Annotated in this window: 53 protein-coding genes, 3 tRNA genes and 1 riboswitch (1 of these 57 cut by a window edge); of the genes, 26 read left to right on the top strand and 30 right to left on the bottom strand. The window is 64.6% G+C overall.

Annotated features, from left to right (window positions below):
* Positions 1–492 carry the 3' portion of a phenylalanine 4-monooxygenase gene (gene phhA, locus ACK4SV_RS10690; protein WP_409917813.1) on the top strand. Its footprint begins 384 nt before the window's first position, so only the last 492 of its 876 coding nucleotides appear in the window; the start codon falls outside the window, past its left edge; its stop codon occupies positions 490–492.
* 153 nt (positions 493–645) lie between these two features.
* On the opposite strand, the gene pth is transcribed toward phhA, so the two are convergent.
* Both pth and ACK4SV_RS10680 read right to left on the bottom strand, forming a co-directional pair.
* Positions 646–1269 carry an aminoacyl-tRNA hydrolase gene (pth, locus tag ACK4SV_RS10685; RefSeq protein ID WP_409917812.1) on the bottom strand — a complete coding sequence of 208 codons (624 nt, stop codon included), beginning with the start codon at positions 1267–1269 and terminating at the stop codon, positions 646–648.
* 83 nt (positions 1270–1352) lie between these two features.
* A complete protein-coding gene (locus tag ACK4SV_RS10680; RefSeq protein WP_409917811.1) occupies positions 1353–1997 on the bottom strand; it encodes a 50S ribosomal protein L25/general stress protein Ctc in 645 nt (214 codons plus the stop codon).
* Positions 1998–2233: 236 nt separating this feature from the next.
* On the opposite strand from ACK4SV_RS10680, the gene ACK4SV_RS10675 reads away from it, so the two are divergent.
* Positions 2234–3043: a hypothetical protein gene (locus ACK4SV_RS10675; protein WP_409917810.1), complete on the top strand. Its 810-nt coding sequence runs from the start codon at positions 2234–2236 to the stop codon at positions 3041–3043.
* Here ACK4SV_RS10675 and ACK4SV_RS10670 read toward each other — a convergent pair.
* From ACK4SV_RS10670 to ACK4SV_RS10660, 3 genes are all read right to left on the bottom strand, one after another.
* Entirely contained in the window at positions 3033–4088 is a 1056-nt protein-coding gene (locus tag ACK4SV_RS10670; protein ID WP_409917809.1) for a serine hydrolase domain-containing protein, read from the bottom strand. The two genes, ACK4SV_RS10675 and ACK4SV_RS10670, sit on opposite strands and share 11 nt — an antisense overlap.
* Before the next feature lie 10 nt (positions 4089–4098).
* Positions 4099–6144 carry a calcineurin-like phosphoesterase C-terminal domain-containing protein gene (locus ACK4SV_RS10665; RefSeq protein WP_409917808.1) on the bottom strand — a complete coding sequence of 682 codons (2046 nt, stop codon included), beginning with the start codon at positions 6142–6144 and terminating at the stop codon, positions 4099–4101.
* 97 nt (positions 6145–6241) lie between these two features.
* Entirely contained in the window at positions 6242–7234 is a 993-nt protein-coding gene (locus tag ACK4SV_RS10660; RefSeq protein ID WP_409917807.1) for an amidohydrolase family protein, read from the bottom strand.
* A gap of 152 nt (positions 7235–7386) precedes the next feature.
* On the opposite strand from ACK4SV_RS10660, the gene ACK4SV_RS10655 reads away from it, so the two are divergent.
* The 3 genes from ACK4SV_RS10655 (at position 7387) to acs (ending at position 11539) form a co-directional block, all read left to right on the top strand.
* A complete protein-coding gene (locus ACK4SV_RS10655) occupies positions 7387–7695 on the top strand; it encodes a DUF4212 domain-containing protein (protein ID WP_409917806.1) in 309 nt (102 codons plus the stop codon).
* Positions 7696–7705: 10 nt separating this feature from the next.
* Positions 7706–9487, top strand: coding sequence for a sodium:solute symporter family protein (locus tag ACK4SV_RS10650; protein WP_409917805.1), 1782 nt, complete (start codon positions 7706–7708; stop codon positions 9485–9487).
* 102 nt (positions 9488–9589) lie between these two features.
* Positions 9590–11539, top strand: coding sequence for an acetate--CoA ligase (gene acs, locus ACK4SV_RS10645; RefSeq protein ID WP_409917804.1), 1950 nt, complete (start codon positions 9590–9592; stop codon positions 11537–11539).
* A gap of 31 nt (positions 11540–11570) precedes the next feature.
* Here the strand turns inward: acs and ACK4SV_RS10640 are convergent, their stop codons facing one another.
* The 4 genes from ACK4SV_RS10640 to ACK4SV_RS10625 all read right to left on the bottom strand — a co-directional run bounded on the left by ACK4SV_RS10640 (position 11571) and on the right by ACK4SV_RS10625 (position 15339).
* Entirely contained in the window at positions 11571–12986 is a 1416-nt protein-coding gene (locus ACK4SV_RS10640; protein ID WP_409917803.1) for an NAD(P)(+) transhydrogenase (Re/Si-specific) subunit beta, read from the bottom strand.
* Between the two features lie 101 nt (positions 12987–13087).
* Positions 13088–13693 carry a hypothetical protein gene (locus tag ACK4SV_RS10635; protein ID WP_409917802.1) on the bottom strand — a complete coding sequence of 202 codons (606 nt, stop codon included), beginning with the start codon at positions 13691–13693 and terminating at the stop codon, positions 13088–13090.
* A gap of 7 nt (positions 13694–13700) precedes the next feature.
* On the bottom strand, positions 13701–14051 hold the full coding sequence (locus ACK4SV_RS10630) for a proton-translocating transhydrogenase family protein (RefSeq protein ID WP_409917835.1): 351 nt from the start codon (positions 14049–14051) through the stop codon (positions 13701–13703).
* A gap of 160 nt (positions 14052–14211) precedes the next feature.
* Positions 14212–15339, bottom strand: coding sequence for a Re/Si-specific NAD(P)(+) transhydrogenase subunit alpha (locus ACK4SV_RS10625; RefSeq protein ID WP_409917801.1), 1128 nt, complete (start codon positions 15337–15339; stop codon positions 14212–14214).
* Positions 15340–15398: 59 nt separating this feature from the next.
* Here ACK4SV_RS10625 and ACK4SV_RS10620 point away from each other — a divergent pair, with 59 nt between their 5' ends.
* The 7 genes from ACK4SV_RS10620 (at position 15399) to galU (ending at position 22332) form a co-directional block, all read left to right on the top strand.
* Positions 15399–16166, top strand: coding sequence for an SDR family NAD(P)-dependent oxidoreductase (locus tag ACK4SV_RS10620; RefSeq protein ID WP_409917800.1), 768 nt, complete (start codon positions 15399–15401; stop codon positions 16164–16166).
* A gap of 211 nt (positions 16167–16377) precedes the next feature.
* A riboswitch (cobalamin riboswitch) is annotated at positions 16378–16565 on the top strand.
* A gap of 108 nt (positions 16566–16673) precedes the next feature.
* Positions 16674–18524: a TonB-dependent receptor plug domain-containing protein gene (locus ACK4SV_RS10615; RefSeq protein ID WP_409917799.1), complete on the top strand. Its 1851-nt coding sequence runs from the start codon at positions 16674–16676 to the stop codon at positions 18522–18524.
* Complete coding sequence (locus ACK4SV_RS10610; RefSeq protein WP_409917798.1) at positions 18521–19318, top strand: ABC transporter substrate-binding protein; 798 nt, start codon at positions 18521–18523, stop codon at positions 19316–19318. Before ACK4SV_RS10615 ends, ACK4SV_RS10610 begins: the two co-directional genes overlap by 4 nt.
* On the top strand, positions 19315–20298 hold the full coding sequence (locus ACK4SV_RS10605) for a FecCD family ABC transporter permease (protein WP_409917797.1): 984 nt from the start codon (positions 19315–19317) through the stop codon (positions 20296–20298). Before ACK4SV_RS10610 ends, ACK4SV_RS10605 begins: the two co-directional genes overlap by 4 nt.
* Positions 20295–21044 carry an ABC transporter ATP-binding protein gene (locus ACK4SV_RS10600; protein ID WP_409917796.1) on the top strand — a complete coding sequence of 250 codons (750 nt, stop codon included), beginning with the start codon at positions 20295–20297 and terminating at the stop codon, positions 21042–21044. The genes ACK4SV_RS10605 and ACK4SV_RS10600 overlap by 4 nt, the downstream gene beginning before the upstream one ends.
* Positions 21045–21122: 78 nt before the next feature.
* Positions 21123–21377: a hypothetical protein gene (locus ACK4SV_RS10595; RefSeq protein ID WP_409917795.1), complete on the top strand. Its 255-nt coding sequence runs from the start codon at positions 21123–21125 to the stop codon at positions 21375–21377.
* A gap of 82 nt (positions 21378–21459) precedes the next feature.
* On the top strand, positions 21460–22332 hold the full coding sequence (galU, locus tag ACK4SV_RS10590; RefSeq protein WP_409917794.1) for a UTP--glucose-1-phosphate uridylyltransferase GalU: 873 nt from the start codon (positions 21460–21462) through the stop codon (positions 22330–22332).
* An 11-nt stretch (positions 22333–22343) separates the two neighbouring features.
* Here the strand turns inward: galU and ACK4SV_RS10585 are convergent, their stop codons facing one another.
* Positions 22344–22841 (bottom strand): flavin reductase family protein, encoded by a 498-nt coding sequence (locus tag ACK4SV_RS10585; RefSeq protein ID WP_409917793.1) that lies wholly within the window; start codon positions 22839–22841, stop codon positions 22344–22346.
* A 180-nt stretch (positions 22842–23021) separates the two neighbouring features.
* Here ACK4SV_RS10585 and ACK4SV_RS10580 point away from each other — a divergent pair, with 180 nt between their 5' ends.
* On the top strand, positions 23022–23759 hold the full coding sequence (locus tag ACK4SV_RS10580) for a TIGR00730 family Rossman fold protein (RefSeq protein ID WP_409917792.1): 738 nt from the start codon (positions 23022–23024) through the stop codon (positions 23757–23759).
* Here the strand turns inward: ACK4SV_RS10580 and ACK4SV_RS10575 are convergent.
* Positions 23745–24743, bottom strand: coding sequence for a glycerophosphodiester phosphodiesterase family protein (locus ACK4SV_RS10575; RefSeq protein WP_409917791.1), 999 nt, complete (start codon positions 24741–24743; stop codon positions 23745–23747). The two genes, ACK4SV_RS10580 and ACK4SV_RS10575, sit on opposite strands and share 15 nt — an antisense overlap.
* Positions 24744–24891: 148 nt before the next feature.
* Between ACK4SV_RS10575 and ACK4SV_RS10570 the strand changes: the two genes are divergently transcribed.
* Complete coding sequence (locus tag ACK4SV_RS10570) at positions 24892–26781, top strand: sensor histidine kinase (RefSeq protein ID WP_409917790.1); 1890 nt, start codon at positions 24892–24894, stop codon at positions 26779–26781.
* Between the two features lie 6 nt (positions 26782–26787).
* On the opposite strand, the gene ACK4SV_RS10565 is transcribed toward ACK4SV_RS10570, so the two are convergent.
* Positions 26788–27435, bottom strand: coding sequence for a LuxR C-terminal-related transcriptional regulator (locus ACK4SV_RS10565; RefSeq protein ID WP_409917789.1), 648 nt, complete (start codon positions 27433–27435; stop codon positions 26788–26790).
* A gap of 198 nt (positions 27436–27633) precedes the next feature.
* On the opposite strand from ACK4SV_RS10565, the gene ACK4SV_RS10560 reads away from it, so the two are divergent.
* Complete coding sequence (locus ACK4SV_RS10560) at positions 27634–28653, top strand: sensor histidine kinase (RefSeq protein ID WP_409917788.1); 1020 nt, start codon at positions 27634–27636, stop codon at positions 28651–28653.
* 107 nt (positions 28654–28760) lie between these two features.
* Here ACK4SV_RS10560 and ACK4SV_RS10555 read toward each other — a convergent pair whose 3' ends face one another.
* The 4 genes from ACK4SV_RS10555 to ACK4SV_RS10540 form a co-directional block, all read right to left on the bottom strand.
* Positions 28761–28934, bottom strand: coding sequence for a DUF1328 domain-containing protein (locus tag ACK4SV_RS10555; protein ID WP_409917787.1), 174 nt, complete (start codon positions 28932–28934; stop codon positions 28761–28763).
* Between the two features lie 180 nt (positions 28935–29114).
* Positions 29115–29549, bottom strand: a complete 435-nt coding sequence (locus ACK4SV_RS10550) for a hypothetical protein (protein ID WP_409917786.1) — start codon at positions 29547–29549, stop codon at positions 29115–29117.
* Between the two features lie 3 nt (positions 29550–29552).
* A complete protein-coding gene (locus ACK4SV_RS10545; protein WP_409917785.1) occupies positions 29553–29906 on the bottom strand; it encodes a glycine zipper domain-containing protein in 354 nt (117 codons plus the stop codon).
* Positions 29907–30006: 100 nt separating this feature from the next.
* Positions 30007–30798, bottom strand: coding sequence for a response regulator (locus ACK4SV_RS10540; protein WP_409917784.1), 792 nt, complete (start codon positions 30796–30798; stop codon positions 30007–30009).
* Between the two features lie 190 nt (positions 30799–30988).
* Here ACK4SV_RS10540 and ACK4SV_RS10535 point away from each other — a divergent pair, with 190 nt between their 5' ends.
* Genes ACK4SV_RS10535 through ACK4SV_RS10525 form a run of 3 tightly spaced genes read left to right on the top strand, consistent with a single transcriptional unit; the run spans position 30989 to position 33491 of the window.
* Entirely contained in the window at positions 30989–31198 is a 210-nt protein-coding gene (locus ACK4SV_RS10535) for a NepR family anti-sigma factor (protein ID WP_409917783.1), read from the top strand.
* Entirely contained in the window at positions 31195–31800 is a 606-nt protein-coding gene (locus tag ACK4SV_RS10530; protein ID WP_409917782.1) for a sigma-70 family RNA polymerase sigma factor, read from the top strand. Before ACK4SV_RS10535 ends, ACK4SV_RS10530 begins: the two co-directional genes overlap by 4 nt.
* Positions 31797–33491, top strand: a complete 1695-nt coding sequence (locus tag ACK4SV_RS10525) for a sensor histidine kinase (RefSeq protein ID WP_409917781.1) — start codon at positions 31797–31799, stop codon at positions 33489–33491. Before ACK4SV_RS10530 ends, ACK4SV_RS10525 begins: the two co-directional genes overlap by 4 nt.
* Before the next feature lie 62 nt (positions 33492–33553).
* Here ACK4SV_RS10525 and ACK4SV_RS10520 read toward each other — a convergent pair whose 3' ends face one another.
* On the bottom strand, positions 33554–33712 hold the full coding sequence (locus ACK4SV_RS10520) for an entericidin A/B family lipoprotein (RefSeq protein WP_409917780.1): 159 nt from the start codon (positions 33710–33712) through the stop codon (positions 33554–33556).
* A gap of 151 nt (positions 33713–33863) precedes the next feature.
* Here ACK4SV_RS10520 and ACK4SV_RS10515 point away from each other — a divergent pair, with 151 nt between their 5' ends.
* From ACK4SV_RS10515 to ACK4SV_RS10505, 3 genes are all read left to right on the top strand, one after another.
* A complete protein-coding gene (locus tag ACK4SV_RS10515) occupies positions 33864–34715 on the top strand; it encodes a diacylglycerol/lipid kinase family protein (protein WP_409917779.1) in 852 nt (283 codons plus the stop codon).
* Positions 34712–35506, top strand: coding sequence for a metallophosphoesterase family protein (locus tag ACK4SV_RS10510; RefSeq protein ID WP_409917778.1), 795 nt, complete (start codon positions 34712–34714; stop codon positions 35504–35506). The genes ACK4SV_RS10515 and ACK4SV_RS10510 overlap by 4 nt, the downstream gene beginning before the upstream one ends.
* A gap of 82 nt (positions 35507–35588) precedes the next feature.
* Positions 35589–37568 carry an alkyl/aryl-sulfatase gene (locus ACK4SV_RS10505; RefSeq protein ID WP_409917777.1) on the top strand — a complete coding sequence of 660 codons (1980 nt, stop codon included), beginning with the start codon at positions 35589–35591 and terminating at the stop codon, positions 37566–37568.
* Positions 37569–37576: 8 nt separating this feature from the next.
* On the opposite strand, the gene ACK4SV_RS10500 is transcribed toward ACK4SV_RS10505, so the two are convergent.
* The 8 genes from ACK4SV_RS10500 to ACK4SV_RS10465 all read right to left on the bottom strand — a co-directional run bounded on the left by ACK4SV_RS10500 (position 37577) and on the right by ACK4SV_RS10465 (position 47645).
* On the bottom strand, positions 37577–37960 hold the full coding sequence (locus ACK4SV_RS10500) for a hypothetical protein (protein WP_409917776.1): 384 nt from the start codon (positions 37958–37960) through the stop codon (positions 37577–37579).
* A gap of 91 nt (positions 37961–38051) precedes the next feature.
* Positions 38052–39056 (bottom strand): DUF3137 domain-containing protein, encoded by a 1005-nt coding sequence (locus ACK4SV_RS10495; protein ID WP_409917775.1) that lies wholly within the window; start codon positions 39054–39056, stop codon positions 38052–38054.
* 100 nt (positions 39057–39156) lie between these two features.
* A complete protein-coding gene (gene ilvD, locus ACK4SV_RS10490; RefSeq protein WP_409917774.1) occupies positions 39157–40884 on the bottom strand; it encodes a dihydroxy-acid dehydratase in 1728 nt (575 codons plus the stop codon).
* 60 nt (positions 40885–40944) lie between these two features.
* Entirely contained in the window at positions 40945–41919 is a 975-nt protein-coding gene (locus ACK4SV_RS10485) for an isoaspartyl peptidase/L-asparaginase family protein (protein ID WP_409917773.1), read from the bottom strand.
* A gap of 47 nt (positions 41920–41966) precedes the next feature.
* Positions 41967–44816 carry a valine--tRNA ligase gene (locus ACK4SV_RS10480; RefSeq protein ID WP_409917772.1) on the bottom strand — a complete coding sequence of 950 codons (2850 nt, stop codon included), beginning with the start codon at positions 44814–44816 and terminating at the stop codon, positions 41967–41969.
* 88 nt (positions 44817–44904) lie between these two features.
* Complete coding sequence (locus ACK4SV_RS10475; RefSeq protein WP_409917771.1) at positions 44905–45507, bottom strand: DUF2497 domain-containing protein; 603 nt, start codon at positions 45505–45507, stop codon at positions 44905–44907.
* 101 nt (positions 45508–45608) lie between these two features.
* On the bottom strand, positions 45609–46889 hold the full coding sequence (locus ACK4SV_RS10470) for a TolC family outer membrane protein (RefSeq protein WP_409917770.1): 1281 nt from the start codon (positions 46887–46889) through the stop codon (positions 45609–45611).
* Positions 46890–46991: 102 nt separating this feature from the next.
* The gene (locus tag ACK4SV_RS10465; protein ID WP_409917769.1) at positions 46992–47645 is read right to left on the bottom strand and encodes a protein-L-isoaspartate O-methyltransferase family protein; all 654 of its coding nucleotides are present in this window, start codon (positions 47643–47645) and stop codon (positions 46992–46994) included.
* Positions 47646–47798: 153 nt separating this feature from the next.
* On the opposite strand from ACK4SV_RS10465, the gene ACK4SV_RS10460 reads away from it, so the two are divergent.
* Positions 47799–47872: transfer RNA gene (locus ACK4SV_RS10460), tRNA-Cys, on the top strand.
* A 284-nt stretch (positions 47873–48156) separates the two neighbouring features.
* Positions 48157–48232, top strand: a tRNA-Asn gene (locus tag ACK4SV_RS10455).
* A 29-nt stretch (positions 48233–48261) separates the two neighbouring features.
* On the opposite strand, the gene ACK4SV_RS10450 is transcribed toward ACK4SV_RS10455, so the two are convergent.
* Positions 48262–48834 (bottom strand): N-acetyltransferase family protein, encoded by a 573-nt coding sequence (locus tag ACK4SV_RS10450; RefSeq protein ID WP_409917834.1) that lies wholly within the window; start codon positions 48832–48834, stop codon positions 48262–48264.
* Positions 48835–49190: 356 nt separating this feature from the next.
* Between ACK4SV_RS10450 and ACK4SV_RS10445 the strand changes: the two genes are divergently transcribed.
* The gene (locus tag ACK4SV_RS10445) at positions 49191–50393 is read left to right on the top strand and encodes a GGDEF domain-containing protein (protein ID WP_409917768.1); all 1203 of its coding nucleotides are present in this window, start codon (positions 49191–49193) and stop codon (positions 50391–50393) included.
* Positions 50394–50525: 132 nt separating this feature from the next.
* Entirely contained in the window at positions 50526–50795 is a 270-nt protein-coding gene (locus ACK4SV_RS10440) for a hypothetical protein (protein ID WP_409917767.1), read from the top strand.
* Between the two features lie 77 nt (positions 50796–50872).
* Here ACK4SV_RS10440 and ACK4SV_RS10435 read toward each other — a convergent pair.
* The 4 genes from ACK4SV_RS10435 to ACK4SV_RS10420 form a co-directional block, all read right to left on the bottom strand.
* Positions 50873–50947: transfer RNA gene (locus ACK4SV_RS10435), tRNA-Phe, on the bottom strand.
* A gap of 57 nt (positions 50948–51004) precedes the next feature.
* Positions 51005–51238 (bottom strand): DNA gyrase inhibitor YacG, encoded by a 234-nt coding sequence (locus ACK4SV_RS10430; RefSeq protein WP_409917766.1) that lies wholly within the window; start codon positions 51236–51238, stop codon positions 51005–51007.
* Entirely contained in the window at positions 51235–52284 is a 1050-nt protein-coding gene (locus tag ACK4SV_RS10425) for a ribonuclease E/G (protein ID WP_409917765.1), read from the bottom strand. Before ACK4SV_RS10425 ends, ACK4SV_RS10430 begins: the two co-directional genes overlap by 4 nt.
* A gap of 4 nt (positions 52285–52288) precedes the next feature.
* Positions 52289–53839 (bottom strand): glucose-6-phosphate isomerase, encoded by a 1551-nt coding sequence (locus tag ACK4SV_RS10420; RefSeq protein ID WP_409917764.1) that lies wholly within the window; start codon positions 53837–53839, stop codon positions 52289–52291.
* Between the two features lie 219 nt (positions 53840–54058).
* Between ACK4SV_RS10420 and ACK4SV_RS10415 the strand changes: the two genes are divergently transcribed.
* On the top strand, positions 54059–54166 hold a 108-nt coding region (locus tag ACK4SV_RS10415), incomplete at its 3' end, for a GTP-binding protein (protein ID WP_409917833.1).

Raw genomic sequence — 54166 nt, 5'->3', positions numbered from 1 at the left:
TTCCATGACATCTTCGGCCATGTGCCGATGCTGGCAAACCCTGTGTTTGCCGATTTCATGGAAGCCTATGGCAAGGGCGGCCAACGGGCGATGAAGCTAGGCCAGTTGCACAACCTGGCACGGCTTTATTGGTATACGGTGGAATTCGGACTTATTCAGGAGACGGACGGCCTGCGCATCTATGGCGCGGGCATCCTGTCGAGCCCGCAGGAGACGGTGTTTGCGCTGGAGGATGAGAGCCCCAACCGGATCGGCTTCGAGCTGAAACGCCTTATGCGGACGGACTACATCATTGATGATTTCCAGCAGACCTATTTCGTGATCCCGAGCTTCGAGGCGCTGCTGGAGACCTGTTACCAGGATTTCGGCGATGTCTATGGCGAGGTGAAGGGCCTGCCGGATTATGCCGCGCACGAGATAGCGCCGGGGGATGAGGTCATCACGCGCGGGACGCTGGACTATTTCCGCAAGGGCGGGCGGAAGGGGCTGTAGCGCCTTCCTGATTCTTCGTGACGCCCGCTGGCCGGAGGTTATCTGGGCGCTCAGCTCCTGCCCCATCCGTGTACGCACTGGGAGCGGGCAGAAGATGAGTTCTCAGATGGCCTGCGGCCATCGAGAGTGACGGAGGGGTGGAGAGAGGGAAGCCTAGTCGCCCTCTTTCTTCGCGGTCTGTTTCGGATCGTGCTTGGGCGCTGGCGCGAGGCGCATGACTTCTGTCTGGAAGCGTTCGTCTTCGCCGGTGAGGAGGTAGGGCAGGGCTTTGCAGATGGCCTCGCACAGGGGGTCGAACCAGGCGAGGTCGGCCTTGTGGAAGTCTGACAGGACGTGGGGCATGACCATCGCCTTGTCGCCGGGATGGCCGACGCCGATCCGTATACGGCGGAAATTCTCTCCGAGATGTTCGATGAGCGAGCGCGCGCCATTATTGCCGGAATGGCCGCCGCCGCGCTTCACGCGCAGGCGCCCGGGGGCAAGGTCGATCTCGTCATGGAAGACGGTGAAGGCGTCCGGCCCCAGCTTGTAGAAATTCAGCGCCTTGGACGCGGCAAGGCCGGTCTTGTTGTAAAAGGTCTGCGGCTTCATCAGCAGCACCTTCTGGCGCCCGGCAGGCGTATCGACCGCGCCTTCGGAGACGAGCGCATCGAATTTCGACCGCCACGGCCCGAAGCCATAGGCGGCGTGGATCCGGTCCATGACGAGGAAGCCCGCATTGTGGCGGTTGGCGGTATACTTCGCGCCGGGATTGCCCTGGCCGCAGAGGATCAGCATGGCGTCATGCTCCTGACACTTCGCCCGGAATCAAAAGGGCCGCCAGCTTGTGACCGGCGGCCCCTGACTTGTCCAGAAAGAGCTCAGTCTTTCTTCGGGGCCACCTTGGTGGCGGGCACCTCGGCGGGAGCGGCGTCAGTGTCTTCAACCTCGGCCTTGCCACCGCGCCCGGCGATGGTGGCGATCGTGAAATCGCGGTCGCTGATGACGGGGCTTGCACCTTCCGGCAGGGCGACGTTCGAGATTTTCACATTGTCGCCGACTTCGAGCTTCGAGATATCTGCTTCGAGGTATTCCGGGATCTTGCCGGCCGGCACGTTGAGTTCGACCGAGTGGCGCACGACATTGAGCGTGCCGCCCTTCTTGAGGCCGGGGGAGACTTCGTTGCCCTTGAAGTGGACCGGGACCTCGACCTTGATGATCTGGTCGAGCTTCACGCGGAAGAGGTCGACATGCATCGGCTGGTCGGTGACCGGGTGCATCTGGATGCCCTGCGGGATCACCAGCTGGCGCTCGCCCTTGTGGACGAGGGTGGCGGTGGAGTTCAGGAACTGGCCGGTTTCGATGGCCTTGATGACCTCGCCTTTTTTCAGGCTGATGGCCACGGGGGCAAGGTCGCCGCCATAGAGGACGCCGGGCACGAAGCCCTGCTTGCGGGCTTCACGGGCGCCGCCGGTGCCGGTGCGCTCGCGCACTTCGACATTGAATACGATCTGGGATTTCGACATCTGTTTTCCTTTCGCCCTGAACCGTGCCTTGCCTTTGGGGAAGGTCGGAGCCTGACACGCACGGCCTCGCGCCGCCGTTTCTGAAGGGCGGCGTATAGGGGAAGGTTGCCGGGATGGCAAGCGGGGGTGGGCAGGGCGCTAGAAGCTGCGCGAGCACGCCATAAAAATTATTGTATTGCGATATAAGAATTTATTGTATAACGATAAACAATGTGCCAATACCGGGGAGAACGCGTATGCTGAATCTGATCTCCCGGTTGCTGATGGCAGTCCTGCTTGCGCTTCCGCTGCTCGCGGGCCTTGCGCATGCTGACAACCTAATGGCCGGGCCGGGCGATCCACTCTGGATGCATATCGGGGCATACGCCTTGCTTTACGCCCATATCGGCGGCGGCGCGGTGGGCCTTGTCTCGGGCGTCGTGGCGATTGCCGCTCCAAAAGGCCGGCGAGTGCACCGGACGGCAGGCGCCGTGTTTCTGGTCTCGATGTTCGTGACTTATCTCATCGGCGCAGGTGTTGCGCCGTTCCTGCAGACCGGTCAGCGGCCGAACTTCGTGGCGGGCGTCATGGCGCTCTATCTGCTGCTCAGCGGCTGGTTTGCCGCGAACCAGCGTGTCGAGATCCGCGCCGGCCTGGCGCAATATGCCGGCCTGGCTTTTGCGCTTGGTCTCGTCGCGATGGGCGCGGCTTTCGCCTGGATGGGATCGCAGAGCGAGACGGGCACGGTTGATGGCTCGCCGCCGCAGGCTTTCATCCTGTTCATGGTCGCGGGCAGCTTTGCCGCTGCCGGTGAACTTCACGTCATCCTACGCAAAGCGATCCGCGGGGCGGCGCGTACGGCGCGGCACCTCTGGCGCATGTGCTTCTCGATGTTCATTGCCTCAGGTTCGCTCTTCTTCGGCCAGCCGCAGGTCTTCCCGCAATGGTTCCACGATACGACGTTGCCGATTTGGCTTGGGTTTGCCCCGTTGCTTGCGATGGTTGTGTGGCTGGTGATCGTCCGCATACCAAGGAAACGCCGCGTGCCTGTGGCGGTTACGACCTGAAACACCCCGCCACATCAGCCATCCAGTCCTGCACGGCATCTTTCTGGGTGAGGGCGGATTTGCCGTGTCTCACGAGGATGAGGTCGAGGTCCGGGACGAGGAGGGTGTATTGTCCCTCATAGCCGTTGGCGGAGAAGCTGCCGGGCCCGGCCATGCCGAGCCACCAATGGGCGCCGTAGCCGAGGCGTTCGGTGGGCGGGACGGGCGTGGGCGTGCGAGCATAGCCCACCCAGCCTTCGGGGAGGAGGCGGCGGCCATCCCAGATGCCATCGCGCAGGTAGAGGAGGCCGAAGCGGGCAAAATCGCGCGCGGTGCAATAGCAGAAGGAGGAACCGATGAAGGTGCCCGCGGCGTCGAATTTGGGGCTGGCAGAGGTCATGCCGAGCGGCGTGAAAAGCTCTGCGAACATGAAGTCGCGGAAGGCGTCTCCGCTGGCGCCGAGCGTGTGGGCGGCGAGGCGGGCGATGATGTTGGTGGTGCCGCTGGCATAGTTCCAGACGGTGCCGGGCGGATGGGCGAGCGGCAGGCTGGCGGCATAGGCGGCGACATCGGACTTGCCGGCGCCGAACAGCATCTCGATCACATCGGAGACGCCGGCATCGACATAGTCCTCGGCGAATTGGAGCCCGCTGGACATTCTGAGCAGCTGGTCGAGCGTGATGGCGCGGCGGGGATCGCCTGCGGACTGCCATTCGGGCACGGCGGCAGGGGCGTGGATATCGAGTTTTCCCTCGCGCACGAGGAGGCCGATTAGGGCGTGGGTGATGCTCTTGGCCTTGGACCAGGAGGGGTGGGTGCTGTCGGGGGTTAAGCCCGCCGCGTAGCGCTCTGCCACAATGCGCCCGCCTTGAATGGCCAGGAAGGCATGGGTTTCGCCGAGATCGTCCGGGGCGGGATTGGCGAAGGCGTGGCCGATGAGGGGCGTGAGCCGCGCCTCGATGGCGGGCGGGAGCGCCGCTTCCGGCCAGGCGAGGGTGGGCCAGGGCACACTTTCGGGCTGGGCAGGCAGCGGCGGCAGGGCGGGGGCGGGACGGTTCTGGGCCATCCCCCCCCGGTTAGCGCACGGGCGGGCCGTTGTCGAAGGCATTCCAGACGTCTGCGCGCCAGTGCGGGTCCGGGCGCTCGGTCACGACCTCGAAGATGAGGGCGCCGGAGACAGTCTCATCGCCGCGGCGGGCTTCGATCCGGGCGGTGTAGACGCCGGGCGCAAGGTCTGCGGGCAGCTGGTAGCGCCAGAGGCGGGGCGAGCGGTCTGCGACCGAGCCGGCGGGCTGGGGCGGCAGGGGGCCGGGCGAAGCGCGGCGGCCGCTGGACGCGCCCTGCGTGGCGGGGTCGCCGGAGCGGCTCTGCATGGCGAGGCGGGAAACCGAGAACTGCCGGCTGGTGGCGTAGGGGTCGGCAAAGTCCGCGCCGATATTGGGAGCGTCGCCCTGCATTGTCTGGGTGCGTTCCATCGGGAGGGCCGGACCGCCGTTCAGGGAGAGGGTGACCTCGCTGGCGGTGGAGCCAAGCCAGACATTGGCGGTGAGCCAGCTGCCGGCGGCGAGGTCTTCCGGTGTCAGGAGTTTCACGTCCGGCAGGTCGTGGGCTGATAGGGGCGGGACGGGATCGCGCGTCTCCCAAGACTCGGCCCGCCAGGCCATGATGTCATCAAACCAGGCGCGGAAGGCGGGCGTGCTGACCGAGACGGCCATGCTGCGTTCGCGGCTGGTGCCGAGGGGGACGAAATCGAGCGAGGTTTCCTCTGCGCCGAAACCGTAGAGGACATAGCCGCGCGGCTCACCGGTGCGGGTCAGCGACATCGGCACGCCGTCCATGTCGAAATCCCCATTCCACCAGCCGCCAGAGGCACCGCCTGCGATCACATGGCGGAAGGGCAGCGCGGAGACGCCGACCGCTTCCGGCCAGCCCTCGGTCCAGTCACCCGGCTCGAACACTTCGAGGGAATGGGTGTGGCCGGAGAAGGAGATGGCTTCCCGGCCCGCCGCGAGGGCGTGGATTTCGGCCAGGTTGTCGGTCTGGTGCTGGGTGGAGGTCTGGTCAACGAAGGAGACGAACGGGATATGGTGCAGGAAGGCGAGGCGCCGCCCGGGAGGCGTTGCGGCGATGAGATTGGCGAGCCATGTCATCTGCTCGTCCGTCACGCGGCCATTATACATCTTGCGCTCTTCGCCGAGACAGAAGTCGCGGCCGGGCAGCGCAGCATCCTCCGGCCCGCAGGGATAGACGACATTGTCGAGCGCAATGAACAGCGTGTCCGCGATTTCGAAGGCGTAATAAGCCGGGCCGTATAGGCGGCGCCAGCTGTCGGCGGAGTCGCGGTCATGATCGGCGTCAAAGTCGAAATCATGATTGCCGTGGACATAGTATTGCGGCGCGCGGGCGGCGGCGCCAACCGCCTGCATCCGGGGCATCAGCCCGAGGTCATCGCCCATGACGTCGCCCACATAGATCAGGCAGTCCGGATCAAGGCCGCTGGCGACGAGATCGTGCACGGCACTGTCCCGGAAATAGCCGATTTCGGTGTTCGTATAGGCCTGGCTGTCGCCGATGACGGCGCAGACAGCGGGGCCGGTGCGCTCGGCTTTGATCAGGGGGAAGTTGATCGCCTCCGGAAGCGGGCCGGTGGGCGGCAGGCCGCCATAGCGCAGGGGCTTGGGCGAGCCGGCGGGTTTGTGCTCATAGGCGAATTGCGGGATCCAGTTTTCGTCAGTCGGTGTGCGCCAGCCGGTGGGCTGGATGACGGAGACCGACATGTCGTCCCTTGCGGGCAGCGAGTAGCGGCCTTCGGTATCGGTGCGGGTGATCTCGCGCCCGTTGGAGACGAGGACGCCCGGGACGCCGGGCTCATCCGGCTGGGCGCGGCCATCGCGGCTCAAATCGTGGAAGACGCGGCCGGTGACCGTGCTGCGGGTCTCATCGGCGCCGGGGATGACCTCGATGCGGGCAAAGTAAGGGGTCAGCGGCTGGGGCGCGGCGGGGGCGGGTTCAGCAGCGGGAACTGGCGCGGCAAGGTCTGCAGCGGGCGGAGGGCTGGCGCAGGCCGACGCGAGAAGGGCGGCGAGGAGGAGCGAGGCGGGGGAGCTGAGTCGTCGGGTCATGCGCCGGTCCTACAGGCGGGGCTTGTCAGTTATATGAAACACCCGCCAGCCGGGCAGAAAATACAGGGCGCACCGGCGGGCTGGCACGGCAGCGCGTTCACAGCTTGTAGACCTTGCGCGCTGTGCCGCTGAACATGGCATCCCGGGCGGTTTCGGGATAGCCCGCGGTGATCTTCTTCAGGCCGTTCCACAGCGTGCGATAGCTGATCGAGAGGCGATCGACCGGGAAGTTGCTTTCCAGCATGCAGCGCTCTGGCCCGAACAGCTTGATGGCGTGGTGATACCATTCTGCCTGCGCCTCGACGAACTCATCCGAGGACGGAGGGCGCGGGCGTGTGTTCCAGCCATAGCCATTGTCCGGCATCGCCATGCCGCCGAGCTTGGCATAGACATTCGGGCAGGCCGCAACCTCGGCGATGTCGTCCTTCCATTGCTCGAAAATCTCCTCGCGCCTGCCTTCATAGGGGCCGACGCCAAGGGGCGTTCCGAAATGGTCGAGGATCATGGTGGTGCCGGGCACAGCGCGGGCGAGGGCGGCAAAGTCCGTGATCTGATGGTGATAGTTCCAGGTGTCATAGGTCAGGCCGCGCTGCCCGAGCCGGGCGACGCCGCGGCGGAAATCCGGGTCGCTGTATAGGCCCTCGGGCGCGCGGCCGGGGATGGTGAGGGCTTCGGGGTGTGCATCGCGCGCGCCAGCATGGCGGATCCCCCGGAAGCGGCCCTTCGCGGCAGCCTCATGCGCGTCCAGCACCTCATCGAGATGGGCAAGGCGCAGGTCTGCATGGGCGATGATGCCGATGATCTGGGCCTTGCCGGGGCTTGCGGCGGCGCGCTCGGCTGCGGCGGTGACGAATTCGGTTTCGCCGACGGGGCGCAGGTGTTCGGGGCCATCGGCGCGATAGGCTGCGCCGCATTCCATGAAGACGGTCGCGGTGACGTTGTGGCCGTCCCCGGTGTCTGACCAGAGCCCCTCGAGATCATAGGAGAGGTGGGGCGCCGGCCAGAGATGGTGGTGGGGGTCGATGATCTCGCGGGCCGGGTCGATGACCTCCTCCCGATGCTGCGACAGCCATTCGGAATTGTTGAACATATGGGCCTCCCCGGATGCTTTTTCTCTGCCCGGAACTGTGACAGGGTCGCCGGGGTCAGCGCAAGGATGTCAAGCTTGTCAGAAGCGGGCTTTCATTTGCGTGCGGGCGCGGTATGCTGAAAAACAAACGATTGTATTACGAGGAGAGGCGAATGGATGAGCGCGGCAGAGGGCCGGATGGACCGGGCGGGTCGAATGACGCCGCGCGCGGTGAGGCCGACCATACAGGCTATTGGCGCGATGTGCTGAAGCTGACCGGGGCGCTGCTGGCCATCTGGTTTGCCGTCTCCTTCGGGGCGGGCATCCTCTTCCGCGAATTCCTGGACCAGTTCAGCCTGGGCGGAGCGCCGCTGGGCTTCTGGTTTGCGCAGAACGGGTCGATCTATGTCTTCGTCGGGCTGATCTTCTATTACTGTTTCGCCATGGCCCGCATCGAGCGGAAATACCGGATCGAAGGCTGAGGGGCGGGGCATGGACTGGACGCTGTTCTGGGTGGGCACCACCTTCGCGGTCTATATCGGCATCGCCATCTGGGCGCGGGCCGGATCGACCAATGATTTCTATGTAGCCGGCCACGGGGTGCATCCGGTGGTCAACGGGATGGCGACGGCTGCCGACTGGATGAGCGCGGCGAGCTTCCTGTCGATGGCGGGGCTGATCGCCGTGCTCGGCTATGGCGGCTCGGTCTATCTGATGGGATGGACGGGCGGCTATGTGCTGCTGGCGCTTCTGCTCGCGCCGTTCCTGAGGGAGTTCGGCAAGTTCACCGTACCGGATTTTGTCGGTGACCGGTACTATTCGAGCGCGGCGCGGCTGGTGGCGGTCGTCTGCGCGCTGTTTGTGTCTTTCACCTATATTGCGGGTCAGATGTCCGGCGTCGGGATCGCGTTTTCGCGCTTCCTGGGCGTGGAATTCAACACCGGCATTTTCATCGGTATGGGGATTGTTTTCCTCTATGCTGTGCTGGGCGGTATGAAGGGCGTGACCTATACGCAGGTCGCGCAATATGTGGTCCTGATCTTCGCCTATACGGTGCCGGCGGTGTTCATCTCGCTGATGCTGACCGGCAATCCCATCCCGCAACTCGGCTTCATTTCGAATGTGAAGGGCGAGGATGTGTCCATGCTGCAGAAGCTGTCGGATACGCTGACGAGCCTTGGCTTTGCCGAATACACGGTGACCAACAAAACCGTGTTTGATGTGTTCTGCATCACCGCGGCGCTTATGTTCGGTACGGCGGGGCTGCCGCATGTGATCATCCGCTTCTTCACCGTGCCGCGCGCCTCGGATGCGCGCCTGTCGGCGGGTTGGGCGCTGGTGTTCATTGCGGCGCTCTATACCGTCGCCCCGGCGGTCGGCGCCTTCTCGCGCCTGAATGTGATCGAGACGGTCAACGAGACTGTCTACATCGCGCCGGAGGAGGACTATGCCGCGCGCGCCGCCGAGATCGAGGCAGAGGGCGGCGTGCCCTCGCCGGCCTGGTTCTCGCGCTGGGAAGTCACGCGCCTTGTGAGCTTCGAGGACAGGAATGGCGACGGTGTGATGCAGATCCGCGGGCCGAATGCGCCGGACGGGCTCGGCAATGAGGTGATGATCAATAATGACATCGCCGTGCTGGCCAATCCGGAGATTGCGCAGTTGCCAGACTGGGTGATTGGCCTCGTCGTAGCGGGCGGGGTGGCGGCGGCGCTGTCGACGGCGGCGGGTCTTCTCATGGTGATCTCATCGGCGATCAGCCACGACCTGTGCCGGCGGACTTTCTTCCGGGGGATGACGGACCGCAGCGAACTGCGCGTCGCCCGGCTGGCGGCGGCGGGCGCAGTGATCGCGGCAGGGTTCATGGGGATTTATTCGTCGCAGCTGGCCTTTGTGGCGCAGGTGGTGGCGTTTGCCTTTGGGCTTGCGGCGGCCTCGCTTTTCCCGGTGATCCTGCTCGGCATTTTCTGGAAGCGGATGAACCGGGAAGGGGCGATTGCCTCGATGCTGACCGGCCTCATCCCGACCTTTGCCTATATCTGGCATTTCAAGCTGGGTGCGGGGAAGGATGCGGGGGCGGAGGAATGGCTGCTCGGCGTGTCGCCGGAGGGGATCGGCTTTGTATTCATGCTGGTGTCGATGGTGGTGGGCGTGATCGTCTCGCTGGCGACGAAGCCGCCGCCGCAGGACATCCAGGATCTCGTCGAGGATATCCGTGTGCCCGGCACGCGCCGCGCCCATGGCATCGCGGACGAAGGCATGGCCCCGGCAGAGTGACGCGGGGGTGCGCATTGCCCCGCGCGGCCTGCCCGCTAGACTGGCGGGGATAATCCGGTACATCCGGGCCAGCAACTGAGGTTGGCATTCCGAGGGAGTTCCATGAGCGACGCATCGAAGACGTATCCCGTGCCCGAAGCCTTTGCGGCGAAGGCGAACCTGACGCCGGAAAAATACCGCGAGATGTATGCCGCCTCGATTGCGGATCCGTTGGCGTTCTGGGGCGAACAGGGCAAGCGGCTCGACTGGATGACGCCCTACACGGTCGTCAAGGATGTGAGCTGGGACAGGCAAGACCTGCATGTGCGCTGGTATGCGGACGGCGTGCTGAACGTCACTGCCAATTGCATCGACCGGCATCTTGAGACGCGCGGCGACAAGGCGGCCTTCATCTGGGAGGGCGATGCGCCGGGCGAGAGCCACACCATCACCTATCGCCAGCTGCACACGGCTGTGTGCAAGTTTGCGAATGTGCTGAAGGCGCTCGGCGTGAAGAAGGGCGACCGGGTGACCATCTATATGCCGATGATCCTGGAGGCGGCCTATGCGATGCTCGCCTGCGCGCGGATCGGGGCGGTGCATTCGGTCGTGTTCGGAGGGTTTTCGCCGGAGGCACTCGCCGGGCGGATCACCGATTGCGGATCGCAGGTGCTGATCACGGCAGATGAGGGCCTTCGGGGCGGACGGAAAGTGCCGCTGAAGGCGAATGCTGACAAGGCGGCGGAGATTGCCGGCGGCATGGTGCGCAAGATGCTGGTGGTGCGGCGCACGGGCGGCGATGTGGCGATGCAGGAGGGGCGCGATCACTGGCTGCACGAGATCGGCGCGGAAGTTTCTGCCGACTGCGCGCCCGAACCGATGAATGCCGAGGACCCGCTGTTCATTCTGTATACGTCCGGTTCGACTGGCAAACCCAAGGGTGTGCTGCACACGACCGGCGGCTATCTTCTCTGGGCGTCGATGACACATGAATATGTGTTTGACCTGAAGGAGGATGATGTCTTCTGGTGCTCGGCCGATGTCGGCTGGGTGACGGGGCATACTTACATCGTGTACGGACCGCTGGCGAATGGCGCGACGAGCGTGATGTTTGAGGGCGTGCCGACTTATCCGGATGCCAGCCGGTTCTGGCAGGCCTGCGACAAGCACAAGGTGACGATCTTCTACACCGCGCCGACCGCCATCCGCGCGCTGATGCGGGAAGGCGAGGGGCCGGTGAAGAAAACCTCGCGCGCCAGTATCCGCCTGCTCGGCACCGTGGGCGAGCCGATCAATCCGGAGGCATGGGAATGGTATTTCCATGTCGTCGGCGAGGGGCGCTGCCCGATTGTCGATACCTGGTGGCAGACTGAAACCGGCGGCACGATGATTGTGCCACTGCCCGGGACGACGGACATGAAGCCCGGCGCCGGCTCGCATCCTTTCTTTGGCATCAAGCCGGTGCTTGTGGATGCGGATGGCAGGGAGCTCGAGGGCGCGGCGGATGGAAACCTTCTGATCACGGACAGCTGGCCCGGCCAGATGCGCACCGTGTACGGAGATCACCAGCGCTTCATCGACACGTATTTCACCGCGTATGATGGCCGGTATTTCACCGGGGACGGGTGCCGCCGCGACGCCGATGGCTTCTACTGGATTACCGGCCGGGTGGATGATGTGATCAACGTTTCCGGCCACCGGATGGGCACGGCAGAGGTGGAAAGCGCGCTTGTCAGCCATGATGCCGTGGCCGAAGCGGCCGTCGTCGGCTATCCGCACGACATCAAGGGGCAGGGCATCTATGCCTATGTCACGCTGCGCGCGGGCGTGGAGGCGGATGAGGCGCTGCGGAAGAATCTGGTAGCGCATGTGCGCGAGGAGATCGGCCCGATTGCCTCACCCGACCTGATCCAGTTTGCGCCGGGCCTGCCGAAGACACGCTCCGGCAAGATCATGCGCCGTATCCTGAGGAAAATCGCGGAGAACGAGTTCTCCAGCCTCGGGGATACCTCGACGCTGGCGGAGCCGGAGGTCGTCGACAATCTGATCGAGAACCGCCAGAACCGGGGGTGATCACCCCCGGGGCATTTTCAGGCCGCGCCGATCAGAGCGCCTTGACGATGTCCTCGACCATTTTCTTGGCGTCGGCGAGCAGCATCATCGTGTTGTCGAAGAAGAAGAGCTCGTTCTCGATGCCGGCATAGCCGGAGCCCATCGAGCGTTTGACGAACAGCACCGTGCGGGCGTTTTCGACGTCCAGCACCGGCATCCCATAGATCGGCGAGGTCTTGTCGGTCTTTGCCGCCGGGTTGGTCACATCGTTCGCGCCAATGACGAAGGCGACATCCGAGGCGGAGAATTCGGAGTTGATGTCTTCGAGTTCGAACACTTCATCATAGGGCACCTGCGCTTCGGCGAGCAGCACGTTCATATGGCCCGGCATCCGGCCAGCCACAGGGTGGATGGCGTATTTCACTTCGACGCCTTCTTCCTTCAGCTTCTCGGCCATTTCCTTCAGGGCGTGCTGGGCCTGGGCGACGGCCATGCCATAGCCGGGCACGATGATGACCTTGGAGGCGTTCTTCATGATGAAGGCGGCGTCGTCAGCCGAGCCTTTCTTGTAGGGCCGGTCTACCTTCGCGCCACCGGCAGCGGCGGCATCCTCCCCGCCGAAGCCGCCGAGGATAACGGAGATGAAGCTCCGGTTCATGCCCTTGCACATGATGTAGGACAGGATCGCGCCCGATGAGCCGACGAGGGCGCCGGTGATGATCAGCGCGAAGTTGCCGAGCGTAAAGCCGAGGGCGGCGGCTGCCCAGCCGGAATAGGAGTTCAGCATCGAGACGACGACCGGCATGTCCGCCCCGCCGATCGGGATGATCAGCGTAATGCCGAGGATCAGCGCGAGAACCGTCAGTCCCCAGAAGGCCCAGTGCGCCATACCGCCCGACTGGATCAGGATGACCATCAGGACAATGATACCGACGCCGAGCGCGATGTTCAGCAGGTGGCGGGCGGGCAAGAGGATCGGCGCGCCGCTCATATTGCCGTTCAGCTTCGCAAAGGCGATGACAGAACCGGTAAAGGTCACCGCGCCGATGGCCGCGCCGAGGCCAAGCTCGACCAGCGAGATCCGATTGACGCCGGTGATCTCGAGGATGCCGAAGCTGGCGGGGGCGTAGAGCGCAGCGGCGGCCACCAGCACGGCGGCCATGCCGACGAGGGAGTGGAAGGCTGCGACCAGCTGCGGCATCGCTGTCATCGGGATCTTGCGGGCGATATAGGCGCCGATACCGCCGCCGATGACCACGCCGCCGAGGATCATCGCCAGGGTGGTCGGATCAAGCTGTTCCCAGACAAGCACGATCGTGGTGGCCACCGCGATGGCCATGCCGATCATGCCGTTGCGGTTGCCCTTGCGGCTGGTGGCGGGGCTAGAGAGGCCGCGCAGCGCGAGGATGAAGAGTACGCCAGCAACAAGATAGAGCAGCGGTGCCCAGGTGGATTGGAACTGTTCCAAGGGTCAGGCCCCTTCTTCTTTATCAGCTACGATGATGCTCTTAGCGAGCAAGCGATGGACGATATTTTGAACGACAACTTTGTTGGACTCGATTGCCATTCCTATTGCCGTCCCAATACAATAGTTGCCGAAGCGCTAGCGAATAGAGAAAGGGCTATCAGAAGTATTTGAACCCTCCTCAAATCATATTCGCGGCTCTCAAACTCAATGGATTTTGTGTCGATATTCTCCCAAACGTTTTTTTCGAATTCAGGCAGATGGATGAGCAGATCTACGATTGCTTTGTCAGCCTTAGTCAGTATTTCAAAAGTTACAGTTTCAGTGAACTCTTGGATATAGTTCTTTGTTGCATCGCAGTATTTGAGTATTGGAGGTGTCTGCAATGAAAGTTGATGGCAAGATCTTTGATGCTCAGCGGCCAAACTTGTGTAGGCAGAACGCACCCGGTTCCTTGCACTTATTTGTATTTCTCCCATGCCTACCCCCGGGGCGACCTCTCTCATGATGCTAGCTAAAGTCATGTCACGGGTGGCATTTTGGAATTCACTTATTATTGAGGCACGCTCTTCCACGAGGCTTTTAAGCTCTGATCGATACCCATCATTCATACGCATTTGGTTCTGGGTCGTTGGAACCATCAAAATTTCAATCACAGCTGCTGCCACAGCGGGCACAACAAATAAGAGGAAGAGGAGTATTCTCAGCATGCTGAGTTCAGTCCCCTTTTTTCTTGTACATGGCCAGCATGCGCTGGGTGACGAGGAAGCCGCCGAAGATGTTGACGCTGGCAAGCAAGACCGCGACCGCCCCGAGGATCTTGGCGGTCCAGCCCTCCTGCGAAAGTCCGTGGGCGGCAGCTGCGACCAGCGCGCCAACGACGATCACGGAGGAAATCGCGTTAGTCACCGCCATCAGCGGCGTGTGCAGCGCAGGCGTCACCGACCAGACGACGTAATAGCCGACGAAGCAGGCAAGCGCGAAAAGCGCCGCCAGGAAGACCGTGGAGTTGATGCCGCTTGCGTCTGCAAAGGCGGGGAGGGCGAAGGCGGCCAGGGCCAGGGCCATTGTCAGTTTTTTCATGCCAAAACTCCTTCCGGCGTCATCCCGGGCGAGCCGCAGGCGAGGCCCGGGACCCAGGAGGCGGGGGTTGAATTGAAGGCTGGGTCCCGGACAAACCCGTACCGGGCTTTCCGGGATGACGACAAAACGGTGTGCGCGGACTGTCTCATTTGAGGCGCTCACTCACAGTTTCACCATTCCGCGTCAGCAGCATGGCGACGACGATCTCGTCGTCGGTGTCGAGATTCAGTGCGCCGCTTTCCGCCGTGATCAGCGGAATGAAGGCGAACAGGTTCTTGGCGTAGAGCGAGGAGGAGTCGGCCGGCAGGCGGGCGGGCAGGTTCGAGAAGCCGGCGACCTTGACGCCGCCGACATCGACGATCTCGTCGGCCTTCGAAAGCGGGCAGTTGCCGCCCTGGGTGACGGCCATGTCGACGATCACCGAACCCGGCTTCATCGTCTTCACCATCTCCTCCGTGATCAGCACCGGCGCAGGGCGGCCGGGGATCAGGGCGGTGGTCACCACGATATCCTGCTTGGCGATGTGGCTGGCTGTCAGCGCGGCCTGCTTGGCCTGGTACTCCGCCGACATCTCCTTGGCATAGCCGCCGGAGGTCTCGGCGGCCTTGAACTCTTCATCCTCGACGGCAATGAATTTGGCACCGAGCGAGGCGACCTGTTCCTTGGCCGCCGGGCGCACATCGTTCGCGGTGACAACCGCGCCGAGGCGGCGCGCCGTGGCGATGGCCTGGAGGCCGGCAACCCCGGCGCCCATGATGAACACTTTCGCCGGGGCCACCGTGCCGGCGGCAGTCATCATCATCGGCATGGCGCGGCCATAGATCTGCGCGCCTTCGATAACGGCGCGGTAGCCGGCGAGGTTGGACTGGGACGACAGCGCGTCCATCGACTGGGCGCGCGTAATGCGGGGCGTGAACTCCATCGACAGCGATGTCAGCTTCTTGGCATTCAGCGCCGCGATCTCATCCGCCGGGAAAGCGAAGGGTTCCATGAGCGCAATGACCGCAGCGCCGTCCGGCAGGGCGGAGATTTCCTCGGGCAGCGGACGGCGGACTTTGAAGATGATGTCCGCGCCCTTGGCGGCCTCCCCCGCAGAGCCCGAGATAGTCGCGCCGGCTTCGGTGAAGCTGCTGTCGGGGAACCCGGCCACCGTTCCGGCGCCAGTTTCAATTGTAACCGAATGGCCAAGGCCAATCAGCTTCTTGACTGTCTCCGGAGTTGCCGCCACGCGGGTCTCGCCGGGTCGCCGTTCTTTGAGCACTGATATCTTCATGGCGTCCTGAATTAGGTTAAACCTTGCGCCGTGCAACAGTTATTTTGAGGGATAAGGGCATGAGTTTGTTTAGTTTGGCTGACAGGACCGCTCTGGTGACCGGGGCTTCCAGCGGGCTCGGGCGGCATTTTGCGCATGTCCTGGCCGATGCGGGCGCCGCCGTCGTGCTCGCCGCACGGCGGGTGGACCGGCTGGAAGAGGTGGCCGAGGCCATTCGCGCAAAAGGCGGCCAGGCGATTCCCGTGGTGATGGATGTGACGCGCGAGGACAGTGTCGTCACGGCTTTCGAGGAGATCCGGGCCGCGCTTGGCCGGCCTTGCGAGATCATCGTCAACAATTCCGGCATGTCGCGCGAGGGCTGGTTCCGCGAGATGAGCGAGGCGGACTGGAACGCTGTTATCGATACCAACCTCACCGGCGTCTGGCGCGTGGCGAAGCATGGCGCGAATGCGATGGTGGGATCGGGCGTGCGCGGATCGATCATCAACATCGCCTCGATCACGGCCCACCGCACCCAGTTGATGACCACGGCGTATTGCGTCTCCAAGGCCGGCGTCGATCATATGACCCGCCATATGGCGCTCGAAATGGCGCGATACGGCGTGCGCGTGAACGCGATCTCGCCGGGCTATTTCAAGACCGAGATCAATGATGACTACCTCGAGAGCGAGGAAGGCGCGAAGATGATTCGCCGGATCGCAATGCGCCGCATCGGGAATATCGACGAGCTCGCCGGCCCGCTGCTCCTGCTGGCCTCGGAGGCCGGCAGCTTCATGACCGGCTCGACGATGGTGGTCGATGGCGGGCATCTTTTGAGTAGCCTCTAGGTCAATTGCTCGCGGCTGTTGCCCTCGCGTCCCGCGAGGGCGCCGCTGCGCCTGCGCTTTGCTTGTGGGGTGGCCGCCTTGAGGTGGGCGCCATCCTCCCCTGCGATAGCGGGGGAGGTGCCCGAAGGGCGGAGGGGGGAGCCCCAAACGCCCCCTCATCATAGGAGCGCTTCCTCGGAAGCCTGCTTGCCGCATCGCAAAATTGTCATTAGAGGGACCAGACGCATCAGGTGCCCGGAGAAGTCCGGGTGAAAAGGGAAGCCGGTGAGAATCCGGCGCTATGCCCGTAACTGTGAGCGGGGAGCTGTTCGAGCCACAAGCCACTGGGAAACCGGGAAGGCCGCTCGAAGGGCGACGATCCGCGAAGTCAGGAGACCTGCCTGTTGCCGTCGTTGGCTCGCCGTCCGGGACCAGGCGAGGAGCCGCGGAAGGCTGACTTCCGTTCATGCGACATGTCATGAACCTGCCGGCGGGCGATGCCTCCGGCCATTGAAGGAGGCTGCGGGCATGTTCCCCAGACTATTCACGCTTGGCGCTTCGGCGCTGGTACTCTCATCCTCATTTGCCATTGCAGACGACACAAGGACGCTCGACACCGTTGAGATCAGCGGACTGCGTCCGGTCGAAGCGGACCGGGCCACCGCATCGGTCACGGTCCTGACCGAAGAAGACCTCGCCGTTCGCTTCGCGCCGAACCCGGCAGACCAGCTGCGCGCTGTGCCGGGCGTGGCGGTGTCGAGGTCGGGCAGCCTCGGCGGCCTGACGCAGATCCGGATGCGCGGGGCGGAGGCCAATCATACGCTGGTGCTGTTCAACGGGATCGACGTGTCCGATCCGGTCAATGGCGAGGCGGATTTCGGCCTGCTGACGGCGCTGCCGGCCGGGCGGATCGAGGTGCTGCGCGGGGCCGCCTCATCCATCCATGGCTCCGACGCCATCGGCGGGGTGATTGCGATAGCGCCGCCGCAGACGCCGGGCCTGACCGGGCAGGCGGAGGGCGGCAGTTTCGGCACCGCGCGCGCCAGCCTCGGCTGGTCGGGCGCAGGCTTCGGGGCGGCAGTCACGGGTTTCCGCACGGACGGGGTGGATACATCCGGCTCAGGCGGCGGCAAGGATGGCTCGGAAGCCTTCTCCGGCCTGCTGACGGGGGCGTTCGCCATCGCTCCGGACTGGACATTGTCCGTGACCGGACTGGCGCGCCGCACCGAGTCGCAATTTGATTCGGATACGGACTTTGATGGCCTGCTGAATGATGTCGACAGGTCGACCGAGGCAGACCAATACCTGATCGGCGCGGGCCTCAATGGCCGGACCGGGCGGGTCGATCACCTGCTGCGCGCAAGCTATAATGAATTGGTGCGCGAGAACTTTGCAGACGGTGCGAAGACGGATGAGTCCACCGGTGCGCGCACCAAGCTCAGCTGGTCGCCCGGCGTGTCCGGCGAAACCTATGGCCTGACCGGCCTCGTCGAATTCCGCCGCGAGACCTATGACCGCACAGATGTGCAGTATGGCGGGCTCACCAATGCGTCGGAAGCCTTCGAGGCACTGTCGGCAGCAGCAGAGTACCGCGTTTCGGCAGGGCCGCTCGATCTCTCTGCGTCGGTGCGCCATGACGACAATCGCAGCCGGTTCAAGGATGCAACGACCTGGCGGCTGGGGGCGGGCTATGCCATCGGCGACACGCAGGCGCGTATCCGGGGTTCGGTCGGCACCGGCGTCAAAAACCCGACCTTTGTGGAACTTTTCGGCTTTTTTCCCGGCAGCTTCATCGGCAATCCGGACCTTAAGCCGGAAGAGGCGCTGAGCTGGGAAATCGGCTGGGAACAGACATTCGAGCGGTTCAGCTTTTCGGTGACTTACTTCGAATCCAACCTGAAGAACGAGATTTTCACTGCCTTCAATCCGGACTTCACTTCCACGGCCCGGAACCGGGCAGGAAAGAGCGAGCGCAGCGGCTTTGAATTCGCGGCGCGCTGGCCGGTGCTCGACACTCTCACTCTGTTGGGGCAGGCGACACTGCTCAGCTCGAAAGATGAGACGGGTGCGGATGAAATCCGGGTGCCGGAGTCGACCGCCTCTATCTCGCTGGACTGGCAGGTGCGCCCGGACGGGCTGCGGATCGGCGCAGCGCTCGATTATACGGGCGATCAGGGTGATTTCGATTTCGGATCGTTCCCGTCGCGGCGGGTCACGCTGGACGCCTACACGCTCGCTTCGCTGACGGCGGAATATCCGCTCACGGAGCGGATTTCGGTGACGCTGCGCGGTGAGAATGTGTTCGACGAGACGCCGGTGGACGTGTTCGGATACCGGGGTCCGGGCGCCGGGGCCTATATCGGGTTGAAACTCCGGTGAGAGAGGCGCTCGCCGCCCTCCTGACTTTGGGGCTGGCCGGTTTTGCTGCGGCAGAACCGGCCCGTCCGGCCCTTGTTTCGCTGGATTACTGCGCGGACCAGTTCGTGCTGGCGCTGGCGGACCGCGCGCAGATCCTCGCCCTGTCGAAGGATTCCGAGCGGTCCTTCAGCCATCTGAGGGCGCAGGCTGCGGGTATTCCCAAGGTGCGCGCGGCGGCGGAGGATGTGATCGCGCTGCAGCCCGATATTGTGGTGCGCAGCTATGGCGGGGATGCGAGGGCGCTGGCGCTCTACCAGCGTTTCGGCATCCGCACCGTCCAGATCGGCTATGCCAGTGATGTCAGCGGCGCGGCGGACCTGCTGCGCAGCGTCGCCGCAGAGTTGGGCGCGGGGGAGAGGGCCGAGGTGATCCTCGCGGCGCAGCCGGCTGCCCGCTCGGTCACGACTGCTGAAGCGCTTTATGTGACGCCGGGGGGCGTCAGTGCCGGGCGCGGCACGATGATCGACGCGATCATTGCACATGCCGGCCTTGCCAATGCCAACACTGCCGAAGGCTGGACGAGCCTGCCGCTGGAGCGGCTTGTGTTGTCGCCGCCGGCGCTGATGCTGACAGCCTTCTTCGGGTTTGATGATGATGCGACCGATCAATGGTCTGTCTCGTACCATCCGGTGATGCAGCGCCTTATGGAGGAGGTGCCCGTCATCGCGATGAATGAGGCGCGGATTTCCTGCCCGGGCTGGTTCGTGACGGAGGAAGCCGCCGCGATCGCCGACGCCTTCGAGGCGATCCGGTGAGCCGGCCTGTGCTTCTCCTCGCCGGCTTTGCGGCGCTGCTGTTCGCCCTGTCGGCCTTTGCGGGGACGGCGCCGATCAGCGTTGGCGAGACATGGCTGGCGCTGATCGGGCAGGGGGATGAGCGGATCCGGGCCATTGTCTGGGAACTCCGCCTGCCGCGCGCTGCGGCGGCCTTTGCGGTGGGCGCGGCGCTCGGGCTGGCAGGCGCTGCGCTTCAGGGATTGTTGCAGAATCCGCTGGCCGAGCCGGGGGTGCTGGGCGTGTCGGCCTTTGCAGCGCTGGGGGCAGTCATTGCGATCTTTTTCGGCTTTGCGGCGGTCAGCAGCCTCGCCGTTCCGGTGGCGGCGATCATCGGGGCGGGTGTTGCAACTGCGCTCCTGATGGCGGCCACCTTGCGCGGAGCGGGAACGGTGACGCTGCTGCTGATCGGCATCGGCCTGTCCAGCCTCGCCGGGGCGCTGCTGTCGCTGGCGATGAACCTTGCGCCGAACCCGTTCAGCCTGTCGGACCTCGTCAACTGGATGATGGGTTCTGTCGCAAACCGGTCCTGGGATGACATGGCGCTCGGCGCGCCGGGATGGGTGCTGGGCGCTGTGCTGGTGCTGATCGCGGGGCCGGGCCTGCGGGCGATGAGCCTGGGCGAGGAAACGGCGGCGAGCCTCGGGGCCAATCCGCTGCGGCTGCGGCTTCTTGTGATCGGCGGGACATCGCTGCTGGCGGGCACGAGTGTTGCGGTGGCCGGGACGATCGGTTTTGTCGGGATCGTGGCGCCGCACATCCTGCGGCCGCTGGTGCGGCATGATCCGCAGCGGCTGCTGGTGCCGGCGGCGCTTTTTGCCGGATGCCTGCTGATGGCGGCGGACCTTGCGATCCGGGTGCTGCCGACGCAGCAGGAACTGAAGCTCGGAGTCGCGGCGGCGCTGGCCGGTGCGCCGGTGTTTATCTGGATCGCCTCCCGCCTCGGGAGGTCCGGCGCATGATCGCGGCGCGCAATCTCTCTGTTTCACTATCCGGCCGGCGGGTGGTGGAGGACGTGTCCTTCGCCCTCGCAGCCGGTGAGTTTGCGGCCCTGACCGGCCCCAACGGGGCGGGCAAGAGTACGGTTCTGACGGGGCTCGCGGGCGTGGTCCCCGTGTCAGGCGAGGTGCTGATCGGCGGGCAGCAGGCTGACGGCATGAGCCGGGCTGAACGTGCCCGGCAACTCGCCTGGTTGCCTCAGACACGGCCCGTCGCCTGGAACCTGCTGGCTGAGGATGTGGCGGCGCTCGGACGGTTTACGGTGTCTCCCGCGCCCTATGGCCGGATGGGCGCCGCGGACCGGCAAGCGGTGGATGCGGCGCTGGCGCGGGCGGACGCCGCGCATCTTGCTGGCAAGGCGTTCCAGACCCTCTCCGGCGGCGAGCAAGCGCGGATCCACCTCGCCCGGCTGCTTGCCAGCCCTGCGCCGTGCCTCTTGCTGGACGAGCCCTGCGCGGCGCTGGACATCAGCCATCAGCTATTGCTGATGCAGACGCTGGCGGAAGAGGCGCGGGGCGGGCGGGCTGTGCTGGTGGTTGTGCATGACCTCAGCCTCGCGTTGCGGTTCTGCGGGCGGGCGCTGGTGATGCAGGGCGGGCGGCTGGTGGCGGACGGGGAACCCGGAGAGGCGCTGAGCGCGCCCAACCTGCGCGCCATATTCGGGGTCGAGCCGGAAAGCGGGCTGACCTTCCGTCCGGCGGACCGGTGAACTTTGCACCCCGGCGTTAGCGGAGCGTTAGGGCAAAAATGCAAGTCATAACTGTGTAATGCTGCCGGGAGCCGCTTCATGAACGCCGTCAGGAAACCTAACGATGCGCCGGCAGAGACAGGCGCGCAACAGCACGCCCCGGTGGTCGCGCCCACGCCGGCTGTGGCCGGCGAAGATGCGCCCTCGAGTTCGCCCGTTCATGCGCTGCGCCACCGGATCGAACAGGCCTTCCGCCCGCCCTCCGAACTCGCGACCCTGCGGATCACGACGATGGTGCTGGTGCTGGCGATTTCCAGCTGGATGGCGGTGCTCCTGCTTCTGACGGCGGGATAACTCCCGAGAGGTTGGCAGGCGCCTTGCTTGTCCGCTAGGGAGGGGTGCCAATCTGGCCCTGCCGATGAGGAGTTTCCCGCGTATGCGCGTCCGTAAAGCCGTTCTTCCTGTTGCCGGTCTCGGCACGCGTGTCCTGCCGGCCACCAAGGCGATCCCCAAGGAGTTGCTGCCCGTCGTCGACCGCCCGGTGATCCAGTATGTCGTCGATGAAGCGCTTGAGGCGGGCATCGAGCATATCGTGTTCGTCACGGGCCGCAGCAAAGGCGCGATCGAGGACTATTTCGATCATGCCTATGAGCTTGAGGCGCAGCTGAAGGCAAAGAACAAGATTGAAATCCTGGCGCAGGTCGAAGCCTCGCGCCTGCCGGCAGGCCAGTCGAGCTTCGTGCGCCAGCAACAGCCGCTCGGGCTTGGCCATGCCGTCTGGTGCGCGCGCGATGTGATCGGGCGCGAGCCGTTCGCCGTGCTGCTGCCGGACGTGATCGTGAAGGGCAAACCCTCGGCGCTGAAACAGATGGTGGATGCGTATGACCGCTCCGGCGGGAACATCATCGCGGTGGACCCGGTGCCGGAAGAGCGGGTGTCGTCCTATGGCGTCATCGCACCGGTCAGCCGGGACGGGCGCCTGATCCGGATGTCGGGCATGGTCGAGAAGCCGCCGCGCGAAACCGCGCCCTCGAACCTGGCCATCACGGGCCGGTATATCCTGCAACCGGAAATTTTCGACCTTCTGGAGACGCAGGGCGCCGGCGCGGGCGGCGAGATCCAGCTGACGGATTCAATGGCAAAGCTGATGACGCAGCAGGATTTCTACGCCTATGAATTTGCCGGGTCTGTGCATGATTGCGGCAACAAGACGGGCTATTTCGAGGCGGTGCTGGCCCATGCGCTCGACAATCCGGATACGGCGGCCTTTGCCCGGGCGCTGGTCAAGCAGACGGCAGAGTCGCTGTAACGGACCGGCGCTTAGCCATTGAGCCGCCAGATCTGGCCCCGGTGATAGGCGAGCGGCGTAAGGCTGGCGTCTGAGCCGATGGCGACGACCCGTCCGACGACGATTTCATGGTCGCCGCCATCATGGATCGCGTGCACTTCGCAATCAAACCAGGCAACGGCGCCTGGCAGGATCGGTGATCCGGTCTCGGCAGCGCCGTAATCTATCCCCGCAAACCGGTCGGCTACGCCCTTGGAGGCGAAGGCCGGCACGATGCCGAGGTGATGCTCGGCAAGGATGTTGACCGCGAACTTTCCTGCGGACCGGATCGTCTCAAGCGAGCGGCTCGCCCGGTCGAGGCAGACGAGCAGAAGCGGCGGTTGTTCGGACACGGCGGTGAAGGCATTGACGGCGGCGCCATGCGGAGTGCCGGCCGGCGAGAGGGCCGTGACGATGGTCACGCCGGTCAGGAACCCGCCCATGGCTTCCCGCCAGAGTGCTGATCCGATCTCGGTATAGGGAGTAACCATGGTGTTTCCGCCGCGCGCCAGTGACGACCCTTATACGCCGCGAATGCCTCTCCGGTGCATAAAGGGCAAGAAAAAGCCGCACCTCGGCGCCCGATGGCCCGTGAAAGTGCAGGCTGGTGCAATTTGCGCGCGCCCCGTTAGAAAGGCGGCCTCTGCTGTATCGTGTGAAAGGGATTTAAGATGACGGATGCCCGCGATCTGCCGGCCTACCGGCTTGCTGCGCTCGATGAGGAGTTCATCCTCGGCGATTCGATGCGCGGGGCGCGGTTCATGATGGAGTATGCCAAGGCCGAGGAACACCTGCGCAATCACCGGATCGAGTCGACCATCGTTGTGTTCGGCAGCGCGCGTATCCGGGAGAATGGTGCGGGGTGGCAATCCGAGGCTTATGCCGCCGCGCGGGAATTCGGCCGGATCGCCTCGGAGCGCGGCGGGGCGCTGACGAGCGGCGGCGGGCCGCGCCGCAATGTGATCGCGACGGGCGGCGGCCCCGGGATCATGGAGGCGGCCAACCGGGGCGCAGCCGAGGCCGGGGCCCCGACCATCGGGTTCAACATCCGCCTGCCCCACGAACAGGAACCGAATGTCTATTCGACACCGGAGCTGACCTTGCAGTTCCACTATTTCGCCATGCGCAAGATGCACCTCGCCATGCGCGCAGCGGCGCTGGTGGTGTTTCCGGGCGGGTTTGGCACGCTGGACGAATTGTTCGAGCTGCTGACGCTGGGCCAGACGGGCAAGGCGCCGCGCCTGCCGGTCGTGCTCTATGGCGAGGCGTTCTGGAAGAGGCTGGTCAATTTCGAGATGCTGGCCGAGGCCGGGATGATCGCGCCTGCGGATCTGGACATGTTTCGCTTTGCAGACAGTGCCGAGGCGATCTGGTCGTGCCTTGTCGAGCAGGGGCTAGTTGTCGCCTGACCCATGCACGGTGCGGTATCCGGTGCCGGGGAAATCCGTGAAGACGCCGGTGGCACCGGCCTCGATGGCGGCGCGGATTTCGGCTTCGGGTGTGGCTGCCCAGCCGGGCAGGCCGTCATCGCGGTAGGTCCAGGGATGCACCTCAAGGCCGAGCGCGCGGGCGCGCGCCGCATAGCCGGTAGCCTCGCCCGTCAGCGGATGGTTCACCATGGATTTGTGGGGGCCGACGCCCGCGGAATAAGTGGCGAGCGTTTCGAGATCGACGCTCGGCGGGGCATCCGGGCTGGTGCCCAGCGGAAAGACAAGCTGGACGAGGCGGGTGCCGACCCTTTCTTTTAGCTCGATCAGGATGAACGGCTCGAAACTCTGCAAGAAAACAGGCGCTTCTGCCGTTTCATGCCCGTGGCGGCGTAGCGCGGCTTCCATGGCAGAGGTCATGTCGAGGCCGCGATCCTGATGGTGGCGGGGCCATTTCGTTTCGGGATAGAGCCCGATCAGCCGGCCGGTGCGGGCCGTTTCGGCGGCGGCGAGTTCGGCGATCTCGTCATAGGTGGGGATGGCCCAGAGGTCGTCAAACTGGCGCGGCCTGTCCGGCCGGACCTGCCGGGCGCGCAGGGTTTTGAGTTCGGCGAGTGTGAAATCCCATGCAAACCAGTCCGTCAGCTCCTGCCCGTCCGGGCCGGTCAGGGTGGTCTTGCGGCTGGCGAATTCCGGGCGGTCGCCAATATCGGTGGAGTCCGAGAGCCATGGATCATGGCGGGCGACGAGGACGCCGTCGCGGGTCATCACGAGGTCCGGCTCGATATAGTCTGCGCCGAGTTCGATGGCGCGGGCATAGGCCTGCATTGTGTGCTCGGGCAACTCGCCGCTGGCCCCGCGATGGGCGATGATCAGGATGCCGGGAGCGGCGTGCGGCGCTTCGGCAGGCGGCGGGCTTGCGCACCCTGCAGCCAGAAATGCGATGAGCATGATGAACAGCCGCATGATCCCCGCCTCCCGCCAGTAAGCCTGAGGGGAGAGGCCTAACCGACAAACACGACAGAAATTCAATCCTGCTCAGGCCCGATTGCACAATTGTGATCCGGCGCGCTGCCGGTTATCCCGTCAGGAGAGGCGGCGGGGCAAGGACCTGATGACACTGGCAATCAAGACCACGCCCGCTGTGCGCATGATCCTGCCGGCCTTGCTGACAGGGGCGATGCTGCTGGTCATTGCCTTCATGGCATTGCGGCCAGAGACACCCGGCGCGGGTTGGCGGGCGCCGTGGGCGATTGATCCGGCGGTCTGGATTGCCCTCGCGGTCGGCGTCGGCGCGTGCCTGATTTCGGGAGGGGTGTGGGCGCTGCGCCCTGCTGATCCGGCTGTGCTGCTGTTTGCGGTCAGCGGGCTGGCGACGCTCGCCTTCTGCGCCGGTGCAGCGGCGGGATACCTGCCGATACCGCTGACGCCGGATCAGGCGATCCTTGCGGCAACGATCAATGCCATTGGCGCGTCGGCGTTCGGCATCGCGATGATCTGCCTGTTCCTGAATTACCCGGCCAAACTGCCGGGCAATCGGATCCTGACACGCCTGACCGTGGCCGGTTTCGGGATATGGACCCTGTCTTTCACAATCTGGCCGTGGCGCGCGTTCGGCATCATCCAGCTGGTGACCTTCACCGAGATGTTGCTGATCGTGGCCCTTGTGGTCCTGCAGGTCTGGGCGACGCGGAAGGACCCGGCGGCGCGAGCCATTGCGATCTGGCTGGGTGCTTCGGTGGTCACGGGCTCCGGCTTTTTCATAGCCACTGTTGCTGCCCCGATCACTTTCGGTTTTGCGCCGCTGATCCCGGCGATTTATGCGTTTCCGTCTTTCCTGCTGATCTATGCCGGGCTGGCGGTCGGACTGTTGCGCTACCGTGTGTTCGGGCTGGGGGCCTGGGCGTTTCAGGTGTTCTTCCATCTGGGCGCCCTGCTGGCGATCCTGATTGCGGACGCGGCGTTCATCGGCCTCCTGTCGCTGGATACGGGGATGGCCTTCTCGGCCTCGCTCGTTCTTGCGGCGGTATTTTACCTGCCTCTTCGGAGTCTTGCCTGGCGCCGCCTGATGCGGGAGCAGGACCCCGGAGCGCCGGATGTGTTCGCCGCCGTGATCGACACAGCCCTCGCGCCGAGCCCGGGGCAGCGGGCGAGCCATTGGGAAGCGCTGCTGCGGCGGCTCTATCGCCCGCTCGAGATTGCCCCGCTGGACAGCGCGGTGCCGGAACCGGTGGTGCTGGAGGACGGCCTTGTGTTGCTCATTCCGGCTGTGGCGGAGGCGCCGGCGCTGCGGCTCGGCTACCGGAGTGAGGGGCGGGCCCTGTTCGGGCCGGCGGACCTCGCCCTGGCGGGCCGGATGGTGGACCTCGTCCGCTATGCCGAGGCCAGCCGGGGCGCTTATGACCGGGGCGTGCTGGAAGAGCGCGCGCGGATCGCCCGCGACATCCATGACAATATCGGCGCGCAGCTGTTGCGGGCGTTACACTCGCCGGAGGCAACGCGCAAGGATGCCATGATCCGCGAGACCCTCACCGACATCCGCGATGTGATCAACAATGCGGAGGGCTTCCAGGCGCCGCTGGAGGATGTGCTTGCGGACCTCCGGGCAGAGACGGCAGACCGGCTCGAGCCTTTGGGCATCGAGCTCCACTGGTCGCTGCGCGCGAGCCCGGGCGTGCATCCGGACAGAGGCAAGGTGCAGGCGCTGCGCGCGATGATCCGGGAAGCGGTGAGCAATGCGATCAAGCATTCCGGGGCGAAGCAGCTGGTGGTCAGCATTGAGGTCGATGCAGGCGGGCTGGTGCTGAAGGTCGAGGATGATGGCTGCGGCCTGAAGGGCGGGGCGGCGGCAAATGGCGGGCGAGGACTTGCCAACATCCGCGACCGGGTCGGCCATCTCGGCGGGGAAATCACGCTGGGCGGAGACAGCGCGGGGACGCTGCTTCTGGTGACGATTCCGGTCAGCCCTGCCGAAGCAGCACAGGGGACGGCGCGGCTATCCTGATTGGGGTCAGGCCCGCTCGCCGCCGGGGGTGAGCCCCATCCGGGTTGCATGCCAGGAGGCTTCGGCGCGGGAGGAAATGCCGAGCTTGCGATAGATGCCCTTGATATAGCCGGCGACAGTATTGTCGCTGAGGCCGAGCGACCGGGCGACTTCATTGTTGCGCATTCCCCGGCCGATGAGCGCCAGCACATCGCGTTCGCGCGGCGTGAGGCTTTCTTCCGGTGCGGCCGGGCCGGTCAGGCGGAAATGATCCATGATCCGCCGCGCAATCGAGGGCGACAGGGCCGGCACGCCATCCGCGATCTGCTGAAGCTGGCGGGTGAGAATGTCCTTCGGCTGGTCTTTCAGGAGGTAGCCATTGGCACCGGCAGAGAGCGCGCCGACAATCCAGGCATCGTCGCCCATGATTGTGGTGACGATGCAGACGGTCTCAGGCTTCAGGTCCTTCAGGCGCCGCAGGACATCGAGGCCCGACCCGTCCGGCAGGCCGAGATCGATCATGGCGAGGTCGAACGCTTCCGCCGAAGCGGCTGTCAGCCCGCCTCTCACGGTGCTTTCCTCGCGGACGGTGCAGCCGGGAAAAGCGGCAAGGGCGATTTCGCACAGCCAGGCCCGGGTTTCGGGAATGTCTTCAAGGATTAGCAGATGGGTCATGCGCCGGACTCCTGGCGGGCATTATTACCCTAGCGGATGCGCCTGCCTTTGCCGACCCACCGGAACAGGGGGCAAGCGCCCGAGAAATATGAGTCGCAGGGTTAACCATTCTCCCGTCTTGCGGGCAGGGAGCAAGTTGCTCTACAACCAAGGGTATTCAGCGCATGGACCGGGCGCAGCGAGGAGTTTTTGTGGACGATGCTTCGCCAGCCCGTTGACTTTGTGCTGCCTGATTGGTTCGCAGGCGAGAATGCCGAACCGATGCTGGATGCACTGCTGCAGAATAGCGGCGACTGTATCAAGCTCGTGGATCCGGATGGCCGGCTGGTCTTCGTGAACCAGAACGGGGTGCAATTGCTCGGGCTTTCGGAAAGCTCCGAGATCGTTGGAAAGCTCTGGTGGGATCTGTGGCCCGCTGAAGCCCGGGATGCGGTCCGGCAGGCAGTTGCGCAGGCGGTCTCCGGCGAGACGGCGCAGTTCCGGGGCATCTGCAAGACCGCCAGGGGCGTGTCGAAATGGTGGGATGTGCGGGTCATCCCCGTTGTGTCCAGCCTTGGGGGCGGCCAGGTCCTTCTGGTGATTTCAAGGGATGTGACCGAAGCGAATGCCAGCCGCACGATGTATGAGACGATTGCGCTGGAAATGCGCCACCGGCTCAAGAATGCCTTTGCGGTGAGCAGCGCGATCGCCAAGATCAGCGCGCGGCAGCGGCCGGAATACCAGCCCTTTGCCGAGGAACTTGTCAGCCGCTTTTCATCGCTTGCGATTGCGCAGGGAAAACTGGTTGAGGAGGCGAGCACGTTTCCCCTGCGGGATTTCCTGGCGGACCTCGTCAATGCGGCGGGCGCCGGGGAAGAGAACATCGACGTTACCGGGCTCGTGAACTGCGATGTCGATGAGATGCAGATGCGCGTCATTGCCGTGGTGATCGGGGAGCTGACGACGAATTCGCTGAAATACGGCGCGCTGCGCAATGGCAAGGCGGTGCGGTGTTCCGGTGCGATCGAGGATGGCCGGCTGAGACTGGCCTGGTTCGAGCCACTCGATGGGGAGCTGCCGGACGAGGAGGCGAGTGCGTCGTCCACGGGCGCGGGGCTGAAAGTGATCGAGCGAATTGTTGCGTCTGCAGGCGGGGAAGTCGAGCGCAGCCTGACGGCCGATGAACTCAATGTTTCGTTTTCGCTCTATTATTCGGAAACGTCTTCGTCCGAAGGCTGATGGCCAGAGCAGGCCAGAAAAGGAAACGCCACCCGGGCCGGCCGGGTGGCGGAGGATTGCCAGTCATTCGGGGTGGGTGGGGGACAATGACCGGGTCCTCTGTTCCGTCAGCTGATGCTCCGCCCCCGGAGGGCCCGGGCAACGAAGGATACGATCAGCAGCACCAGGAACACGAAGAACAGGATCTGCGCGATGCCTGCTGCCGCCCCGGCAATTCCGCCAAAGCCGAGCACAGCGGCAACGAGGGCGAGGATGAAGAATGTCAGTGCCCAACCAAGCATGGGGTCTCTCCTTTGTTTGGCCTGAAGTAGCAGGCGTTGATGCTGATAGAACGTCCCGGATGGGCACAGGTTCCGGGGCAATGAAAGTTTTTGTTCTTCCGTAAACGTACTATTAGCTCAAAGCGCCGAAGCGGGCGGCGATAACGCGCCCGGTGTGAGGCCGGCTTCGGATGTCTGAGGTCAGCCTGCCCGGGCGACGAGCCGGTCGATCATGGCGGCGGCTGTCACCGGCGAACGGGCAACGGTGTAGGCCGCGACAGCGACCCCGATCAGGGTGGGGATCGGCTGCTCGTCCAGCAGGCGGTTCACGGCCTCCGCAGGCAGTTGCGCAAGGGAGTCGATTGTATCATCCCGTGTCTGCGCAAGAGCGGACAGGAGGGACTCCCTGAGGCCCGCCATTTCATCGTCCACAGGGACGGCAGGCTTCAGCGCCATCCAGGCGGTGATGCCTGCGGCGCCCGCAAGGGTCAGGCCAACGGCAGCGGCCGCGCCCGCCGTGCCCAGCCAGGGGCTGAGCGCGGAGGCCGCGGCGTAGGCGAGCAGGCCGGTGCCTGCCAGCCCGGAAATTGTGCCGCCAATCAAAAGACCGGCACGCATCTTCAGCCCCGTGATCATGCGTTACCGCCGGGTGATCAGGGCGAGCAGGACACCCGCGCCCGCCGCCACACCAATCGCGGTGAGAGGCTTTTCACGGACCTTATCTTCGATCCGGGTACGGACAGACTGCGCGCGTTCGACAGCAACATCGGCGGCTGCCTTGGCAGCTTCCTGAGCCTTGTTGGCTTTTTCTTCAGCGGCACGTGTCAGGTGATCGCCGAAGTGGCCGGCTGAGGATTTCAGGGCCGAGACAAACGTCGTCGCGGCGTCCTGGGCGGTCTGCAGTTCATCCTTGGCGGCGCGGGCGGCGACAGCTTTCTTGTCGTGCCCGTTGCCGCGGCCGGATTTCCGGGAAGTGGTCTGAGTGGCTACCATCACTGTCTCCTTTCGAGGTTTCTGCCCTACCAATGGGCCAACCGCGAAAAGGTTCCATGAAGGCAGCCTGGCCAATCACCGGACCAGCCCGCGCCATTAATCAACTTGGTTCGTGCACGGTCTTTGCGTGGAAGAAGAGGGCCTGGCTGATGGCGGCCTTCACAGTGTCGTCCTGGAAGGGTTTTGTGATGAGGTAGGTCGGCTCAGGTCGCTCGCCGGTCAGAAGGCGTTCCGGGAAGGCCGTGATGAAGATCACCGGAAGGTCAAAATCGGCCAGGATGTCCTGCACCGCGTCGATCCCAGAGGAATTGTCCGCAAGCTGCACATCGCACAGGATCAGGCCGGGCTTGATCTTGCGGGCCATGTCGACGGCCTGGCGGCGTGTGACGGCATTGCCGGCGAAGGTGTGACCGAGATCCTCAACGAGGTTTGCAAGGTCAGCGGCGATGATCGGCTCGTCTTCAATGATAAGGACGTTGGTTGCCAGCTGCTTTTCGATTTCCTGATGGGCTTCATCAATCAGGGTTTCGAGCTCGCTGATGCTGACGCCGAGGATTTCGCAGGCTTCCGGGCGGTTGAAGCCTTCCAGCGAGGTCAGCAGGAAAGCCTGCCGGCGCAGCGGCGTCAGCACGGCGAGGCGCATTTCCGGCGGGAAGGTGCCGGCGGTGCCGGCTGCTTCGAGCTTCGCGCCGGTTGTTGCCCAAATCGCGTGGAAGAAACGGTAGAGTGTCACGCGCGGTGAGGAGCTTTCCGAAAGCAGGGACGGATCCTTCCCGAGGGCCTCGAGGCTCGCCCGGATGTAGGCGTCGCCGCTGGCCTGCGTGCCCGTGAGGGCGCGGGCATAGCGCCGCAGGAAGGGCAGGTGCGGGCCATATTGCGTGATGAGTGACATAAGGAACCTCCGGGTTATCTGTGCGTTCAACGTCTGGCGAGCGCCTTGGTTTCACGATTGCAGAAATATTTCTGCAGACTGCAGTTGGCCGTGGAACCAAACAGACGGGCAGGCGTTTATGGCGTGAATATGGCCAATGGCGTTCAGGCTGGCGGCTGCAGGCAGTATGTATCAAGTTTAAGGTCAGGCGATGAGTGAACCCGGAAAAATGAATGGCAAGGCACCCGAAGGTGCCCAGCGCCAGCGCCGCTTGGGGAACCGGCTGATCGGCGAGCGGCTGCGGGAGATGTATGACGGCGTAGTGCAGGAGTCCGTTCCTGACGAGTTCCTGCAACTGCTTGAGCAGGCCGAGCAGGCGGCCCGCAACGAAGGAAAGACACGGCCGGAAGGTGATGCATGAGCGCCGCCGGAGCCCTGAGCGTGCCGGAGTTCAAGGCCGCCCTTCTCGAGATCGTGCCGCACCTGCGCGCCTTTGCGCGCAGCCTGACGAACGATGCCGTCGCAGCCGATGACCTGGTTCAGGACACGCTTTTGAGCGCCTGGCGGGCGCGGGAAAGCTATATGGCCAATACCAGCTTCCGGGCGTGGACCTTCACCATCCTGCGCAACAATTTCTATTCGGAGAAGCGCCGCAGCTGGCGCTCCACCGAACTTGCGCCCGAAGTTGCCGAGAAATCCCTCGTGGCCTCGGATGATCCGGCCAAGGGCATGGAACTCGTCGCGCTGCGCAATGCGCTCGATCATCTGCCGAGCGACCAGCGCGAAGCGATCATCCTGGTCGGGGCAGGCGGGATGCCCTATGAGGAGGCGGCCCAGATCGTCGGCTGCGCGGTCGGCACGATCAAGAGCCGGGTCAGCCGGGCGCGCAAGGCGCTGGCCGAGATGCTGGAGCGGGATGAAGCCATCGGCGTCGTCCGGGGCGGGCCCGCCGCTGAATCGGGCAAGGCGGCCTTCAATGACATTCTGCAACAGGTTGATGTGCTGAGCCGGTCTGCGGGATGAGCGTCTCGTCCCCAGAGGCGCGCCCCGCCGGCGGTGTGCTCTCCACCCTGCGGCGGCAGGTGATCTTTGCGATGGCGTTGTCGCTCAGCCCGCTGCTGTTGATGGGCGGGATGCGCGTGATGGCCGAGCAGGCCGATGGACGGGCCCAAAGATCCCAGGAGCTGCTCGATCTGTCAGGCGACCGGATCGTAAGCATTGAATCCCTCTTGGGTCAGGCCCGGTTGACCCTCCGGCTGATCGCGAAGGACGATCTGCGGCCGGGCTGTGCGTTGATCGGGCAGAGGATTGAGGCGCTGGAACTGCCGGTGTCGAACGTGATCCGCTTCGATGCGGAGGGCGTTGTGACCTGCCACCTGATTGGCGAAGACCTGATTGGTGAGCCAATGCCATCGGCCGACTGGAATGCGCAATTGCGCAGGGGCCGGGACTTCGTCGAGGCCAGTGACCAACCCGGAATGGCGCTCGGCGAACCGCGCCTCTTCATGCTTCGCGGCCAGTCTGACCCAGACGGGACATTTGCAGGCTCGGTGGCCTTTTCGGTCGATCTTGAGGGCCTCTTGAAGCGATTTGCGCCGACGCCGGCTGCTGGCCTGGCAATGCACCACTTTGTCCTCGCAGACGGGTCTGTGATCGGCAGCGACAGTATCGAGCGCCTGCCACCGGACTGGCTTCTGACCGAGGCTGTGATGGAGCGCCGCTCGAGGAGCCTTGCCCTGTCGCCGGGACGTGCGGCGGATGTCGTGGTGCAGCCGCTTTCGGCCGAGGGTGTCTGGCTGATGACGGTTTCTCCTGTGCAGGCGCGCCCGCAATCCATTCAGCTGATCGTGGCGTTTGTCGTGCCGGTGCTGGTCTATCTCGCAGCCTTGCTGGCGGCGAGCTGGATTGTTGACAGCATGGTGCTGCGCTGGCTGGAACGCATCCGGCTCAGGATTTCGGAGTTTCGCCGCTCAGGTCAGCTCGCACCAATTGCGCCGGACCTGACACATGCATCCGGTGAGTTCCAGAATCTCGGTGAAGCCTTTGATGAGCTGGCCCAGCGCGTGACGGCAAATGAGGCGGAGCTGCAGAGCGCCCTCTTGCGAATGCGCGGCGCGTTTCGGGAAACCCATCACCGGGTAAAGAACAACCTTCAGGTCATGCTCAGTATGCTGAAGCTGCAGGGACGGGGCGAGGCCTTGCCGGAAACCCAGGACGCATTGCGGGTTGCCGCCCACAGGGTCGGCATGATGGCGGCGGTTCACCATGCGCTGCTGGACGAGGCTCATCTGGAAACCGTCGACGCGGGCGACCTGTTCCATGCGATCTGCACACAGATTGATGAACAGCAGGGCTGGTTTGAAGGCGTCCGGCATGTCGTCCCGGAAGTGGAGTCCGTGCCACTGCCGGCGGACTTTGCCGTGCCGCTGGCGATGTTCGTGCTCGAAGCCTTCAATCTGCTCTGCCGCTCGCCGGGGGAGGAGGACAGCCGGGACCTGCATCTTGGTTTCGAGCGACCGGACGGGGTGACCGGGCGCCTGACGCTGACCTGCAAGGCTGGCGGCGCGACAGCCGAAGCGAGCGCGGATCCCGGCTTCTTCCTCGGGGCTTTTGCGCGCCAGCTGGGTGGCAGCGTCCAGCAAATATCGGACAATCCGGGGGAGATTGTGCTGCTTCTGGAGTTCCCGTTGCAACCGGAAACATCAGCCGTCTGACGCGGAAAAGAAAAGGCCGCGCTGCGGTCAAGCAGCGCGGCCCGTTCAGACACCGGATGGCTTTAGTTGCCGCCGGACAGTTCCTCGCCCGTGTCGCGGGCAACTTCCTCAACCGCCGATCCGGCAGCCTGGACGTCGCGGCCGACGCCTTCGACCGTGTTGCACGCGGGCAGAACAAAGGCGGCGATTGCGAGGGCCGGCAGTGTGGTGCGGAGTTTCATGGGTCCTGATCCTTCTTCGGTTGCGGATAGATGTGGAATGCATGAGCGCTGGTTAAGTTCCTTGTCCGGATGTGTTGATCCGGATGTGATGCTGCGGACCCTGCGGGAACCGATGCTGGCCGAGCGCGTTCAGTTATGAGGAGGTGCGAACGTGAAATTCACCGCAATCATAAATCCGGCAGCAGGGTCGGTGCCCGAAGGGGCTGCAAAGCTGCTCGAGGCGGAACTGCAGGCGCATGGCCATACGCTGGAAAGTGTACATCTGGACCTGCCGGAAAGCCCGGAGGCGCTCCGCCAACGGATTACCGGAGACACCGAAGCGATCCTGATATGGGGCGGTGATGGCACCATCGCGGCTGTGCTCTGCGGGCTGCAGGGTATGCCGGTGCCGGTTCTCGTACTGCCGGGCGGCACGATGAACATTCTCCCGAGGAAGCTGCACGCAGACCAGACCGACTGGCGCCGCGTGTTGGACAGCGTGTTGCGGAATCCCTCGCAGCAATGGATCCCCGCCGGAGATGCGGGCGGCAGGCGGTTTTATGTGGCCGCTTTGTTCGGGCGGCTCACGCATCTTGGCGGCTCTCGCGAAGCGATCCGCAGCGGCAACCTGCTCGAAGCCATCAATATCCTGGCGCGCGAAGATGCACTGGCGCTCGACACTGAACTTGAAATTTCCGCGCCAGTTGCAGCGCCCCGGGGCGTCAGCGCGACGGCTGCCGCTGTGATGCCCATCAGCGGCCCAGAGCCGGGCTTTGAGGTGGCCGCGATGGCACCTGAGAATGGGCTGGAACTTGCGGCTGCAGCGTTTGAAGCGATGCTGACGGGCTGGCGCAATGGCGCCGATTTCCTGGCTCAGGGATTACAGTCTATCTCCCTGTGCCGGGATGCGGACGAAACCGTGGCGGCGACGATTGATGGAGAGCCCTGCGATCTTCCGTGCCCGGTGGAAATAGACTATGTGCCCCGCGCGGCGCTGGTGCTTGTGTCCGGAGACACGGCGTGATCCTCGCCCATCTGGCAGACGTGCATTTTGGCCGGGAAGATCGTCTGGCCACTGAACTTGCGCGTGAAGTGATTCTCGCCGCCAATGTTGATGCAGTGGTCGTTGCCGGAGACCTGACACAGCGGGGCAAGCGGTCGGAGTTCGAGGCGGCGCGCGAATACCTCGAGAGCTTCGGGCGGCCGGTCCTGTCGGTTCCCGGCAATCATGATACACCGCTGCTCGACATGAGTGCGCGCGCGCGCGATCCCTTTGGCCGTTATGACCGATTTCTGGGAGAGTTTTCTGCGCCGATTGAGTCCGAGCGGCTGATGGTTCGTGGGCTGAATACTGCTCGGGGCTGGCAGGCCCGGTCGAACTGGGCCGAGGGCAGCGTGAACCTTGCAGACCTTGAGGCTGCAATCGGCAATGATGCGCAGGCGGGCGGCGCTGTGCGGATGCTGGCCTGCCACCATCCTTTCCGGGCGCCGTCGCGCACGCCCCTGCGCGTCGATACCCGGCGCGGCAGCCGTGCCAGCCAGCGGCTTGGCGCCAGCGGCGTCTCGGTGCTGCTCACCGGGCATATCCATTCACCTTATGCGGAGCGGATCGAGGAGCCGGGCGGCGCCTATGTTGCGATCAGCGCGGGCACACTCTCGTCCCGGCTCCGGTCTTCGCCGGCCTCGTTCAACCTGATTAAGGTTGTGCAGGACCGGGTTTCGCTCGAGGTGCTGCAACTCAGCGGCGGCGTGTTTACGCCTGCCGGATCGCAGAGCTGGGAATTGCCGGGTCTCGCGCCGGTGCAGGCATCCTGACCAGCGTTGGCAAGCTCCCTCCGTTATGGCACGTTCTGCGCCAATAGATGCGCGGCGGATGATCCGCGCCAGGGAGGGGAAAGTGACTATCAGGATCATTCTGGGCGCAGTTGCGGCCATCGTCATGGCGGCAAGCTGCGCAACGGTCGAGGAAGCCGCGCCGCTCCTGCCCGCCCAGCCGGGCGCGACGGAGGCGACCCGCGCGGCCAATCAGGCCTTTGCCGTAGGCTTGCCCTGGGAAGACATGAGCGAAGCAGACCTCGCAGACCGGGGCTTCCTCGCAACCCGGGAAGATCCCGTGATCCGGGCGCCGGATGGTCGGGTCGTGCTGGACCTTTCGGCTTTTGATTTTGCAGAAGGCGCAGCGCCCGATACGGTCAACCCGTCGCTCTGGCGCCATATCGGGCTGATGCGGCGGCATGGCCTGTATGAGGTTGTGCCCGGCATCTGGCAGGTGCGCGGCTTCGACGTGTCCGTCATGACGATCATCGCGGGGGAGACGGGCTATATCCTGGTCGATCCGCTGACAGGGATCGAGCAGGCAGAAGCGGCGATGGAACTCGCCTATACACATCTGGGTGAGAAGCCGGTCCATTCGGTGATCTATACCCACAGCCATGCCGATCATTTCGGCGGGGTGAAGGGCGTTGTGGATGCGGCCGATGTCGAGGCGGGGCTGGTCCAGATCATCGCTCCGGAAGGGTTCATGGAACATGCGGTAAGCGAGAACCTGATCGCCGGGCCTGCGATGAGCCGCCGGGCGAACTATCAGTTTGGCACCGGCCTGCAGCCCGGCCCGCTGGGGCAGGCCGGCGCAGGGATCGGCACGGGCATTCCGGCTGGAACGCTGAGCCTGATCGCGCCGACACATATCGTCTCGCGCACCGGCGAGACGATGACGATTGATGGCATCGTGTTCGAGTTCCAGATGACGCCCGGCGCCGAGGCGCCGGCGGAGATGAACTTCTACCTGCCGCAATTCAGGGCGCTCTGCCTTGCGGAGAATGCCAATGCGACGATGCACAATATATTGCCGCCGCGCGGCGCACTGGTGCGTGATGCCAAGATCTGGGCGGATTACCTGACCGAATCGATCCGTCTGTATGCGGACCGCACGGATGTGATGTTCGTCTCGCATGGCTGGCCGCGCTGGGGACAGGAAGAGATCACCGAATTCATGTCCTTCCACCGCGACGCCTACAAATACCTGCATGACCAGTCAGTGCGGCTGATGAACCAGGGCTACACAGCGCCGGAAATCGCCGAGGTCATTGCACTGCCGGAAGCGCTGGCGGGCAAGTGGTACAATCGCGGCTATTACGGCACGATGTCCCATAATGCGAAGGCCGTCTATCAGCGCTATCTCGGCTGGTATGATGGCAATCCGGTGAACCTGAATCCGTGGCCGCCGGAGGAGTCAGCGCGGCGGTATGTCTCCGCGATGGGCGGGGCCGCAGCGGCCCTGCGCACAGCGTCAACGGCGTATGACGAGGGCGACTATCGCTGGTCGGCGCAGGTTGCGAGCCATATCGTCTTTGCAGATCCGGCGAATGAGGCGGCGCGGGAATTGCTCGCCCGGTCGTTCGAGCAGATGGGGTATCAGGCGGAGGGCTCGCTCTGGCGCAACATGTACCTGACCGGCGCGGCCGAAGCGCGGGAGACGCCGCAGCCCGGCGGGCGCAGCACGATGTCGCCGGACATGATCGCAGCGATCACCACCGAGCAGGTGTTCGACATGCTCGCGGTGCGGGTCGATCCGGAAAAGGCGAAGGGGCTGGACGTCGCTCTCGTCTTTCATTTCCCGGACCGGGGTGAGACACGAACTGTCAGCCTGCGGAACGCTGTCCTTGTGCATGAGGAAGGCATTACCCGCCCGCCGGCGGCCAGTATCAGCCTGCCTCGCCCGGCTTTCCTTGGTATGCTGTTTGCGGGCCAGTCTGCGGAGGCGCTTGCGGAAAGCGGGCTTCTGTCGATAGAGGGCGACCGCGAGGCGGCGGCCGCGTTCCTGGACGCGCTGGATGCGGCGGCGCCGGCTGCGCCGTTCCCGATTGTCACGCCCTGAGGCGGCGTTCAGCGCTGGCGCGTGCAGCGGGCGTTGAACGCCTCGATATCGGTATTGTATTGGCGCACGGCGGATTGCAGCGCCAGTTCGCGGCGGGCCAGCAGCTGGCGCGCCTCGTCATAGGCGGTGCGGGCGGCATCGGCCTCGCGGGCCCGTGCGGCGGAGACCAGCCGGTGCGTCTCTGCCTCTTCCCAGACATCGCCGAGATCCTCGGCCGCAGTGGCGGCCGCGTCCCGGTCAGAGGTCAGCGCCCTGATCTCTGCCTGTCGCGGGGCGAGCGTGGCCGACATCGTCCGGCACAGCGCGGCATCCTGCGCGCCGTTCGCCTGTGCGGCGGCAACGGGCCCCGCAAGCAAGGCAGCGGCAAGGGCGAGGATGCGCAGATGTGTCATGGTCACTCCCATTTTCAGGTGTGGAGGTAGCGCAGGGGAGGTGAAGCGGGGCTGAACATCTCTGCCCCGGAATCGCCCTGATTGGGACCACTCAGGGGTGGTTTTCCTCCACCCGGATGCGACCGGCCGTCACTTCATCGATCAGCGTGAAGACAGCATGGAAGTCTTCCAGCAGCTCCCGGATCCGGTCGGAGCTGTCGAGGGGACGGAACATTGAGCCGGGCTCGAACAGGTTGCCGCCTTCGACGGTGATGAAGACCTCCCCGCCATCGAAACAGGCTTTCAGCTTGCCGCCCTTGAAGGTCTTCTCGAGGTCGACGAGGCGCTGCATCAGGTCGGGCGTCAGCAGGTAACGGCTTTCGACCTGGTCGGTGGTGTAGACTTCGAAAATCTTCTCGAACACAGGGTCTTCGAGCCCGGCGCGCTGCATCCCCCGGGGGGCGCTGAAACGGTTGAAGAAACCGGCATCGCGGGTCACGAGCGTGCGGCCATAGAAGGTCTTGTGAAAGTCGAGCCGCAGGCACTGGCCGCGAAACACGGTGACCCAGGTTGTGCGCGTGTTGCCGCGCGAATCGCGGGTCGTGCGGCGCTCTTCGAGATGGGCTTCGAACAGTTCGAAATCGACGCCGCGGCGCTGACCGGTCAGCAGGTCTTCATACTTGTCCCGGTCCCAGCGCGGAACGACGCCCAGTTCGCGGTGCTTGTCGATCGAGGCGACCTTGCCGGGCGAGATCGTGAAACGCGCGCCCAACGACTCGGCAATCGGCACAACGATGAGCCCCTTGGCTTCCTTGCCGATCTGGTTGAGCCCGTATTCACCCCCCGCGACGAGGATGAACGCAAGGAACCCCGCGACGCCTGCAATCCAGAACTCCTGGAAGAATATCCATCCCACGACACCGGCCGCGACGACAGCCCCGGCTGCCCAGCGGCACTGGATTGCCCGTTTCTGCGCCACAATCCGGTCCGCCTCGCGCTCCTGCAGGGCTGGCCGGATCTGGTCCTCGAAGAGGTCCGCGAAGCTGTGGAACTCCTCCGGCAGGTGCGAGATCGCGGCCTTCAGGTCGGATGCCGAAGCCGGCGAAGTGTCTGTCATCATCACGCTCCCGCACTCGGCGTTCCCGCATTGGGCCTAAGGCCCTGCTGCGGGCAGCTTAAGAGGTGTTGCCGCCGGCTGAAAGGGCTGAGCACGCGCCTCAGATATCGGCGTAGACGTGCCGCTCGCCAGCGAAGCCCGGATGGGTGACGGCGCCTTCATGCGCAGGGCCCACGAGCTTTGCAAACTTCTGCAGCGCGCCGGAGCCATACATCGTCACCCGCGGCGCCCATTCCCGCTTGCGGTCAGCGATCTCTGCCGGTGTCAGGCGCACATCGATCGTGCCGGCTTCCGCGTCGATGGTGATGATGTCGCCGTCACGCAGGAGCGCAATCGGCCCGCCATCCTGCGCCTCCGGGCCGACATGGCCGACACAGAAGCCGCGCGTTGCGCCGGAGAAGCGGCCATCGGTGATCAGCGCCACGCTGTCGCCCATGCCCTGGCCATAAATGGCGGCGGTGGTCGACAGCATTTCGCGCATCCCGGGGCCACCTTTCGGGCCTTCATAGCGGATCACCAGCACATCGCCCGCCTTGTAGTCGCGATTGGTCACGGCCTGGAAGCAGGCTTCCTCGCCATCGAAGACGCGGGCGGGGCCGGAGAATTTGAGATTCTTCATGCCCGCCACTTTCACGATCGCGCCATCAGGCGCGAGCGAGCCCCATAGGCCGACCACACCGCCGGTGGGGGTGATGGGGTTGGTGGCTGGCCGGATGACCTTCTGGTCCGGATTCCACTGGATGCCTTCAAGGTATTCCGCCCAGGTCTCGCCGGTGACCGTAAGGCAGTCACCATGGATGAGGCCCGCCTCATGCAGCGTCTTCATCAGCATGGGCACGCCGCCTGCCTCTCCGAAATCCTTGGCGACATAATTGCCGCCGGGTTTCAGGTCGGCGAGATAGGGCGTCTTCTTGAAGATCTCCGCCACATCGGCGAGATCAAACTTCACGCCGCATTCATGGGCCATCGCCGGCAGGTGCAGCGCGGCATTGGTTGACCCGCCGGTCGCGGCCACGACAATCGCGGCATTCTCGAAGGCTTCGCGCGTGCAGATATCGCGCGGGCGGAGGTTCTTCTCGATCAGGGTCATGACCGCCTTGCCGGAGGCGACCGCATAGCCATCCCGGTCCGTATACGGAGCGGGCAGGGCGGAGGAGAGCGGCAGGGCAAGCCCGATGGCTTCCGAGACGCAGGCCATCGTGTTTGCGGTGAACTGGCCGCCGCACGCGCCATCGCCGGGGCAGGCGACCTTTTCCAGCGCTTCCAGCTTCGCGCTGGTCATGTCGTTCGATCCTGCCGCATGGGCGCCAACCGCCTCGAACACGTCCAGCACGGTCACGTCCCGCCCCTCGAACGTGCCTGGCATGATCGAGCCGCCATAGAGGAACACGCTGGGAACGTTGAGGCGCAGCATCGCCATCATCATGCCGGGCAGGGACTTGTCGCACCCGGCGATGCCGACGAGCGCGTCATAGCCATGACCGCGCATGGTCAACTCCACCGAGTCAGCGATCACTTCCCGGCTGACGAGCGAGGAGCGCATGCCCTCATGCCCCATCGCGATGCCATCGGTGACGGTGATGGTGCAGAATTCGCGCGGCGTGCCATCGGCCTGTTTCACGCCTTCAGACGCTGCATGCGCCTGGCGCATCAGCGCGGTGTTGCAGGGCGCGGCTTCATTCCAGCAGGAGGCGACGCCGACGAAAGGCTTCTTGATGTCCTTGGTGGAGAGGCCCATCGCATAATAATAGCTGCGGTGCGGCGCCCGCTCCGGGCCTTCGGTGACGTGCCGAGAGGGCAGTTTTGATTTGTCCCAGGTCTTGGACATGGCGTTATCCTTTGGTGTTCGCAGATGCCGTAGCGCGCAATTTCCTTGCCGGAAAGGGCGTTATTCGTCGCGGTAAATGGCAGTGCTTGCCCCGGACTGGCTGATTTCGCCGCGATACATGCCTTCGGAGTTAAAGACGAAGCTATAGGCGCCGCCCGCGCCCAAGACGATCACGCCCCCATCGCCGCCGAGGGCTGCGACTTCATCAAGGGCGGTGGTGGCCGCCTGTTCGAGGCTCTCCCCGGCGAGTTTCACCCGGTCGCAGATCGTCTTGGCGACGCCGACGCGAATGAAATACTCGCCATGCCCGGTGGCCGAGACGGCGCAGACGCCGTTCTCCGCATAGGTCGCGGCGCCGATGAGCGGCGCATCGCCGACCCGGCCGGCGGCCTTCGCAGTCATCCCGCCGGTCGTGGTGGCGGCGGCGAGATTGCCGTTCACGTCAAGGGCGACGGCGCCGACTGTGCCGTGCCGGTCTGCCGCTGTGCGGGCGCGCTCCTCGAGGACACGCTCCAGCGCCTGCCGGCGGCGATCGGTGTTGAAGTAGGTATTATCGACCATGTCGAGGCCCTGCGCCTCGGCAAAGGCATCCGCGCCGGGCCCGGCAAACATCACATGTTCGGATTGCTCCATCACGGCGCGCGCGGCGCGGATCGGGTTTTTCACGCGCATGACGCCCGCGACAGAGCCTGCATCCCGCTGGCTGCCTTCCATGATCGAGGCGTCGAGTTCATGGGTGCCGGCGGCTGTGAACACAGCGCCATGGCCGGCATTGAACAGCGGGTCGTCCTCCATGACGATCACAGCCGCCTCGACCGCATCAAGCGCGCTGCCGCCGGCGCGGAGGATCTCTGCGCCAGCTTCGAGCGAGGCGAGGAGGGCGGCGCGATAGGCGGCTTCCGCTTCTTCCGTCATCTGCCCACGGACAATCACACCGGCGCCGCCATGGATGACGAGGCGCCATTCTGGTGTCTGGGCTGGTGCCGCCGCCGGAGCGGGTTCAGCGGCGCCGGAAACGCTTGCACAGGCAGACATCACGACACTCCCGGCAGCGAGACAGAAAATCCGAAATCCCTTGAACATCATACACCCTCCAGGCTGCTGCGGGCTGCGGAAAGCTTTTCGCGGCGGGCGCCCCAGTCGCGCAGCCGTTCGCGATTCTCCTCTACGATTTCTTCCGGCGCGCGGGCGACGAAATCCGCATTGGCGAGTTTGCGCTCGGTGGCCGTGATGTCTTTCTCCAGTGTCGCGATTTCCTTGTCGAGCCGTTTGCGCGCCTCGGCCACATCAATCAGGTCGGCGATGCTGAGCGCCGCGAGGGTTGAGCCGACAATCGCGGACACAGACCCTTTCGGGAGCTCTGCAGGCATCGAGACTGTGTCCACCCGGGCCATGCGCCTCAGGATTTCCTCATGTGCATCGGTCCTGCGAACATCCTCGGCAGACGGATGAACAATGGCGAGCGGGACTTTTGCCCCTGCGGGCACGCCAAGGTCGTTCCTCAGGGAACGGATTTCAGTGATCAGATCAATCAGCCAGTTGATTTCATCCGACGCCGCAGTATTGCGCGCGCCGGAGGCAACCGGCCAGGTCTGCAACATCAGGAATCCTTCGCGCTCTGCGCGGCCGGGGGCGCGGCGTTCCCACAATTCCTCAGTCACGAAAGGCATGAACGGGTGCAGCAGCTTCAGGCTCTCATCAATCACATGGCCGCAGACTTCGCGCGTTTCGGTTTTGGCGGCATCATCCATGCCGGCGAGCAGGGGCTTGATGAGTTCAAGATACCAGTCGCACAGCGTGTTCCAGATGAACCGGTAGAGCGCGCCCGCCGCCTCGTTGAAGCGGTACTCTTCGATGCCGCGTGTGACTTCCGCGATGCAGGCATCCAGCTCCGACAGGATCCAGAGATTCACTGGCCGTTCGATCCGTTCCCGGTCAATCGCCGCCGGGGCGCCGCATTCGTTCATCTCCGCAAAACGCGCGGCGTTCCAGAGCTTGGTTGCGAAGTTCCGGTAGCCTTCCACACGCTGTTTCGAGAGACGGACGTTGCGGCCCTGCGCGGCCATCGCCGCCATGGTGAAGCGCAGCGCATCGGCGCCGTACTCATCCACCAGTTCCAGCGGGTCCATAGCATTGCCCTTGGACTTCGACATCTTCTGCCCCTTCTCGTCGAGGACGAGGGCGTGGATGTAGACGTCCCTGAACGGAGCTTTCCCGGTGAATTCCAGCCCCATCATCATCATCCGGGCGACCCAGAAGAAGATGATGTCAAAGGCGGTAACCAACGTTGTGGTCGGATAATAGGTTTTCAGGCGCTCGGTTTCTTCCGGCCAGCCCTGCGTGGAGAAGGGCCACAGCGCGGAGGAGAACCAGGTGTCGAGGACGTCAGAATCTTGTCGGAGACGGACATGCACCACTTTCCCATCATTGTTAAAGACAGACTTGCCCTCTTGCGGGCCTTCAATTTCAAAATCGATGCTGACGTTGTTGCCGTAGTAGGCTTTCGCAGCAACGATCACGTCGTTTTCATTGTGCGCAACGAAGACTTTCGGTGCCTCAATTGGAACAGTAGACAGGTTTGCAAGGTCTTCAATAGTGGGCCCATACCATGCCGGAATCCGGTGCCCCCACCACAGCTGCCGCGAAACGCACCAGGGCTGGATCGTGTCGAGCCAGTTATAATAGGTCTTCGTCCAGTTCTCTGGCACGAAGCGGGTCTCGCCCCGCTCTACAGCGGCGCGCGCCGGCTTTGCCAGCGTTTCCGCATCAACGTACCATTGATCCGTCAGCCACGGCTCGATCACGACGCCGGACCGGTCGCCGAAGGGCTGTTCGATCTGCAGGTTCTCGATGCGCTCGATCAGGCCGCCCTCTTCGAAATGCGCGACAACCATCTCCCGCGCCTTGAACCGGTCGAGCCCTCTGAATGCGTCGGGAATCCCTGCGGCGTCCGCCTCGTCACCGCTCACGATCTGCGCAACGGCATTCAGGATATTCAGCGCCTTGAGGCCCGCGCGTTTGCCGACTTCAAAGTCGTTGAAGTCATGCGCCGGCGTGATCTTCACCGCGCCGGAGCCTTTCTCCGGGTCTGCATACTCATCGGCAACAATGGGCACGCGCCGCCCGACGATCGGCAGCTCCACGAACTTGCCGATCAGCGAGGCATAGCGCGGATCGTCGGGGTGCACAGCCACGCCGGTATCGCCCAGCATCGTTTCTGGCCGCGAGGTGGCCACGACGATGTAATTCCGCGTTTCGGTAACGGTCGGATTGCCATCCTCATCCTTCAGCGGATGCTCATAGGTCACGCCATCGGCCAGCGGATAGCGCAGGTGCCAGTAATGGCCGTCCACTTCCTTCTGCTCGACCTCAAGGTCGGAGATCGCCGTCTGGAAATGCGGGTCCCAGTTCACGAGGCGCTTGTCGCGGTAGATGAGTCCCTTGCGATAGAGCTCCACGAACACCTTGGTGACGGCCTTCGACAGGCCTTCATCCATGGTGAAGCGCTCGGCCTCCCAGTCACACGATGCGCCGAGGCGCTTCAGCTGACCGGTAATGGCGCCGCCCGATTGTTCCTTCCACTGCCAGACGCGCTCGACAAAAGCGTCCCGGCCCATGGCGCGGCGATCCAGGTTGCCTTCCTGCGCCAGCTGGCGCTCGACCACCATCTGCGTGGCAATGCCGGCATGGTCTGTGCCGGGCTGCCACAGCACGTTCTTGCCGCGCATCCGCTCAAACCGGATCAGCAGGTCCTGCAGGGTGTTGTTCAGCGCATGGCCCATATGCAGCACGCCGGTGACGTTCGGCGGCGGAATGACGATGGAATAGGCGGCCGCGCTGGTGTCGCCCGAGGGGCGGAAACATCCGGCCTCTTCCCAGGCCTTGTAGAGGCGCGGTTCGGCTTCGGCGGGGTCAAATCTCTGATCAAGCATGTCGGGTCAAGCCATCCGGCTGAAAGCACAAAAGAAAAGCGCGCCTGTTGAGGCGCGCCGTTCCCTATACCAAGTTTGGGAAGAGAGGCTAGCGCACCATGCGCGCAATGCGTTCGACTTCTGCTTCTACCTTTTCCTCGACGATGCGGGCGAGGTTGGCATCGAGCCATTCCTTGATCATCGGCTTCACCAGCTCCCGGACAAGGCCTTCGAGCGTGTTGTCGCTGCCGATGTCCATGCGGGAGATCAGCTTGCCGAGCGCGCCGGCGGCGGCATCGGCGGTCTGCTCGTCGGTCAGCGGGGCGTGAATCTGGCGCGGGCTGGCGGGCATGGGCGTCTCCGGAGCTGATTTCTGCGAGGTGGGCTTACGGATCGAGGGGGTGGCAAGCTGAACCGGCGGTTCAGCACGCGGAGGCACTTCGGCAGCGCGCGGCGCGCCCAGCATTTCCTCGAAGCTGAATTCCGGGCCGGAGATCAGTTCCTCGTGGGCGGCGGTGGCCGGCTCCAGGTCGCCTTCGAACATGCCGATATCGGAGTCATTCTCGAAGACGAGGTCTTTGGCGGCAGGCGAGGCAGTCTCTTCCCTCGCGGCCGAAGCTGGGCTCGCCGGCGGGGTATCGTCTGCGATGATCTTCCGGATCGATGCGAGGATTTCCTCCATCGTCGGTTCTTTGTGTGCTTCGTTTGCCATCCCAGCCCCTCGCTGATGGAATCATTTCAACTCTGATAACACCAGTAGGCCTTCCGGGTTAACAAGCGTTTGACATTGTTAACAGCGGCAGGTGTGCGGTTTCAGCCGATATTGCCGAGGCCGCCGGTGGCCCGCAGAAGGTTGTGGGCAGCGACATAGGCGTCCCGTTCGGCGCTGATCAGTGCGAGGCGGGCATCAAACAGCTGCTGCTCCTGGTCCAGCACATCCAGCGTGGAGCGCACACCGACGGAGAGTTCCTCCTTGGCGCCTTCATAGGCGATCTCGGCCGCTTCCACCTGCCTGCGGGAGGCCTCGATTGACCGGCCGGCGGCATCATAGGCGAACCAGGCCTGCGTGACCTGCGCGCGAATGCGGGTTTCGAGGCTGTCGATCACGCGCTGCGCCTGCGCCCGGCGCAGCTTTGCTGCATCGACCTGCGCGCGGACGGCGCCGCCTGTGACGATGGGGATGCGGGCCTGGGCCAGCGCCGAAACGCTGGTGTCGCGCTGGGACATGTCTCCGAAGGTTTCCTGCACAGCGGCGGTGCCGATCAGGTTCACCTGGGGGCGGCCATCAGCTCGGGCTGTATCAATGGCAGCGGTTGCCGCGCGAAGATCCTGCCTCGCCGCAGCAATGTCCGGGTTCCCGGTCAGGGCCTCCCTGATGGCGTCGTCGACGCTTGCCGGCAGGGGCGGCACCGGCGGGGGTGGGGCGAGATCGCCCGGCGCCAGGCCCGTCAGCAGCTGGTAATTTGCCTCGCTCGCCCGCAGCGCGGCTTCCGCGCCAGCGAGCGCCGCCTGCGCGCCTTCAAACCGGGCGCGGGCGAGGGCGACATCGGTACGGGTTACCACGCCGACATCGAACCGGTCCTCTGCCGCGCGCACCTGTTCTGCGCTGACATCGACATTGTTGCGGCGGATCGTAACGGCTTCACGGTCGCGGCGGACATCAACATAGGCTGTGACCACCTGAAGGGTCAGGTCCTGCCGGGCCGCAACAAATGTCAGATCCGCCGAATCGATGCCCGCTTCTGCCTGGCGGATGCCCGAGGCGATCCGGCCGCCGGCATAGAGCGGCTGCACAGCCTGGATCTGGGCCGACGCGATGGGGCGGTCGCCGAGGCCAAAGGCGAACGGATTGGTCGTCTCGATGTATTCATAGCCGCCACTGGCGGAGAGGGTCACCGTGGGACGGCCTTGCGAGCGAGCGAAATTGAGGTTTTCCCGTGCAATTTCAGTGCGGTAGCGCTCGATTTCAAGCTGCGGATTGGTGGCGAAGGCGGAGGCGATGGCCTCGCCCAGGGTCTCGCCGGCAGAGGCCGGTGCGAAACCGAGGGCAAGAATGCAGGTCCCGATCAGAAGACGCGGGCTGAACTTGCGCATGGGAGATGTCCTGAATAACCCGAAGACCGAGTATATAGGACGAAGTTTCCGGCCAGTGAACACTGTTCACTATTTTCTGGTGCCGCAGCGTTGCGCCGCAGTTCAGAAGGTGAAGCTCGGCTTGCGGTCGAACTCGGCAAAGCGCGGCGGGCAGGCGTCAAACACATCCCGCGAGGACAGCGTGTTGCCGGCGCGGGTGAACACCTTGCCGCGACCGAGGGCTCCGGCCTGCGAAACGACGGCGACAAGCCGCCCGCCTTCGGCGAGTTGCTCTCCCCAGGCATCGGGCACGGTTTCAATCATGCCGCAGACATAGATGACATCAAACGGGGCCTGTTCCGGCAGGCCCTCTGCCAGCGAGCCTTCCACCGGTGCGATCCGGTCCAGGCCGAGGGCCGCGAACCGCTGCGCCATCGCTTCCGTCAGCGCCGCTGACTCGTCCAGGGCGATGACAGTGTCGGCAAGATGGCTCAGCAGCGCCGCCTCATAGCCAGCGCCGGCGCCGATCACGAGCACGATGTCGGCCGGTTTTACGGCGGCCGCCTTGATCAGTTTTGCGGTATCGCGAGGCGTCCAGAGGGACCGGCCATCAGAGGTGCGGATTTCCATTTCGGAATAGGCGACGCTGCGCCGGGCATTCGGCACAAACTCTTCCCGCGGCGTCTTCAGGAAGGCCGAGACAATCCGGGGTTCGGTGACGTCGTCGGGGCGGATCTGGCTGTCCACCATGATTTCACGGGCGAGATCGAAATCCATGTCGGGGCCTGCGCTGCTGAATCGGAGTTTCAAGCGACCCTCTATCATGGCTTGTGCCGGGCGCAATGTCGGCAGTGCCAGGCGCGCGCGCGATGATGCAGCGAAAGCCTCATTGTGCGGCGCGCGGAGCGCTGCTAGGGAGGCGCTCTCCGAGGCCCTATGGCGGAGTGGTGACGCAGCGGATTGCAAATCCGTGCACCCCGGTTCGATTCCGGGTGGGGCCTCCAATCACCTTCATCGTTGGGCTGCATTGTTCAGCGAACCCGGCCGGTTAATCGGCCAGTTCCAGATTATCTGAACCTGTTTACGCTGGATTAACCAATTCGGGCGAGCCTGCCACTGTCTTCTCTTGGAGACACCCACCATCACCCAACGCCTTGGCGGGAGCTCGTCTCCCGCCATTTTTCTGTCTGGGGCAGGCGGCGCCCGCTGCCGCTCGATTTTCTGCAGAAGCCGCTATTTGCCTCTTGAACCGGCCGGGCGCTGTGGCTATTCCCCCGTCTCCGGCTGTTCCGCGATAGCTCAGTTGGTAGAGCAGGCGACTGTTAATCGCCCGGTCGCAGGTTCGAGTCCTGCTCGCGGAGCCACTTCTTTCAAAAATTCGGGTTCTTGCGGGTCACAGCCCCGGGCTGGACCATTCGCCTTCGCCGATGGCGCGCTGCATCAGTACCGTATCGACCCATTGGCCGAATTTGTAGCCGACCGCCTTGAAGGTTCCCACGCTGGCAAAGCCATGGTTGCGATGCAGCCGGATGCAGGCCTCGTTGCGGCTGCTGCCGATGATGGCCACCATCTGCCGCCAGCGGCCCGCCTCGCACCGGCGCACAAGCTCGCCCAGCAGTTCCGAGCCGATGCCCTGTCCTCCGAAACCCTCCGAGACGTAAACTGAGGTCTCGGCAGTGAACTGATAGGCGGGGCCGGGCCGGTAAGGGCTCGCGCAGGCATAACCCACAACCTGTCCGTCCGCCTCGGCGACCAGCCAGGGCAGGCCATGCGCCAGCACAGCGTCCCGCCGCACCAGCATTTCGCCGGTCGATGGCGTGATCTCCTCAAAGGTCGACACGGTGTTCCGGACGAAATGGGCGTAGATTGCCTGCACAGCCGCCATGTCGGCGCTATCGGCATCCCGAATGCGGACGATATTCTCATCTGCTTTGGGAAGAGGGGTTGTTTTCAGCGCATGTCCCATGACGGCTCCAGCGGATTGCATGATGCCTCCAGTCTGGCCGCGATGTGTGGCATCAGGGCAACAGGGGCGCGTCCCGTAAGGGCAAGGTTGAGGCGCCATTTCTGCTTTTTGAGCAGGAAAATGCGCCGGAACGTGATTTCCGGGCACAAGCGCTGAAATTCCGGAATTCCATTATGGCGTTCACGTAATGTGAGGAAACGGAGCGGGGATTGCCTGAATTCAGGCGGAGTGGCCCGGCGCAGTGCGCTCGCCCGTACCCCGTGCCGCGCAGGCGCCGTTGAAATTTTACGGATCGGGTCAACGGGATGTTGGCTTACCCAACCTAAACCCGCCCTCCTGTTGAAGGAGCCGCGCCGTTGGACGCCCAGCTGGTTATCGCCTTGTTGAATCCAGCGCTCGGCACGCTCCTGGCTGTGACATTTCTCCTGCTGTGGATGAAGCAGCGCGAGCAGGCCTACCTGCTTGTGGCGGCAGCGGCGTTTGGCGGCATGGGGCTTGGCTCGCTCTTCCTGGATGTCTTTCCGCCGCTGCCGCTGGGGGGCGAGCGGTTTGTTGCGAACCTTCTCTTCCTGACAAGCGCAACGCTCGTGGCGGCGGCCATCCTGATGCGCCGGAATCTGGCTGTGCCTGTAAATGTCTATGCCGCGCTGGTCGCTGTGCCGATGGCGGGGGTGATCTGGTTCCTGCTCATCGCGCCCGATGTGGGTGTGCGAATCGGCATCGTGAACGCAGCCCTTGGTGCGATTTCCCTGCTGCTTGCTGTCCAGTTGATTGAGGTACGCGGGAAGCAGTTGATTGACTGGCTGATCCTGTCCGTCGCCGTTCTGACAGCCATCAATTATTTCGGGCGGCCCATCGCTATCGTACACTTCATGGGTGGCTTCGGGGGCTACAGCGCCGGCACGCTGAGCTTCTATGGCGCCACCGTGATCTTCAGCCAGGCGATGCTGTCAGTCATGTTTGCGCTGAACCTGATCGTTGCCAACGCTGTCGACCTGCACGCCGAGCTGCGGCGCGAGGCGAACCTTGACCGCCTGTCCGGCCTGCGCAATCGCCGCGGCTTCGAGGAGGCGGCCAACCGGGAGCTGGACCGCTGCGCAGCCGACAGGCGGCCCGTCTGCCTGCTGGTTGCCGACCTCGACCACTTCAAGGCCATCAACGACACCTGGGGGCACGGCGTGGGCGACCGCGTCATCGCCCTGTTCGGCAAACGCCTGCTCGAACTGACGGAAGAAGGCGCCGTAGCGGGCCGGGTCGGCGGGGAAGAGTTTGCCGTGCTGCTGCCGGAAACGGATCTCGCCAGCGCGCGCCTGTTTGCCCACAAGCTGCGGACTTGTTTCGGTATGCTGGAAGGGGCGGGGTTGCCGAGCGGCCTTACGGCCACGGTCAGCATCGGGATCAGCCGGAGCCCGGACGGCAATGCCGACCTTTACGAGCTGCTGAGCGAGGCCGACAAAGCCCTCTACAGCGCCAAGCGCGCCGGGCGCGACCAAATGCAGGTCTTTGTCCCCGCATTGAACGGGGATGCAGAATCCGGACGTGACCTGCTCACGGCCTGAGCGGTCCCCGGAGGGCAGGCAGCGGGTTCGCCCGGCATGTTTTTTCAACGATTTGGTAAGGAACAGTTGACCGCAAGCGCAAAGGAACATACAAAGAACACAGTTCGGGGCTTGTGTAGGAAGGGCGGCAAAATGAGCGATTTTTCGGATGTGTCAGAGGAATTCCGCGGCTGGGTCCGGTCGGGCATCGAGCGCCGGGCAAAGTGGCTCCTCGTCTTCTCCGACATGGTCGACAATGTCGATTTCTGCGACTTCTGCGAGGATGATGCCGCCCTCGAACTTGAGATTGCCGCAGACGAAGCGCATGGCGACGAAGTGCAGCTTATCGGGGTCTACAAGCTCTGCGGCACCGAGGAAGAGATCCTGAACCAGGTTCGCCGCAAACACGCTTTCGCAGCCTGAGCGGCGCGCAGGAGTTTCCTGCGGAAAACGCCAGCGGAACACGGGAGAAGAGCAGCAGAGTTGCCTGCCGCTGGAAATGGTGCCCGGGGGCGGAATCGAACCACCGACACGCGGATTTTCAATCCGCTGCTCTACCCCTGAGCTACCCGGGCGGGCCGTTCGGGGAAGCGGGTACTTAACGAAGCCGCGCAGGCTTGTCCATGACGATTTCAGCGGGTGTCTGCATCGTCCTCTGCGCCGTCCTCCGGCGCAGCCGGGCCGGGGTCGCCGTCTTCTTCTGCAGCCTTGCTGCCTGCGATCACATAGCTGCCGGTCAGCCAGTGGCCCAGATCGGCATCGGCGCAGCGCCTCGAGCAGAAAGGGCGGTATTCGGCGAGGACGGGCTGTTTGCGGCAGCGCGCGCAGCGCGGGCGTTTCTGTTCGGGAGGGACGGGTTTGCTCATGGTTCCGGCCATACCTCGGGAGCGGGCTTCGCGTGAACCCGGATCGACAGCCGGGCCCCATATTTCTCGGCAAGGCGCTGTTCGGCGCCAATGCCGCTCGCCGCGAGCCAGCGATAGGATGCCTCCGGCAAGCCCAGCGTCAGCCGCCCCAGCCGCGCCTGCGCCGCCGTGTGTTCCAGCAGGCGAAGTCCCTCCAGCGCCAGTGCCTCAGGAAGAGGCGGCCCGTTGGCTGTCGCCATGTGGTCCGTCAGCGGGGTCTGCCGCCAGGGCAATGAAACTTCCATCAGGCCCAGGGCAGACGGAGGCAACGCCCGGGGCGGCAGGAGGGACAGGGCGCTCCAGGTATCCAGGAACGCCTGGCGCACGTCTGCTCCGCTGCCGCGTGTGACCGGTGCCACGCAGTCCAGCACAATCAGGCCGCCGAGACCGCGCAGGAGGCATTGGCGCGCGAGGTCTGCTGCTGCACCCCGGTTCACCGACAGCGCGCGCGCCGCCGCCGTTCCCCGGCTGTTGCGGCCGCTTGTGTCTATGTCTGCCGCCGTCAGCGCACGCGTGCGGTCCAGGCGCAGGCGCCCGCCGCCGGGCAGCGTGACGTCGGGGACCATGGCATCCTCAAACGCCTCCCCGACAACAGGATCGCCGGGCGGGACATCCTCGACCGGCGCGTCCGCTCCGCCCGCCAGCAGCAGGCGCCAGGCCGCGCCGCCAGCCGGCGCCCCGGCTGCGCCAGGATCAGCCAGCTCTGCGCGGGCGAGCTTCTCCTCCCGCGCCTCAGCCGCAATCCGGACGGTGACCAGCTGGCCTTCGTTCAGGTCCGGCGTCCGGGCAGATGTCCGCAGGAAAGCCTGCCCCGCGCCCTCAAGTTCAACGAAACAGCCGCCGGCGCCTGTATCTTTCGCGGCAACGCGCGCCTCAAAACGTGCGCCGAGGCGGTCAGGGTTCGTCTCACGCTCCAGATAGAGCGCAGCCGGGCGGCCGCCGGTATCCAGCGCGACCCATCGGGTTTGCCCGATCGCCTGTTCGCGCAGGATCCGGGCAACGGGCATAGGGTTAGCGAACCTGCCGGATCAGCGCGGCGGTCGCAGGGTCGGCGGCGGCCTCCGGATTGGTCAGCACCGCCTTGATGCGTCCGGCCATGGTCTTGCCGCGCTCAACGCCCCACTGGTCGAACGGGTTGAGGCCCCAGAGCTTACCGGCGAAATAGGTGCGGTGCTCATACAGCGCGACGAGGGCACCGAACGCCGCCGGCCCGAACGCGTCATGGCTGAGCAGGCTGGAGGGCCGCCCGCCGGCATGGACTTTCTGCGCGGCGACTGCCGGATCGACACCCGGCTCCTCTGCCAGCACTTCGGCGAGAGACCGGCCATTTGCCAGCACTTCGGCCTGAGCCAGGGCATGGGCCGTCAGGGTTGCCACGCCCTCTGCATCGCGGGACCGGTCGGGCGCGAGGATGAATTCGCACGGCACATCCTGCGAGCCCTGATGCAGCCACTGGTGATAGGAATGCTGGCCAACAGACCCTTCGCCGCCCCAGAGGGCCGGCGCGGTCGGCGGCGGCACGCTCTCACCGGCGGAGTTCACCGACTTGCCGTTCGATTCCATCTCGAGCTGCTGCAGATAGGCCGGCAACAGGCGCAGCCGGTTGGCATAGGCCAGCAGTACGCGCATGGGTTTTCCGCGCACGGACGTGTTCCAATAGTCCAGCAGGGCGAGGCGCATGGCCGCGTTCGATGCCAGCGGCGCGGTCCGGACATGGGTGTCCATGGCGTGCGCCCCGTCGAGAATCTGACGGAAGGCGTCCGCTCCGATATGGATCATGCACGCGAGCGAGGCCGCCGACCAGAGCGAGAACCGCCCGCCGACCGACAGCGGCATGTCGAACAGGTGCGCCTCGCGGCCCCCGAGCCAGTCGCGGGCTTTGCCGGGATTGGCGGTGACGAGCGCGAGATGCAGGCTTGCGGCGTCGCCGAGCGCGGCTTCGAGCCAGGTGCGGGCCCGGGCGAGGTTGTAAAGCGTCTCTTCGGTGCCGAAGGATTTCGACACCCCGATGACCAGGGTGGAGGCCGGGTCCAGGCCCGCCATGGCCCGGTCGAGGTCAAAGGGGTCGACATTCGCCGCAAAGCGCAGGGCGAGGCCCGGATCAGCATGGTCCTCGAACGCGTCGGCAATCAGGCGCGGCCCGAAATCCGAGCCCCCGATGCCGATATGCAGGACCGCGCGGAAGGGTTCGCCGCGCGCGGTCTTCACCTCTCCGGCACGCAGACGCCGGGCAAAATCAAGCGCCGGCAGGACGCTCTGGCGCACGGTTTCGGCTTCGCCTTGCAGCGCCTCCGGGGCCCGCAGCGCCCAATGCAGGGCGGGCCGGTTCTCCGACGGGTTCACGACGGCGGCGCCGAACAGGTCTGAGGCGGCCTGTTCGAGGCCGGCTGCTGCCCCGAATTCTGCGAGCGCAGCCTCGGCGGCATCGTCCAGAGGTTGCCGGGCGAGGCTGATCCGCCAGCCGGCGGCTTCCAGCGGGGCGATCCCCGCGCGGGGGGCGGCGAGGGCCTTGAGCGGCTGATCATCAAGTCTTCTGGCATGGTCGGCGAGCGCAGCGCGCATGGAAGTCCCCTTTCCGGTATCACGGGCGCGCGTCTTATGGGTTGCCGTAGCGGAGGGCGCAAGGGCTGCATTGAGCGGGAAAGGCCCGGCAGAACGGCGCTTGAAACCGCCCGCGCACATGGGTATGACGCGCGACTTGATGGCCTGCGGGCCGGAGAATGCTTTTAGGTACAACCAGTCCGGCGGGCCGGACGCGAACCCGATACAAGGAGAGGCCCGATGGGCAAGGCAAAGTTTGAGCGGAACAAGCCGCACGTGAACATTGGCACGATCGGCCACGTTGACCATGGCAAGACGACGCTGACGGCGGCGATCACGATGACGCTG

Origin of the sequence: Hyphomonas sp. (assembly GCF_046313735.1) — a bacterium.
Taxonomy (GTDB): Bacteria; Pseudomonadota; Alphaproteobacteria; order Caulobacterales; family Hyphomonadaceae; genus Hyphomonas.
This window is presented reverse-complemented; position numbering and strand designations above follow the sequence as displayed.

Excerpts from the sequence above, each read along its gene's own strand:
- pth (WP_409917812.1), bottom strand. The coding sequence starts at position 1,269 with ATGCTGATCCTCTGCGGCCAGGGCAATCCCGGCGCGAAGTATACCGCC.
- ACK4SV_RS10680 (WP_409917811.1), bottom strand. The coding sequence starts at position 1,997 with ATGTCGAAATCCCAGATCGTATTCAATGTCGAAGTGCGCGAGCGCACC.
- ACK4SV_RS10675 (WP_409917810.1), top strand. The coding sequence starts at position 2,234 with ATGCTGAATCTGATCTCCCGGTTGCTGATGGCAGTCCTGCTTGCGCTT.
- ACK4SV_RS10670 (WP_409917809.1), bottom strand. The coding sequence starts at position 4,088 with ATGGCCCAGAACCGTCCCGCCCCCGCCCTGCCGCCGCTGCCTGCCCAG.
- ACK4SV_RS10665 (WP_409917808.1), bottom strand. The coding sequence starts at position 6,144 with ATGACCCGACGACTCAGCTCCCCCGCCTCGCTCCTCCTCGCCGCCCTT.
- ACK4SV_RS10660 (WP_409917807.1), bottom strand. The coding sequence starts at position 7,234 with ATGTTCAACAATTCCGAATGGCTGTCGCAGCATCGGGAGGAGGTCATC.
- ACK4SV_RS10655 (WP_409917806.1), top strand. The coding sequence starts at position 7,387 with ATGGATGAGCGCGGCAGAGGGCCGGATGGACCGGGCGGGTCGAATGAC.
- ACK4SV_RS10650 (WP_409917805.1), top strand. The coding sequence starts at position 7,706 with ATGGACTGGACGCTGTTCTGGGTGGGCACCACCTTCGCGGTCTATATC.
- acs (WP_409917804.1), top strand. The coding sequence starts at position 9,590 with ATGAGCGACGCATCGAAGACGTATCCCGTGCCCGAAGCCTTTGCGGCG.
- ACK4SV_RS10635 (WP_409917802.1), bottom strand. The coding sequence starts at position 13,693 with ATGCTGAGAATACTCCTCTTCCTCTTATTTGTTGTGCCCGCTGTGGCA.
- ACK4SV_RS10630 (WP_409917835.1), bottom strand. The coding sequence starts at position 14,051 with ATGGCCCTGGCCCTGGCCGCCTTCGCCCTCCCCGCCTTTGCAGACGCA.
- ACK4SV_RS10625 (WP_409917801.1), bottom strand. The coding sequence starts at position 15,339 with ATGAAGATATCAGTGCTCAAAGAACGGCGACCCGGCGAGACCCGCGTG.
- ACK4SV_RS10620 (WP_409917800.1), top strand. The coding sequence starts at position 15,399 with ATGAGTTTGTTTAGTTTGGCTGACAGGACCGCTCTGGTGACCGGGGCT.
- ACK4SV_RS10615 (WP_409917799.1), top strand. The coding sequence starts at position 16,674 with ATGTTCCCCAGACTATTCACGCTTGGCGCTTCGGCGCTGGTACTCTCA.
- ACK4SV_RS10600 (WP_409917796.1), top strand. The coding sequence starts at position 20,295 with ATGATCGCGGCGCGCAATCTCTCTGTTTCACTATCCGGCCGGCGGGTG.
- ACK4SV_RS10595 (WP_409917795.1), top strand. The coding sequence starts at position 21,123 with ATGAACGCCGTCAGGAAACCTAACGATGCGCCGGCAGAGACAGGCGCG.
- galU (WP_409917794.1), top strand. The coding sequence starts at position 21,460 with ATGCGCGTCCGTAAAGCCGTTCTTCCTGTTGCCGGTCTCGGCACGCGT.
- ACK4SV_RS10585 (WP_409917793.1), bottom strand. The coding sequence starts at position 22,841 with ATGGTTACTCCCTATACCGAGATCGGATCAGCACTCTGGCGGGAAGCC.
- ACK4SV_RS10580 (WP_409917792.1), top strand. The coding sequence starts at position 23,022 with ATGACGGATGCCCGCGATCTGCCGGCCTACCGGCTTGCTGCGCTCGAT.
- ACK4SV_RS10575 (WP_409917791.1), bottom strand. The coding sequence starts at position 24,743 with ATGCGGCTGTTCATCATGCTCATCGCATTTCTGGCTGCAGGGTGCGCA.
- ACK4SV_RS10570 (WP_409917790.1), top strand. The coding sequence starts at position 24,892 with ATGACACTGGCAATCAAGACCACGCCCGCTGTGCGCATGATCCTGCCG.
- ACK4SV_RS10565 (WP_409917789.1), bottom strand. The coding sequence starts at position 27,435 with ATGACCCATCTGCTAATCCTTGAAGACATTCCCGAAACCCGGGCCTGG.
- ACK4SV_RS10560 (WP_409917788.1), top strand. The coding sequence starts at position 27,634 with ATGCTTCGCCAGCCCGTTGACTTTGTGCTGCCTGATTGGTTCGCAGGC.
- ACK4SV_RS10555 (WP_409917787.1), bottom strand. The coding sequence starts at position 28,934 with ATGCTTGGTTGGGCACTGACATTCTTCATCCTCGCCCTCGTTGCCGCT.
- ACK4SV_RS10550 (WP_409917786.1), bottom strand. The coding sequence starts at position 29,549 with ATGATCACGGGGCTGAAGATGCGTGCCGGTCTTTTGATTGGCGGCACA.
- ACK4SV_RS10545 (WP_409917785.1), bottom strand. The coding sequence starts at position 29,906 with ATGGTAGCCACTCAGACCACTTCCCGGAAATCCGGCCGCGGCAACGGG.
- ACK4SV_RS10540 (WP_409917784.1), bottom strand. The coding sequence starts at position 30,798 with ATGTCACTCATCACGCAATATGGCCCGCACCTGCCCTTCCTGCGGCGC.
- ACK4SV_RS10535 (WP_409917783.1), top strand. The coding sequence starts at position 30,989 with ATGAGTGAACCCGGAAAAATGAATGGCAAGGCACCCGAAGGTGCCCAG.
- ACK4SV_RS10530 (WP_409917782.1), top strand. The coding sequence starts at position 31,195 with ATGAGCGCCGCCGGAGCCCTGAGCGTGCCGGAGTTCAAGGCCGCCCTT.
- ACK4SV_RS10525 (WP_409917781.1), top strand. The coding sequence starts at position 31,797 with ATGAGCGTCTCGTCCCCAGAGGCGCGCCCCGCCGGCGGTGTGCTCTCC.
- ACK4SV_RS10520 (WP_409917780.1), bottom strand. The coding sequence starts at position 33,712 with ATGAAACTCCGCACCACACTGCCGGCCCTCGCAATCGCCGCCTTTGTT.
- ACK4SV_RS10500 (WP_409917776.1), bottom strand. The coding sequence starts at position 37,960 with ATGACACATCTGCGCATCCTCGCCCTTGCCGCTGCCTTGCTTGCGGGG.
- ACK4SV_RS10495 (WP_409917775.1), bottom strand. The coding sequence starts at position 39,056 with ATGACAGACACTTCGCCGGCTTCGGCATCCGACCTGAAGGCCGCGATC.
- ilvD (WP_409917774.1), bottom strand. The coding sequence starts at position 40,884 with ATGTCCAAGACCTGGGACAAATCAAAACTGCCCTCTCGGCACGTCACC.
- ACK4SV_RS10485 (WP_409917773.1), bottom strand. The coding sequence starts at position 41,919 with ATGTCTGCCTGTGCAAGCGTTTCCGGCGCCGCTGAACCCGCTCCGGCG.
- ACK4SV_RS10480 (WP_409917772.1), bottom strand. The coding sequence starts at position 44,816 with ATGCTTGATCAGAGATTTGACCCCGCCGAAGCCGAACCGCGCCTCTAC.
- ACK4SV_RS10475 (WP_409917771.1), bottom strand. The coding sequence starts at position 45,507 with ATGGCAAACGAAGCACACAAAGAACCGACGATGGAGGAAATCCTCGCA.
- ACK4SV_RS10470 (WP_409917770.1), bottom strand. The coding sequence starts at position 46,889 with ATGCGCAAGTTCAGCCCGCGTCTTCTGATCGGGACCTGCATTCTTGCC.
- ACK4SV_RS10465 (WP_409917769.1), bottom strand. The coding sequence starts at position 47,645 with ATGGATTTCGATCTCGCCCGTGAAATCATGGTGGACAGCCAGATCCGC.
- ACK4SV_RS10450 (WP_409917834.1), bottom strand. The coding sequence starts at position 48,834 with ATGGGACATGCGCTGAAAACAACCCCTCTTCCCAAAGCAGATGAGAAT.
- ACK4SV_RS10440 (WP_409917767.1), top strand. The coding sequence starts at position 50,526 with ATGAGCGATTTTTCGGATGTGTCAGAGGAATTCCGCGGCTGGGTCCGG.
- ACK4SV_RS10430 (WP_409917766.1), bottom strand. The coding sequence starts at position 51,238 with ATGAGCAAACCCGTCCCTCCCGAACAGAAACGCCCGCGCTGCGCGCGC.
- ACK4SV_RS10425 (WP_409917765.1), bottom strand. The coding sequence starts at position 52,284 with ATGCCCGTTGCCCGGATCCTGCGCGAACAGGCGATCGGGCAAACCCGA.
- ACK4SV_RS10420 (WP_409917764.1), bottom strand. The coding sequence starts at position 53,839 with ATGCGCGCTGCGCTCGCCGACCATGCCAGAAGACTTGATGATCAGCCG.